At 65.8% G+C, this 56,237-nt stretch carries 51 protein-coding genes and 1 tRNA gene (1 of these 52 only partly in view); 39 read left to right on the forward strand and 13 right to left on the reverse strand.

Translation table 11 applies throughout. From position 1 onward, the window contains the following. Positions 1-357 precede the first annotated feature (357 nt). The 3 genes from J2Y55_RS21865 to J2Y55_RS21875 form a co-directional block, all read right to left on the reverse strand. On the reverse strand, positions 358-753 hold the full coding sequence (locus J2Y55_RS21865) for a carboxymuconolactone decarboxylase family protein (protein WP_310157962.1): 396 nt from the start codon (positions 751-753) through the stop codon (positions 358-360). Positions 754-885: 132 nt separating this feature from the next. Then, on the reverse strand, positions 886-1,602 hold the full coding sequence (locus J2Y55_RS21870) for an aspartate/glutamate racemase family protein (protein ID WP_310157963.1): 717 nt from the start codon (positions 1,600-1,602) through the stop codon (positions 886-888). A gap of 218 nt (positions 1,603-1,820) precedes the next feature. Beyond that, on the reverse strand, positions 1,821-2,897 hold the full coding sequence (locus J2Y55_RS21875) for an ABC transporter substrate-binding protein (RefSeq protein WP_310157964.1): 1,077 nt from the start codon (positions 2,895-2,897) through the stop codon (positions 1,821-1,823). 253 nt (positions 2,898-3,150) lie between these two features. Here J2Y55_RS21875 and J2Y55_RS21880 point away from each other — a divergent pair, with 253 nt between their 5' ends. From J2Y55_RS21880 to J2Y55_RS21910, 7 genes are all read left to right on the forward strand, one after another. After that, positions 3,151-3,882, forward strand: a complete 732-nt coding sequence (locus tag J2Y55_RS21880; protein ID WP_310157965.1) for a GntR family transcriptional regulator — start codon at positions 3,151-3,153, stop codon at positions 3,880-3,882. A gap of 194 nt (positions 3,883-4,076) precedes the next feature. Then, entirely contained in the window at positions 4,077-4,559 is a 483-nt protein-coding gene (locus tag J2Y55_RS21885) for a GNAT family N-acetyltransferase (protein WP_310157966.1), read from the forward strand. Between the two features lie 4 nt (positions 4,560-4,563). Then, positions 4,564-5,115: a dihydrofolate reductase gene (locus tag J2Y55_RS21890; protein WP_310157968.1), complete on the forward strand. Its 552-nt coding sequence runs from the start codon at positions 4,564-4,566 to the stop codon at positions 5,113-5,115. A gap of 151 nt (positions 5,116-5,266) precedes the next feature. Beyond that, positions 5,267-6,445: an FtsH protease activity modulator HflK gene (gene hflK / locus J2Y55_RS21895; RefSeq protein WP_310157969.1), complete on the forward strand. Its 1,179-nt coding sequence runs from the start codon at positions 5,267-5,269 to the stop codon at positions 6,443-6,445. Continuing rightward, positions 6,442-7,365 (forward strand): protease modulator HflC, encoded by a 924-nt coding sequence (hflC, locus tag J2Y55_RS21900; RefSeq protein WP_310157970.1) that lies wholly within the window; start codon positions 6,442-6,444, stop codon positions 7,363-7,365. Before hflK ends, hflC begins: the two co-directional genes overlap by 4 nt. A 20-nt stretch (positions 7,366-7,385) precedes the next feature. Beyond that, on the forward strand, positions 7,386-7,577 hold the full coding sequence (locus J2Y55_RS21905; RefSeq protein WP_310157972.1) for a DUF2065 domain-containing protein: 192 nt from the start codon (positions 7,386-7,388) through the stop codon (positions 7,575-7,577). A gap of 259 nt (positions 7,578-7,836) precedes the next feature. Then, positions 7,837-9,357 (forward strand): Do family serine endopeptidase, encoded by a 1,521-nt coding sequence (locus tag J2Y55_RS21910; RefSeq protein ID WP_310157973.1) that lies wholly within the window; start codon positions 7,837-7,839, stop codon positions 9,355-9,357. Positions 9,358-9,472: 115 nt separating this feature from the next. Here J2Y55_RS21910 and serB read toward each other — a convergent pair whose 3' ends face one another. After that, a complete protein-coding gene (gene serB, locus J2Y55_RS21915; RefSeq protein WP_310157974.1) occupies positions 9,473-10,357 on the reverse strand; it encodes a phosphoserine phosphatase SerB in 885 nt (294 codons plus the stop codon). Between serB and miaA the strand changes: the two genes are divergently transcribed. Further along, entirely contained in the window at positions 10,328-11,296 is a 969-nt protein-coding gene (gene miaA, locus J2Y55_RS21920; protein ID WP_404979003.1) for a tRNA (adenosine(37)-N6)-dimethylallyltransferase MiaA, read from the forward strand. The genes serB and miaA overlap by 30 nt on opposite strands. A 3-nt stretch (positions 11,297-11,299) precedes the next feature. On the opposite strand, the gene J2Y55_RS21925 is transcribed toward miaA, so the two are convergent. Next, a complete protein-coding gene (locus J2Y55_RS21925; protein WP_310157975.1) occupies positions 11,300-12,772 on the reverse strand; it encodes a GGDEF domain-containing protein in 1,473 nt (490 codons plus the stop codon). Positions 12,773-13,129: 357 nt separating this feature from the next. Here J2Y55_RS21925 and J2Y55_RS21930 point away from each other — a divergent pair, with 357 nt between their 5' ends. The 9 genes from J2Y55_RS21930 to J2Y55_RS21970 all read left to right on the forward strand — a co-directional run bounded on the left by J2Y55_RS21930 (position 13,130) and on the right by J2Y55_RS21970 (position 19,591). Continuing rightward, positions 13,130-14,893, forward strand: a complete 1,764-nt coding sequence (locus J2Y55_RS21930; protein WP_310157977.1) for an acetolactate synthase 3 large subunit — start codon at positions 13,130-13,132, stop codon at positions 14,891-14,893. Positions 14,894-15,001: 108 nt separating this feature from the next. Continuing rightward, the gene (locus tag J2Y55_RS21935; RefSeq protein ID WP_310157978.1) at positions 15,002-15,709 is read left to right on the forward strand and encodes an aspartate/glutamate racemase family protein; all 708 of its coding nucleotides are present in this window, start codon (positions 15,002-15,004) and stop codon (positions 15,707-15,709) included. Beyond that, a complete protein-coding gene (locus J2Y55_RS21940; RefSeq protein WP_310157980.1) occupies positions 15,706-16,395 on the forward strand; it encodes a glutathione S-transferase family protein in 690 nt (229 codons plus the stop codon). The genes J2Y55_RS21935 and J2Y55_RS21940 overlap by 4 nt, the downstream gene beginning before the upstream one ends. Positions 16,396-16,431: 36 nt before the next feature. Continuing rightward, the gene (ilvN, locus tag J2Y55_RS21945; protein ID WP_069692444.1) at positions 16,432-16,974 is read left to right on the forward strand and encodes an acetolactate synthase small subunit; all 543 of its coding nucleotides are present in this window, start codon (positions 16,432-16,434) and stop codon (positions 16,972-16,974) included. 51 nt (positions 16,975-17,025) lie between these two features. After that, positions 17,026-17,358, forward strand: coding sequence for an AbrB/MazE/SpoVT family DNA-binding domain-containing protein (locus tag J2Y55_RS21950; protein ID WP_310157981.1), 333 nt, complete (start codon positions 17,026-17,028; stop codon positions 17,356-17,358). Beyond that, the gene (locus J2Y55_RS21955; RefSeq protein WP_310157982.1) at positions 17,279-17,701 is read left to right on the forward strand and encodes a type II toxin-antitoxin system PemK/MazF family toxin; all 423 of its coding nucleotides are present in this window, start codon (positions 17,279-17,281) and stop codon (positions 17,699-17,701) included. The genes J2Y55_RS21950 and J2Y55_RS21955 overlap by 80 nt, the downstream gene beginning before the upstream one ends. Beyond that, complete coding sequence (locus tag J2Y55_RS21960; protein WP_310157983.1) at positions 17,698-17,913, forward strand: hypothetical protein; 216 nt, start codon at positions 17,698-17,700, stop codon at positions 17,911-17,913. The genes J2Y55_RS21955 and J2Y55_RS21960 overlap by 4 nt, the downstream gene beginning before the upstream one ends. Positions 17,914-18,011: 98 nt before the next feature. Then, positions 18,012-18,758, forward strand: coding sequence for a helix-turn-helix domain-containing protein (locus J2Y55_RS21965; RefSeq protein WP_310157985.1), 747 nt, complete (start codon positions 18,012-18,014; stop codon positions 18,756-18,758). Positions 18,759-18,865: 107 nt separating this feature from the next. Next, positions 18,866-19,591, forward strand: coding sequence for a haloacid dehalogenase type II (locus J2Y55_RS21970; protein WP_310157987.1), 726 nt, complete (start codon positions 18,866-18,868; stop codon positions 19,589-19,591). Between the two features lie 81 nt (positions 19,592-19,672). Here the strand turns inward: J2Y55_RS21970 and J2Y55_RS21975 are convergent, their stop codons facing one another. Further along, positions 19,673-20,224, reverse strand: coding sequence for a DUF924 family protein (locus tag J2Y55_RS21975; RefSeq protein ID WP_310157988.1), 552 nt, complete (start codon positions 20,222-20,224; stop codon positions 19,673-19,675). A 159-nt stretch (positions 20,225-20,383) separates the two neighbouring features. On the opposite strand from J2Y55_RS21975, the gene J2Y55_RS21980 reads away from it, so the two are divergent. From J2Y55_RS21980 to J2Y55_RS21995, 4 genes are all read left to right on the forward strand, one after another. Beyond that, entirely contained in the window at positions 20,384-21,046 is a 663-nt protein-coding gene (locus tag J2Y55_RS21980) for a TetR/AcrR family transcriptional regulator C-terminal domain-containing protein (protein WP_310157989.1), read from the forward strand. Between the two features lie 16 nt (positions 21,047-21,062). Beyond that, complete coding sequence (gene ilvC / locus J2Y55_RS21985) at positions 21,063-22,082, forward strand: ketol-acid reductoisomerase (protein WP_310157991.1); 1,020 nt, start codon at positions 21,063-21,065, stop codon at positions 22,080-22,082. 385 nt (positions 22,083-22,467) lie between these two features. After that, entirely contained in the window at positions 22,468-22,659 is a 192-nt protein-coding gene (locus J2Y55_RS21990) for a hypothetical protein (protein ID WP_310157992.1), read from the forward strand. 41 nt (positions 22,660-22,700) lie between these two features. Further along, positions 22,701-22,928, forward strand: coding sequence for a hypothetical protein (locus J2Y55_RS21995; RefSeq protein ID WP_310157994.1), 228 nt, complete (start codon positions 22,701-22,703; stop codon positions 22,926-22,928). A gap of 271 nt (positions 22,929-23,199) precedes the next feature. On the opposite strand, the gene J2Y55_RS22000 is transcribed toward J2Y55_RS21995, so the two are convergent. Together J2Y55_RS22000 and J2Y55_RS22005 are read right to left on the reverse strand one after the other, a co-directional pair. Beyond that, positions 23,200-23,565: a ComEA family DNA-binding protein gene (locus J2Y55_RS22000; RefSeq protein WP_310157995.1), complete on the reverse strand. Its 366-nt coding sequence runs from the start codon at positions 23,563-23,565 to the stop codon at positions 23,200-23,202. A 243-nt stretch (positions 23,566-23,808) separates the two neighbouring features. Continuing rightward, the gene (locus J2Y55_RS22005; protein WP_310157997.1) at positions 23,809-24,333 is read right to left on the reverse strand and encodes a DedA family protein; all 525 of its coding nucleotides are present in this window, start codon (positions 24,331-24,333) and stop codon (positions 23,809-23,811) included. A gap of 264 nt (positions 24,334-24,597) precedes the next feature. Between J2Y55_RS22005 and J2Y55_RS22010 the strand changes: the two genes are divergently transcribed. The 10 genes from J2Y55_RS22010 (at position 24,598) to J2Y55_RS22055 (ending at position 35,171) form a co-directional block, all read left to right on the forward strand. Then, positions 24,598-25,422: an ABC transporter ATP-binding protein gene (locus J2Y55_RS22010; RefSeq protein ID WP_310158060.1), complete on the forward strand. Its 825-nt coding sequence runs from the start codon at positions 24,598-24,600 to the stop codon at positions 25,420-25,422. Next, a complete protein-coding gene (locus J2Y55_RS22015; protein ID WP_310157998.1) occupies positions 25,419-26,210 on the forward strand; it encodes an ABC transporter permease in 792 nt (263 codons plus the stop codon). Before J2Y55_RS22010 ends, J2Y55_RS22015 begins: the two co-directional genes overlap by 4 nt. A gap of 67 nt (positions 26,211-26,277) precedes the next feature. Continuing rightward, complete coding sequence (locus J2Y55_RS22020; RefSeq protein WP_310157999.1) at positions 26,278-27,705, forward strand: DUF3592 domain-containing protein; 1,428 nt, start codon at positions 26,278-26,280, stop codon at positions 27,703-27,705. A gap of 127 nt (positions 27,706-27,832) precedes the next feature. Further along, complete coding sequence (locus tag J2Y55_RS22025; RefSeq protein WP_310158001.1) at positions 27,833-28,867, forward strand: ABC transporter substrate-binding protein; 1,035 nt, start codon at positions 27,833-27,835, stop codon at positions 28,865-28,867. Between the two features lie 58 nt (positions 28,868-28,925). Beyond that, entirely contained in the window at positions 28,926-29,333 is a 408-nt protein-coding gene (locus tag J2Y55_RS22030) for a nuclear transport factor 2 family protein (protein ID WP_310158002.1), read from the forward strand. A gap of 97 nt (positions 29,334-29,430) precedes the next feature. Continuing rightward, complete coding sequence (pdxY, locus tag J2Y55_RS22035) at positions 29,431-30,279, forward strand: pyridoxal kinase PdxY (RefSeq protein ID WP_310158004.1); 849 nt, start codon at positions 29,431-29,433, stop codon at positions 30,277-30,279. 6 nt (positions 30,280-30,285) lie between these two features. Beyond that, the gene (locus J2Y55_RS22040; protein WP_310158006.1) at positions 30,286-31,410 is read left to right on the forward strand and encodes an endonuclease/exonuclease/phosphatase family protein; all 1,125 of its coding nucleotides are present in this window, start codon (positions 30,286-30,288) and stop codon (positions 31,408-31,410) included. Then, the gene (locus J2Y55_RS22045) at positions 31,407-32,309 is read left to right on the forward strand and encodes a PhzF family phenazine biosynthesis protein (RefSeq protein ID WP_310158008.1); all 903 of its coding nucleotides are present in this window, start codon (positions 31,407-31,409) and stop codon (positions 32,307-32,309) included. The genes J2Y55_RS22040 and J2Y55_RS22045 overlap by 4 nt, the downstream gene beginning before the upstream one ends. Next, positions 32,306-33,040: an NUDIX hydrolase gene (locus J2Y55_RS22050; protein ID WP_310158011.1), complete on the forward strand. Its 735-nt coding sequence runs from the start codon at positions 32,306-32,308 to the stop codon at positions 33,038-33,040. Before J2Y55_RS22045 ends, J2Y55_RS22050 begins: the two co-directional genes overlap by 4 nt. A gap of 55 nt (positions 33,041-33,095) precedes the next feature. Further along, a complete protein-coding gene (locus tag J2Y55_RS22055) occupies positions 33,096-35,171 on the forward strand; it encodes a M3 family metallopeptidase (protein WP_310158013.1) in 2,076 nt (691 codons plus the stop codon). Between the two features lie 212 nt (positions 35,172-35,383). On the opposite strand, the gene J2Y55_RS22060 is transcribed toward J2Y55_RS22055, so the two are convergent. Then, entirely contained in the window at positions 35,384-35,755 is a 372-nt protein-coding gene (locus J2Y55_RS22060) for a hypothetical protein (RefSeq protein ID WP_310158014.1), read from the reverse strand. A 103-nt stretch (positions 35,756-35,858) separates the two neighbouring features. Here J2Y55_RS22060 and J2Y55_RS22065 point away from each other — a divergent pair, with 103 nt between their 5' ends. The 6 genes from J2Y55_RS22065 to J2Y55_RS22090 all read left to right on the forward strand — a co-directional run bounded on the left by J2Y55_RS22065 (position 35,859) and on the right by J2Y55_RS22090 (position 47,200). Then, the gene (locus J2Y55_RS22065; protein ID WP_310158015.1) at positions 35,859-36,341 is read left to right on the forward strand and encodes a hypothetical protein; all 483 of its coding nucleotides are present in this window, start codon (positions 35,859-35,861) and stop codon (positions 36,339-36,341) included. Positions 36,342-36,651: 310 nt separating this feature from the next. Then, positions 36,652-38,235 (forward strand): 2-isopropylmalate synthase, encoded by a 1,584-nt coding sequence (locus J2Y55_RS22070; protein ID WP_310158017.1) that lies wholly within the window; start codon positions 36,652-36,654, stop codon positions 38,233-38,235. A 550-nt stretch (positions 38,236-38,785) separates the two neighbouring features. Continuing rightward, on the forward strand, positions 38,786-40,057 hold the full coding sequence (locus J2Y55_RS22075; RefSeq protein ID WP_310158019.1) for a solute carrier family 23 protein: 1,272 nt from the start codon (positions 38,786-38,788) through the stop codon (positions 40,055-40,057). A gap of 270 nt (positions 40,058-40,327) precedes the next feature. After that, positions 40,328-40,403: transfer RNA gene (locus tag J2Y55_RS22080), tRNA-Lys, on the forward strand. Between the two features lie 1,451 nt (positions 40,404-41,854). Further along, positions 41,855-46,708 (forward strand): autotransporter-associated beta strand repeat-containing protein, encoded by a 4,854-nt coding sequence (locus J2Y55_RS22085; RefSeq protein ID WP_310158021.1) that lies wholly within the window; start codon positions 41,855-41,857, stop codon positions 46,706-46,708. A gap of 234 nt (positions 46,709-46,942) precedes the next feature. Next, complete coding sequence (locus J2Y55_RS22090; RefSeq protein ID WP_310158022.1) at positions 46,943-47,200, forward strand: hypothetical protein; 258 nt, start codon at positions 46,943-46,945, stop codon at positions 47,198-47,200. Positions 47,201-47,212: 12 nt separating this feature from the next. On the opposite strand, the gene J2Y55_RS22095 is transcribed toward J2Y55_RS22090, so the two are convergent. After that, positions 47,213-48,601: a M20 family metallopeptidase gene (locus J2Y55_RS22095; RefSeq protein WP_310158024.1), complete on the reverse strand. Its 1,389-nt coding sequence runs from the start codon at positions 48,599-48,601 to the stop codon at positions 47,213-47,215. Positions 48,602-48,750: 149 nt separating this feature from the next. On the opposite strand from J2Y55_RS22095, the gene J2Y55_RS22100 reads away from it, so the two are divergent. After that, positions 48,751-50,175, forward strand: coding sequence for an SNF2-related protein (locus J2Y55_RS22100; RefSeq protein ID WP_310158026.1), 1,425 nt, complete (start codon positions 48,751-48,753; stop codon positions 50,173-50,175). A 115-nt stretch (positions 50,176-50,290) separates the two neighbouring features. Here the strand turns inward: J2Y55_RS22100 and malQ are convergent, their stop codons facing one another. Next, on the reverse strand, positions 50,291-52,354 hold the full coding sequence (gene malQ / locus J2Y55_RS22105; RefSeq protein ID WP_310158027.1) for a 4-alpha-glucanotransferase: 2,064 nt from the start codon (positions 52,352-52,354) through the stop codon (positions 50,291-50,293). A gap of 130 nt (positions 52,355-52,484) precedes the next feature. After that, positions 52,485-54,698 carry a 1,4-alpha-glucan branching protein GlgB gene (gene glgB, locus J2Y55_RS22110; RefSeq protein ID WP_310158028.1) on the reverse strand — a complete coding sequence of 738 codons (2,214 nt, stop codon included), beginning with the start codon at positions 54,696-54,698 and terminating at the stop codon, positions 52,485-52,487. 185 nt (positions 54,699-54,883) lie between these two features. Between glgB and J2Y55_RS22115 the strand changes: the two genes are divergently transcribed. Next, a complete protein-coding gene (locus J2Y55_RS22115; RefSeq protein ID WP_310158029.1) occupies positions 54,884-55,156 on the forward strand; it encodes a DUF2934 domain-containing protein in 273 nt (90 codons plus the stop codon). Between the two features lie 51 nt (positions 55,157-55,207). Here J2Y55_RS22115 and glgA read toward each other — a convergent pair whose 3' ends face one another. Beyond that, on the reverse strand, positions 55,208-56,237 hold the 3' portion of the coding sequence (glgA, locus tag J2Y55_RS22120) for a glycogen synthase GlgA (RefSeq protein ID WP_310158030.1). 503 nt of this gene lie beyond the right edge of the window; only the last 1,030 of its 1,533 coding nucleotides appear in the window; its start codon lies beyond the right edge, outside the window — the gene reads right to left on this strand; the stop codon is at positions 55,208-55,210.

Below are 56,237 nucleotides of genomic sequence, written 5' to 3' on the forward strand. Positions count from 1 at the left end.
TGGCTCGGGGCGAGCCCCGCCAGGAAGTGCATTGCCAACGCTTTCAAAATGAGCCGCATCGCGCTCATCCAACCGAACTCATCTTGCAACCGAACTGGGTGTTGCGGACATCGGCTCGGCCGCCAGGGGCTAGCATTTTATTGGATGTTAATTGGACTTTAAATGGACATCAAGGTCCGCATCCCGATTGTCGCCGCTGCCTGCCTCAGTTGCTGACCTCGCTGCGAATGCGCCTCGCTGCGGCCGCGCCCGGGCAACAACCCGCACTGGACCGCGTTGCGAGCGCTGGTCCGCCGATCGGCGTCTGTTCGAACTGATCTGATCCCCTGAAACAGGGCCACTCGATGAGCCGGGCCGTCAGCGATCGAAGGTGGCGTCGATGGGGACGCGATAGCCGTTGACGAGGCGGTTGGTCTCGTTGGCCATGCCCACGACCGCCATGAGCTCGCCGAACATGGCCTCGCTCATGCCGGCCTTGGCCGCCGCCGCCGAGTGGCTGGCGATGCAATAGCCGCAGCTATTCGTCACGCTGACGGCGAGATAGACCATCTCTTTGACCAGCGGGTCGAGGGCGCCAGGCGCCATGACCTGCTTCACGCTCTCCCAGGTTCGGCGCAGCGAGACGGGGTCGCGCGCGAGATATTTCCAGAAGTTGTTGACGTCCTTGAGGTTTCGCGAGGTCATGATGTCGTCGAACACGGCGCGCACCTCCGGCGAGGCATCGGCGTATTCGATCGGTGTCGGCTTGCCCATGGTGGTTCCCTCCAGATGGCGACCTGTCTGTCGGAGCCGGCGGCGTCGCCAATCGCAACCGGCTTGAGCTGACGCAACTGATCGCCCCACAATCCGTGGCCGCTGCCTTGCGTCATGCGGTGGGGTTCCGGCTCAGTCCTGCACGAAGCGCTGCGGCTTCAGCGCGGCGTGGAAGCAGTTGACCATGGTCACAGCGTCGAACACCGGCACGCGGAAGCGCTGTGCGATATCGGCGCTGAACGGCGTCAGATTGGTGCATTCGGAGACGATCGCGCCGATGTCGGGATGCCGGGTCATCAGCGTGCCGGCCGTCGCCAGCACCTCCTCACGCAAGACCTCGAAGGGCACGCTGTCGTCGCCGTCGCGGATCGAGCGGACGAATTCCGAGGTCGGGGGCATGCCGACGACCGGCGTGTCGGCGGCGACGCCCGCGGCCTCGAGATAGCGGCCCGTCAAGGCATCGCCACTATAGGTCAGGATGCCGACCTTCTTGTTGCTGGGGATGATGCGCTCGACCATCGGTACCTGCAGCAAAGCGCTCGTCGCCACCGGCACCGAGCAGAAATCGGCGAGCTCGCGCTGATGGATCGACAGGAAGCCGCAGGTCGTGGTGATGCCGTCGACGCCGGCCTCGATCAGTTCCTGGGCGGCGGCCTTGAACGGCTCGAGCAGGCTGACATTGTGCATCTCCGTCATCCGCGACGGCACGGCGTCGGCGACGATGCGGTACTGCACCGGGAACGACCAGGTGCCGGCATGGCCGATATCGCCATGGAACCGACGGAAATGGCTCTTCACCATCAGGATGCCGAGGGTGACGCCGTAATAGGTCTTCTTCATGGGCTGCATGGGCGATGTCCTGGGCGATGTCCTGGGATAGGCGAGGGGGGCCGAAGGCATCCCGCTCATGGGCTGCGCCGGCGCAGATATTCGCCGGCGAAGAGAAGCAGCGTCATCACGACCAGCGGGATCATGGATCATGGCGACGGCTGCCAGCGTCGGATTGATCTGGAGCAGCGTGTCGCTCCACATCTGGCGCGGCAGCGTCGAGACCGCGCCGCCAGCTGTCAGCGCAGCAGCCAGGCGTTGAAGCGGTCGAACATCTTGTCCTTGTTGGCGCCCCACCAGTCGTCGTTGATCTGGGCCATGCCCTTGAAGTTCTCGGGCGCGGTCGGCAGGAATTTTGCCCGCTCCGGCGCGATCTTGTCGAAGGCCGCGGGGTTGGTCGGGCCATAGGCGAGGGCGCTGGTATAGGCGGCCTGCCGCGCGCCATTGGCGCAGTATTTGATGAAGCGCTTGGCGAGCGCGGCGCGCGGCGAGCCTTTCGGGATCGCCCAGCCTTCGAGCCCATAGAGCGCCTGGTTCCAGATCAGCTGGACCGGCGCGCCGCTGTCGATCGCGGCCTGAATGCGCGCATTGCTGCTGTAGAGCATGTCGACCTCGCCGCTCTGCAGCAACTGGGTCGTCTGGCCGAAGCTCGCCCACCAGACGCTGATATGCGGCTGGATCTCGTCGAGTTTCCTGAAGGCGCGATCGACATCGAGCGGGTAGAGCTTGTCGAGCGGAACGCCGTCGGCCAGCAGCGCGCCTTCCAGGACGATGATCGGGCTCTTGGGCAGCGAACGGCGGCCGGGGAATTTCTTCACGTCGAAGAAATCCGCCCAGCTGTTGGGCGCGGTCTTCATCGTGTCCTTGCGATAGGCGAGCAGGCTGGCAAAGACGTTGGTGCCCATCCAGTCGGGCTGGCGCGCCGCCGGGATGAGCGCATCCATCTCGGGCCCGCTCCAGTCCAGCGGCTCGAGCAGCCCCTGGTCGGAGAGCAGCTTGCGCGATGAAAGCGTCACCGACACCACGTCCCAGACATAGGATTTCGCCTCGACGATCGCCTTGATCTGGCTGGTCGGCTCGGCCTCACGGGCGACATTGACGATCTCGACGCCGGTTTCGGCCTGGAAGGGCTTGTAGAAGGCGGCGCCGAAGCCCGATTGATAGATGCCGCCCGGGTCAGCGACGGTGATCTTCTCGGCGGCGAGCGCCGATGACACCGAGCCCATCGTCGCTGCAGCCGTGGTCAGCGCGGCGGTGGCGAGAATGTCCCGGCGCGTCGCCTTCGGGGTCACGTCTCGATCATCGGTCGTCGTCATGGCGCATCTCTCCCCTTCGATCGTCACTCAGGCAATGTGTGAAACGAGGCTGTCGGCGATAGCGTCCGCAAGCTGGCGATCGGCCCGGCACGATCTCTGCCGACACCGCTTGGCAAGCGGCGTGGCGTCGTGGGGGCGACAATCATTCTCGCGGATATTCATTTTCCATATTGTCGACAATACGCAGGCACGCTAGTCTTGCAAGCGTAAATAAGTGGCTGCCAGGCAGGCGCTCGCCGGAAATGAGACCATCATGAGCTTGACCCGCGTTCCGGATGGCCAAAGCCTCGTCTCCGACGAAGCCGTGCCGAGGCTGTCCCTGACTGTGGCGGCCCAGCCTCTGACGCAGCAGATCGCGAACCATATCCGCGACCTGATCATTCATGATGGCCTGAAGCCCGGAGAGCGCATCCGCGAGCAGCCGATCTCCGAGCAGCTGCGGGTCTCGCGCACGCCGATCCGCGAGGCGCTCCAGATTCTCGCGACGGAACGGCTCGTCGACATCCTGCCCAATCGCGGCGCCCTCGTGGCCAATCCCGGCGTCGAGGATCTGCGCGGCATGCTGAAGGTCTACAGCATGCTCGACGGGCTCGGCGGCGAACTCGCCTGCCTTAGCGCCCAGCCGGCGCAGGTGGCGGAGGTCGAGCTGCAATACGGCCTGTTGCAGGTGGCGTTCGAGGCCAAGGACCGCTCCGCCTATTTCCAGGCGAACCAGGCCTTCCACCTCGGCATCGTCGCCGGCTCGGGAAATCCGACGCTGGTCGAGATCCACGGCCAGTTGAACCTCAGGCTCTATCGCACCCGCTATCTCGCCGTCATGCAGATCAAGGACTGGACTTCGGCAGCCTACCAGCACGCCGACATCCTGAAGGCCTTCCTCGATCGCGACGGACCGCTGCTCAACCGGCTGCTCCAGGCCCATCTGGGCTTCGCCTGGCGCCAGGCGGAAGGCGTCGTCGAGACGCCGGCCCTCGCGAGCGCCTGAACGGCTGCATCTCCTATGAGACAGCCTTCTGCATGTCGCGCCGGTTCTGCCGGCTGGTGTTTTTCTGGGTTATGCAAGAGACAAATCTGAGGGTGTCGGCTTGCCGATTCTCCTTCATGCTTCCAAGAACTGCATGCTTCCAAGAACTTCACGCTTTCATGAACGCGGCGGTCGTCGTCGCAGGGCCTCTCGCAATGAGCTTGACCATCCGCCCCGCCCGTCCAGACGAGGCTGGCCTCGTTCTCGGTTTCATCAAGGAGCTGGCCGAATACGAGAAGCTGCTGCATGAGGTCGCGGCGACGGAGGCCGACATCGCCTTGGCGCTGTTTGGCGCGAATCCGCGCACATTCTGCGACATCGCGGAGTGGGAGGGCGAGCCGGTCGGCTTTGCGGTCTGGTTCTATACCTATTCCACCTTCTCGGGCCGGCATGGCATCTGGCTGGAGGATCTCTATGTGCGGCCCGGTCAGCGCGGGCGCGGCATCGGCAAGGGGCTGATCGCGCATCTTGCCAGGCGCTGCGTCGAGGAGGGGCTGCCGCGCCTGGCTTGGTGGGTGCTGAACTGGAACGAGCCGTCGCGGGTGTTCTATCGCTCGATCGGAGCCGCCGCGCAGAACGAGTGGACGGTGAAGCGGCTCGAAGGCGAGGCTTTGGCGCGGTTGGGGCAGGGAGGCTGAGACGATGCCAGCGCTTCCCCTAGTCCCAGAGCTTCCCCTCGTCCCAGAGCTTCCCCTCGTCATTGTCGCAGCCGTCGCCGACAACAATGTCATCGGCGACGACAACAAGCTGATCTGGCGCTTGAAGACCGACATGCGGCGGTTCCGCCGCCTGACGACGGGTTGCCCCATCATCATGGGGCGCAAGACCTATCTCTCGATCGGCAAGCCGCTGCCGGGGCGCGAGACGATCGTGCTGACGCGCGATGCGCATTTCAGCACTGAGGGTGTGCATGTCGCGCATTCACTTGAAGGAGCGCTCGAACTCGCCCAGAGCCTGGGCCGCGCGATGGGGGCGCATTCGGTCATCATCGGCGGCGGCACGGAGATCTATGGTCAGGCCCTGCCTTTCGCAGACCGGCTCGAACTGACCTTCGTGCATGCGACACCGCAGGGCGATGCGGTTTTCCCGGACTGGAATCGCGCTGCCTTCGACGTCGTCGCGCGCGAAGAGCATCCCCACGGCCCCGATGACGAGCACGCCTTCACCTTCGCGACCTTTCGCCGCCGGCCATGAGCCGGCTTTCCGTTGACGATGAATGACTTGCGCCGTTGACGAATCCATGTCCCATGCCCAAGTCAGCGCCACGGCCCCGCAAGGGCGCTGACAAATGGCCGGCATTCGCCTATTGCACGGCCTGACACGAGCGTAAGGGAACGGCGCAAGTATGCCTTGGAGCAACCAGAGCGGCGGTAGTGGGAGCGGTGGCGGCGGGGGTGGACCCTGGGGCAATCGCGGAGGAAGCGGCGGCGGTGGCGGCCCTTGGGGCGGCGGCTCGAATGGCGGCGGCAGTGGTGGCGGTTCGCCGCCCGATCTGGAAGAGATCCTGCGGCGCAGCCAGGACCGGCTCAAGAATTTGCTTCCCGGCGGCAATGTCGGTGGGCGTGGTCTCGTGCTCGGCGTGCTCGTCCTGGTGCTGGTCTGGCTTGCGACCGGCGTCTATTTCGTGCGCCCCAACGAGGTCGGCCTCAACACTGTCTTCGGCAAGTACATCGGCAAGACCGGTGAAGGCGCCAACTGGAACTGGCCCTATCCGATCGGCGGCGTGATCAAGCCCCAGGTGACCAATGTCGTCACCACCGAGGTCGGCTTCCGCACGGTCGAATCGGTGCGCACCTCGCGCCAGACCGACGTGATCGAAGAGAGCCTGATGCTGACCGGCGACGAGAACATCGTCGATGTCGACGTCATCGTGCAGTGGCAGATCGACCCCGTCGCGCCCGAGAACTACGTCTTCAATATCCAGGATCCGCCGGGCACGGTGAAGGCCGTCGCCGAGAGCGCGATGCGCGAAGTCGTCGGCCGCCGCAACATCCAGCCGGTGCTGACCACCGATCGCGGCGCGATCGAGACCGAGGTGCGCCATTTGATGCAGGAGACGTTGGACACTTATAAGGCTGGTGTCCAAATCCGCCTGGTGCAGATGCAGAAGGTCGATCCGCCGCAGCAGGTCATCGATTCGTTCCGCGACGTCCAGGCGGCGCGCGCCGACCAGGAGCGCCTGCGCAACGAAGCGCAGACCTACGCCAACCGCGTCGTGCCGGAAGCGCGCGGCCGTTCGGCACAGCTCGTCCAGTCGGCTGAAGCCTATAAGGACCAGACGGTGGCCGAAGCGTTGGGTCAGGCGAGCCGTTTCAATGCGGTCTATGCGCAGTACAAGAATGCGCCGGCCGTGACTCGCGAGCGCCTCTTCATCGAGACGATGGAACGCGTGCTCGGCGGCACCGACAAGGTGATCATCGACCAGAAGAATGGCAGCCAGGGCGTCGTGCCCTATCTGCCTCTCAACGAACTCCAGCAGCGGCGCACGGCGCCGGGCGCTCAGCAGGGAGGAGCGGTCCGATGAACGGTTCGATCCTGCGCGTTGGTGCGCTCATCCTCGTCGGCCTCGTCGCGGTCCTGCTCTATGCCGGCACCTTCGTCGTGCAGCAGACGCAATCTGCCATCGTGCTGCAGTTCGGGCGGGTGCGCACCATCGCGACCGCGCCCGGGCTCTACTTCAAGCTGCCGGCGCCGTTTGAGACGGTGACCTTCCTCGACAACCGCATCCTCGATCTGGACTTGCCGTCGCAGGAAATCATCGCCTCGGACCAGAAGCGGCTCGTCGTCGATGCCTTCACGCGCTACCGGATCTCCGATCCGCTGAAGTTCTATCAGGCGGTCAACAGCATCCCGCGCGCCAACTCGCAGCTTGCCTCGATCGTCAACGGCAATGTCCGCAGCGTGCTGGCCGAGGCGAGCTTCACCGCCATGGTCCGTACCGACCGTTCGCGCTTGATGAGCCGTATTCGTGACGATGTGAACCGCGAGGCGGCGCGCTTCGGCATGACCGTCGTCGATGTGCGCCTGCGCCGCGTCGATCTGCCGGCTGCCAACTCGCAAGCCGTGTTCCAGCGCATGCAGACCGAACGTCAACGCGAGGCGGCCGAAGCCCGCGCGCTCGGCGCCCAGCAGGCGCAGGAGATCAGGGCGCGTGCCGACAGGGATTCGACCGTGATCGTCGCCGAGGCACAGCGCCGTTCGGACGAGGTTCGCGGCGAGGGCGAAGGCGAGCGCAACCGCGTCTTCGCCGAAGCCTTCGGCAAGGATCCGGAGTTCTTCGCGTTCTATCGTTCGATGCAGGCCTATGAGGCCAGCATCAAGCCGGGCGATACGCGCATGGTGCTCTCGCCCGATACCCCGTTCTTCCGCTTCTTCAATGGGCCGCAAGCCCAGCGGGATGCGGGCGCGACCACCACCGTGCCGGCCGCGCCGGCGCGGCCCTGATTCGAACCCGGGCGCCGCGTATGTGGGATTTCATCGCGGCGCTCGGCCTGGTTTTCGCCATCGAGGGCATCCTGTTCGCGGCGGTGCCGAACCTCGCCAAGGATGCCTTGCGCAGCGCAGCCGAGACGCCGGTCGACCGCATGCGGTTGATCGGAATCGGCTCCGCCGTGCTCGGCGTGCTTCTGGTCTGGCTGGTGCGTGGCGGCGTTTAGGCGGGGCCAGCTCGCAAAGGGCGGGCAGGCCGCCGTCGAAGTTCTGCATAACTGCCTTCGCGTCTGCCAGCCTTCTCGCAAGGCTCTGGCGCGGCGGCGCGCCTCCGCGAGCCTGATCGGACCGGTGCGCAGGATGCACAATGACGCGATCGTGCACCGCGATTCACGCTGCATCGCGCTTCCGCCGCATTTTCAGGTTCATTACTTGGGCCTATTCTGGCAGGCTGATTGCCTGCCCATTCTTCTCATGAGGACCCTGATGGCATTCAAACAGTCTCCTCTTCGGATCGCCCGGATTGCATTGGTCTGCAGCACGGCTCTGCTGCCGCTGGGCGCCGTCTCGGCTCCCGCGCAGGCGAATTCGCCCGTGCTGGCCGGCCAGGTTTCGCTGGCCGATCTCGTCGACAAGGTCATGCCTGCGGTGGTCAACATCTCCGCGGTGACGACCGGAGACGCCAAGGGCCGCACCCTGCCGCAATTGCCGCAGCTCGGCCCCGACACGCCCTTCGGCGACCTGTTCGAGGAATTCTTCAACCGGCGCGGCCAGGGCCGCGACGGCCAGAATCAGCAGGGTGAGCGCCAGGCGCCGCAGCCGCGCCGTTCGCAATCGGCGGGCTCCGGCTTCGTGATCGATGCGTCGGGCATCGTCGTGACGAACAATCACGTCATCGGTGACGCCAACGAGATCACGGTGATCTTTCCCAGCGGCCTGCGCCTCAAGGCCGAGGTCATCGGCAAGGACGCCAAGGTCGATCTCGCCGTGCTGCGGGTGAAGCACGACAAGCCGCTGCCGGCGGTCAAGTTCGGCGATTCCGATGCGATGCGCATCGGCGATCCGGTGATGGCGATCGGTAATCCGTTCGCGCTTGGCGGTTCGGTCTCCTCGGGCATCATCTCGGCCCGCAACCGCGACATCAGCCAGGGACCCTACGACACCTATATCCAGACCGACGCTGCCATCAACAAGGGCAATTCCGGCGGCCCGCTGTTCAACATGGCGGGCGAGGTCATCGGCATCAACACGGCGATCCTGTCGCCGACGGGCGGTTCGGTCGGCATCGGTTTCGCCGTGCCGTCCTCGCTCGCGGCCAATGTCGTCGAGCAGCTGCGTGAGTTCGGCGAGACGCGCCGCGGCTGGCTCGGCGTGCGTATCCAGAGCGTCGACGACGCCACCGCCGAGGCGCTTGGCCTCGGCACGGCGCGTGGCGCGCTCATCGCCGGCATCGACGACAAGGGGCCGGCCAAGCCCGCGGGCCTCGAGATCGGTGACGTGGTCGTCAAGTTCGATGGCAAGGAGGTCAAGGATTCGCGGGACCTGCCGCGTATCGTCGCCGCCACGCCTGTGGGCAAGGATGTGCCTGTCAGCATCGTGCGCAAGGGCAAGGAAGAGGTGAAGACCGTCAAGCTTGGTCGCCTCGAGGATGGTGAGAAGGTCCAGCCCGCCTCGGCACGCACGCCGGCCGAACCGGCCAAGCCTGCCGTGACCAGCGCTCTTGGCCTCGAATTCTCGCCGCAGACCGAGGAGCTGAAGAAGCGCTACGCGATCAAGGAAGGCACGAAGGGCGTCATCATCACCAAGGTCGACCCGAATTCGAACGCCGCCGACAAGCGCATCTCGGTCGGCGAATTGATCGTCGAGGTCGGCCAGGAGCCGGTGAACTCGCCTGAGGACGTGACCAAGCGTCTCGATGCCTTGAAGAAGGACGGCAAGAAGTCCGCCTTGCTTCTGGTCTCGAACGCGCAGGGCGAGGTCCGCTTCGTCGCGGTGTCGATGAACTGACGCTGGGCGTCATGGAGTTGCGAAAGGGCGGCCGTCGAGGCCGCCCTTTTTTGTGTTGTCGCTTTGGAGGCTTTGTTCCGGAGCGTCGAGATTCCGGAGCTTCCGAGGCCGGGCGCTACCTGACGATCTCTGCGCCGGTATAGCCCTGGGCATAGAGCAGCGCCGTCAGATCGGCGTGGTCAAGCCGCGCATGGGCGGCGGCGGCGACAGCCGGCTTGGCGCGGAAGGCTGCGCCCAGGCCCGCTTCGCCCAGCATTGCGAGGTCGTTGGCGCCGTCGCCGACGGCGAGCGTCTGCGCCGGGGAGAGGCCAAGACGCCCGCGTAATTCCAGCAGCGCATCGAGCTTGGCCTGCTTGCCGAGAATCGGGTCGGCGACCTCGCCGGTCAGCACGCCTTCATGCGCAAGCAGGACATTGGAACGGTGCTCGTCGAAGCCGATCGTCGCGCTGATCGGCCCGGTGAAGACGGTGAAGCCGCCCGAGACCAGCGCGGTATATCCGCCATGCGCGCGCATGGTGCGCACGAGGGCCGATCCGCCCGGCGTCAGGGTGATGCGGTCAGTGATGATCTCGCCGACGACCGAAAGCGGCACGCCCTTCAGCAAGGCGACGCGCTCGCGCAAGGCCGGCTCGAAGGCGATCTCGCCGCGCATGGCGCGCTCGGTGATGCCGGAGACCTTCTCCTTGAGGCCGACATAGGCGGCGAGCTCGTCGATGCATTCCTGGCCGATCATGGTCGAATCCATATCGGCGAGGAACAGCGCCTTGCGCCGCGTCGCTTCCGGCTGGACGACGATATCGATCGCGGCATCCGCGAGCGCGAGGCGGATCTCGGCTTCCAGCTTGCGCGCGTCGTTCGCTTCCGCGAAGACGTCGGCGGCGATCTCGCCGTCGAGGCGCGCGCTGCGCACGATGCCGGGGATGGTCGCTGAGAGATGGCTCAGCAAGCTGTCATCGACCAGCGCCTGGCCATGGGCGGAAACGAGCGTGGCGACGAGCATGTGGAAGGACCGGGCAGGGTGACGATCAGGGCGGTGCTCATCGCAGGTCCGACGGCCAGCGGCAAGTCCGCGCTGGCGATGGCGATCGCGCGACGCTTTGGCGGCACTGTGGTCAATGCCGACTCCATGCAGGTCTATGCCGATCTCCGGATCATCACGGCGCGCCCGACGCAAGCCGAGGAAGCGTCCGTGCCGCATCGGCTCTATGGCCATGTCGATGGTGCGGAGAACTATTCGGCGATGCGTTACGCCGCCGAGACCGGCGCGCTGCTGGCGGAGCTCCAGCAGGCCGGCTCGCTACCGGTGCTGGTTGGCGGAACCGGGCTCTATTTCAAGGCGCTGACCGAAGGGTTCTCGGCGATTCCGCCAGTGCCGGAGGCTGTGCGGACGGCGTTCCGCGCCCGTGTCGAGGGGCTGGAGACGGCAGCCTTGCATGATGAACTGCGGGCGCGCGATCCAGCCATGGCGGAGCGGTTGCGGCCGAGCGACCGCATGCGGACCATGCGGGCGTTGGAGGTGCTGGAGGCGACGGGGCGTTCGCTGGCGAGTTTCCAGGGTGACCGCCGGCCGGGCCCGCTCGACGGCCTGCCGCTGCTGCGCCTCTTCGTGGCGCCGGAGCGCGAGGAGATCCGCGCGCGGATCGACCGGCGCTTCGAGGCGATGATGGCGGAAGGCGCGCTGGACGAGGTCGCGCGCCTGCGCGAGCGTCGGCTCGACCCTCTGCTGCCGGTGATGCGCGCCCATGGCGTGCCGGGACTGATCGCCCATCTCGACGGAGATCTTCCGCTGGCGGAGGCGATCGCGCGTGGGCAGGCCGATACACGCGCCTATGCCAAGCGGCAGGTCACCTGGTTCCGGCATCAGATGGCGGGATGGACGGCGGTCGCACCTGGCGCTGCGCTGGATGCGGCCTTGCAGGCGATCGAGGCGGCGTCCTGAGGCTCAGGCCGCGGCGGCGGCCGTGGTGACGAGGGCGGTTTCGGCCAGCCTGATGCAGTCGCGGCCATCGTTCTTGGCGCGGTAAAGCGCGCGGTCGGCGCGTTCGATGAAGGCGGTGAAGTTCTCGCCCTTCTGCCGCGTGGCGATGCCGAAGCTCGCTGAAACCTGCAAGGCCAGCGTCTCCGACACCGGCAGGCGCTTGGTTTCGAGGGTGTGCTGCATGCGTTGCGCCATGCGCCGCGCCGTCGCTGCATTGGCGCGAGGCAGGAAGACGGCGAACTCCTCGCCGCCGAAGCGGCCGACGAGGTCGCTGTCCGAGCGAACCGTGCCGAGCAGCAGATCGGCGAAGGCGCGGATCACAGCATCGCCGGCGGCGTGGCCGTGGCTGTCGTTGACGCTCTTGAAATGGTCGAGATCGACGATGATCAGGGAGGTGTCGTCGCCGCTCGCATCGCAGGCCGCGATGGCGGCGTTGGCCTTCTCGATGAAGGAGCGCCGGTTCAAGAGTGCCGTCAGCGGGTCGGTCTCGGCCAGGCGGCGCAATTCCTGCTCGCGCTCCTCGCGCTGGCCGATCTCCTGCGAAAGGGCCCGGCGCGTTGCGCGTTCGCGGCCGATCTCGAGCGCCAGCGTTGCCGCCCGGCTCTGCAGGGTCTGGTTGGCGACCATCAATTCGGAGACGTCGGTCATCGTCATCACGAGCCCATCGCCGAGCGGCGCGATGGCGATCTGCAGCCAGGTGACCTTGCCGCCATGGCTGAAGGAGGTCTCGATCATGTCGCTGCGGCGCAGTTCGATGGCGTAGAGGCAGCGTCGCCAGATCGTGGCGTCGGCGAGGAAGGGCAGGCTCTCTCGCGCATCGGTATCGTGCAGGTTCTCGTCGCCCCGGCCCGCCATCACCGCCGCGCGTTGATTGGCGGTGATGATCAGCGTGCGCGTGATGTCGCCCTGGTCGTCGCGCATGGCCCGCAGCGCCACGATGCCCGAGGGCGAGGTCTCCAGGACAGTGGTGAGAAGCTCCTCATGGAACTGCAGCGGACGGCTGAAGACGATGAGAAAGCGCTCGCCATTGCGCGCCGTTGTCGGCATCACCAGCCGCTCCCACAGACAGACGCGAACGGTCTTGAGCGAGCGATGCACGGTATAGGCCGGTTTGCCGTCGCTGAGCGCCTGATCGTAGCAGGCGGCGGTGAAGCGGGCGACCTGGGGCGTCATGCTGGAGATGCGCTCGCCGAGCCGGCTGCCGCCGACATAGCGCGTGATCTCGCGCCCGTAATGGACATAGGTGTAGTCGCCGTCCCCTGTGCGAGCCAGCACCATCACATCTTCACCGAAATGCGACAGAACCTCGTCGCAGAACGCTTCATGCGGCGCGCCACCCTCACCTTGGGCATGCCGCGCGAAGCGGTTCAGGAGCTCGCCGATTTCCTTCGCATGGGCTCGCGCCACGATGTTTTCGGTGTGGACTTCCTGATACATGGCGTTCCTGAATCCAAGTCGGTCGACGCTATCAGCGCGTCCTTGAAAAAGTGTTCCCTTCGGTCAATCGATTTTCGGGTTTGGCGGCGGGGGCGGGCACGCCTGCTCGCGCGGCTGCGGGAAGGCGGTTCGCCTTGGCGCTTGACCAGGCGCGGCGCCTCGGCTAGCGTCCGGCAATATCTGCAAAGGGCGGAAGCGCGATGCGCAAGCTTATTATCGTACGGGTGCGCTGGTAGGGGCCGGTTTTAACAAACCGCGCGTCCCCGACGCCAGCGCACGTCCAGGCCCCTCCGAGGGCCTTTTTTATTGCCCGCTTTCCCCCGACCGACCTCAACATAGCTGCCGCAGGAGATCGTTATGAGCGAGATGATGACCGGAGCCGAAATGGTCGTCCGCGCGCTTCAGGACCAGGGCGTCGAACATCTGTTCGGTTACCCCGGCGGCGCGGTGCTGCCGATCTATGACGCGCTGTTCCAGCAGGACAAGGTCAAGCATGTCCTCGTCCGGCACGAGCAGGGCGCGGTCCATGCGGCTGAAGGCTATGCCCGCTCCTCTTCAGGCAAGGTCGGCTGCGTGCTCGTCACCTCCGGTCCCGGCGCGACCAATGCCGTCACCGGGCTGACCGACGCGTTGCTGGATTCGATCCCGATCGTCGTGATCACCGGCCAGGTCCCGACCCATCTGATCGGCTCGGACGCCTTCCAGGAGTGCGACACGGTCGGCATCACGCGCTCCTGCACCAAGCACAACTACCTGGTGAAGAGCATCGCGGACCTGCCGCGCGTCCTGCACGAGGCTTTCTATGTCGCCGCCAATGGCCGTCCGGGGCCCGTCGTCGTCGACATCCCCAAGGACATCCAGTTCGCGACCGGGGCCTATAGCCGTCCGCGCGACAACCAGCACAAGACCTATAGGCCGACGGTCAAGGGTGATCTGAACCAGATCAAGGCCGCGATCGAACTGATCGCCAAGGCGAAGCGCCCGGTGTTCTACACCGGCGGTGGCGTGATCAATTCGGGGCCGCACGCTTCGGCGCTGCTGCGCGAACTCGCGCGGCTGACCGGCTATCCCGTCACCTCGACATTGATGGGACTTGGCGCTTATCCCGCCGCCGACCGGCAATGGCTCGGCATGCTGGGCATGCACGGCACCTACGAGGCCAACCTCGCGATGCATGACTGCGACGTCATGATCAATATCGGCGCGCGCTTCGACGACCGCATCACCGGCCGGCTCGATGCCTTCTCGCCGCGCTCGAAGAAGATCCATGTCGATATCGACCGGTCCTCGATCAACAAGAACGTCAAGGTCGATATCGGCATCGTCGGCGATTGCGCCCATGTGCTGGAGGACATGGTCCGTATCTGGCGCGAGACCTCGCCCCAGATCGACAAGACCGCGCTGACCGCCTGGTGGACGCAGATCGATGGCTGGCGGGCGCGCAAAAGCCTCGCCTACAAGAACTCGTCCTCGATCATCAAGCCGCAATACGCACTCGAACGGCTGCATGCGCTGACCAAGGACCGCGATACCTACATCACGACCGAGGTCGGGCAGCACCAGATGTGGGCGGCGCAATATCTCCACTTCCAGGAGCCGAACCGCTGGATGACCTCGGGCGGGCTCGGGACGATGGGCTACGGCCTGCCGGCGGCGATCGGCGTGCAGATGAAGCATCCGAAGGCCCTCGTCATCGACGTCGCCGGCGAGGCCTCGATCCTGATGAATATCCAGGAGATGTCGACGGCGGTGCAGTACCGGCTGCCGGTCAAGATCTTCATCCTCAACAACGAGTATATGGGCATGGTGCGTCAGTGGCAGGAATTGCTGCATGGCGGGCGCTATTCGGAGAGCTATTCGCAATCGCTGCCCGATTTCGTGAAGCTCGCCGAAGCCTATGGCGGGCACGGCATCCGCTGCTCCGATCCGGCCGCGCTGGATGACGCGATCATGGAGATGATCGACACGCCCAAGCCCGTGATCTTCGACTGTCTCGTCGCCAAGGAAGAGAACTGCTTCCCGATGATCCCGTCCGGCAAGGCGCATAACGAGATGATCCTGCCCGATTTCGAAGGCGACACCGGCGATATCATCGACGCCAAGGGCAAGCAGCTCGTTTGAGCGGCAGTTGGCAGTTGGCAGTCGGCAGTAGGCAGTAGGCAGTTGTCGGCCACGGTGGTCCGACTGCCTATTGCCGACTGCCAACTGCCGACAATCGGGGAGCATCACATGACGACAATCGGCTTGATCGGTGGCATGAGCTGGGAATCGACGGCGGTGTATTACCGCCTGCTCAACGAGGGCGTGCGCGCGCGCCTGGGCGGGCTGCATTCCGCCGATATCATGCTGCATTCGCTGGATTTCGGGCCGATCGCCGAGATGCAGGCGAGGGGAGACTGGGAGGCGGCGGGCGATGTGCTGGCCGACAGCGCCAGGCGGCTCGAACAGGCCGGCGCCGGCTGCATCGTCTTGTGCACCAATACAATGCACAAGCTGGCCGACAGGATCACCGGGGCGACGCGCGTGCCGTTCCTGCATCTGGCCGACGTCACCGCCAAGGCGATCAAGCGCAGCCCGTCGCGGCGGCCGCTGCTGCTGGCGACACGCTTCACCATGGAGCAGGATTTCTACCGTGACCGCCTGCGCGCCTTCGGCATCGAGGCGATGCTGCCCGATGCCGCGCAGCGCGACGATGTCCACCGCATCATCTATGAGGAGCTGTGTCGCGGCGTGAACGAGCCCGCTTCCAAGGCGCGCTATCTCGACATCGTCGCGGAGGCGGCAGGGCAGGGCGCCGACGGCGTCATTCTCGGCTGCACCGAGATCACGCTGCTGGTCTCCCAGGCCGATTTCGCCATTCCGGTGTTCGACACCACGGCGCTGCATGTCGAGGCGGCGCTCGACGCGCTGGCCGAGTCCACGAGTGCGGCGGCATGAAGCTCCTCATCGGCAACAAATGCTATTCGTCCTGGTCGCTGCGCGCCTGGTTGTTGATGCGCGCCAAGGGCATCGCCTTTGAGGAGGTGCTCATCCCGCTCGACCAGCCCGGCTTCAAGGAAGCGATCTTGGCTCATGCCCCCGGCAGTGGCGGGACAATGCCGATGCTGATCGATGGCGAGGTTGCCGTCTGGGAGACGCTGGCGATCATCGAATATCTGCACGAGAGCTATCCCACCCACGGCATCTGGCCGCGCGATGCCGCGGCGCGCGCGCATGCCCGGGCCGCCGTCAGCGAAATGCATGCCGGATTCATGGCGCTTCGCAGCACCTGCCCGATGAATCTCGGCAAGCGCTTCGCCAGCCGCGACCGGGGCGCGGCAGTCGCCAGGGATGTCGCCCGCATCAGCGCGCTCTGGCGCGCGGCGCGCGAGCGCTTCGGCGCTCCGACCGGGGGGACCTATCTCTATGGCGAGTTCTGCGCCGCCGACGCGATGTTCGCGCCGGTGGCCAGCCGCCTCGATACCTACGGGATCGCGGTGGATTCCCTATGCCAGGACTACTGCGACGTCGTGCTGGCGCATCCGGCCTATCGTGACTGGCTCGAGGCTGCGCTCGTAGAGCCCTGGATCCTCGATCAGGACGAAGTCGACGAGCCGGCCCTGGTCGATCTCCGCCACGTCTAATCCCTGTTTCCTTCCGCGACGCTCACAGGTTGTCCGATGCCCAATTCCGCTACGCATTATCCCAACGCCCCCAAAGCTGAGCCCGTCGCCCGGCATACGCTGGCTGTGATCGTCGACAACGAGCCCGGCGTGCTCGCCCGCATCGCGGGCCTGTTCTCGGGCCGCGGCTACAACATCGAGAGTCTCACGGTCTCGGAGACCGAACACGACAAGCATATCTCGCGGATCACGGTGGTGACGTCGGGCACGGCGCATATCATCGACCAGATCAAGGCGCATCTCGACCGGCTGGTGCCGGTTCACCGCGTCGTCGACCTGACCTTGCAGGGCGAGGCGCTGGAGCGCGAGCTTGCTCTGGTCAAGGTGGTCGGCAAGGGCGAGCATCGGGTCGAGGCGATGCGCCTGGCAGCGGCCTTCGGCGCGCGCACGCTTGACGCCTCGCTGACCTCCTTCGTCTTCGAACTGACGGGATCGACCGACGAGATCGAGCGCTTCATCAAGCTGATGACGGTGGTCGGCCTGACCGAGGTCTCGCGCACCGGCATCGCGGCGATGAGCCGTGGCCCGGATGCGATGTGAATTGCTGGATATCCGGATCGGGTATATTGGATATCCGGAACGGAGGCGGCGATGAAGGTCCAGGTCGCAAAATGGGGCAACAGCACCGCGGTGCGGCTGCCCAAGGCAGTGGTCAAGCAGCTCGGCTTGACCAGCGGCATGATGCTCGACGTCTCGGTCGATGACGGGGTGGTGAAGCTTGCGCGGGACCTCGATGAGGCCAAGACCGAGGGCGCTTCGGCCGGGAAACCTGAGCCCTTTCCTGTCACGATGGAGTGGATGATCGCGGAAGCCGAGCGGCTTGGCGGGCTGAAAAATGCGCCAGATGACGATTTCGATTGGGGTCCTGACGTCGGTTCAGAAATTATCTATGACGACTACAACCGCCGCCGAAAGGCGCTTTGAACCCGGCGAAGTCTATTGGGTCGATCTCGACCCCGTCATCGGCTCGGAACAGGGCGGTCGCCGGCCGGTCCTGATTCTGTCGGATGAGTCCTTGCATCGCATTTCTGGTCGAATCCTGGTGTGCCCCATTACCTCCAACCGCCAGTCCTGGCCGACGAAAGTCATCATTCCGCCGGGCTGCGTGGTCTCGGGGGCGCTCCTGACGGATCAGGCTCGCATGCTCGATCGGACCCGGGCGCTCCGTTATATCGGTCGTCTGCCCGATGATCTGACCGTGCGGGTCAAGCACCGCATCGCGGCATATATGGGCATCGCGCCAACGCTCGAACCGGAGGCGCCATGACCCTCACCCTCGAACAGATCGCCCTTGGCCTCGGCGTTGTCGGCTTTGCCTGTTTCGCCTGGCCGATCATCCAGCGCATGAACGGCAAGGCGGAGCCTGAGGCTCCCGGCAGCGGCAAGAGTCTGCGCTCGCCGCTGTGGTGGGTCGGCTTCATCCTGACGATCGCGGCGATCTTCCTGCAGCGGATCGCGAGCCAGCAGATGGGCGGCTAGAGGCTATTCGAGGCGCCGGCAATGAGCGGCCTGCTCTTGATCGCTCGCGCGCGTTGGCGGCAAATGAACCGGCATGATCCTGGGAGCATGGGGACGCGATGTCGGTCCATCTCGAAATCCGAAGCTATCGCGGCGGCGACTGCCATCGCCACGACTTCAGCCAGATCCTGCTGCCGATGCAGGGCGCGATGAGGCTGGATATCGAGGGACGGTCCGGCGTCGTCTCGAGCAATTGCGTCGCGATCGTCCCGCAGGACTGTGAGCACGACTTCGTGCCGAGCCCGGATTGCAGCATGCTCATCCTCGACGTCGAAATGGCGGCGTTCGCCGGCGAGGCGGTGCCGGCCCTGCTGCGCAATGCGAGCCCGTCGCTCACGCGGATCGAGCCCTGGCTGTGGCGGATGTTCCGCCAGCTCGGCGCCGAGGTCGAAGCCGGTGCATGCCAGGCTCATGATGCCGCCCGCCTGGCGTTGGCGGGGCTGCATCTCGTCGAGCCGAGTCGGCGGCTTCGGCCCTGGTCGCTGTCCGAGCACCGTGTCCTCGGCGTCGCGGGGGATGCGCAGACGGCGAGCGTGGCGGAAATGGCCCGAATGGCCGGCCTCGGCCAAAGTCAGTTCCATGCCCTATTTCGGACGACGACGGGCCAGTCGCCGAAGCAATTGCAACTCAGCCAGCTGTTCGAGAGAGCTGTCGACGCATTGGTCGGCACGTCCACGCCGATATCGGAGATCGCCTACGGATTGGGCTATCAGAACGCCTCGTCCTTCAACCGGCAGTTCAAGCGGCGCTTCGGCCTCACGCCGTCAGAATTCCGTGCCGCCAGCCGCAACCAGGCGGGGAACTGAGCGCAGGATCGCAGCTTCGGTCAACTCGTTCGGAGTTTTGCCTCATCACGGCCTTGCAGGGCCCGGCTAAGGTCAAGCCTCACGATGCCGTATGAGGAGGCCATTCGATGAAGCTGACTGATTTCAAGGTTCTGACGTTCGATTGCTATGGGACGCTGATCGACTGGGAAACCGGGATCTGGAACGCGCTTCAGCCGCTGTTGAGCGCCGGGCAACTCGATCTGGGGCGCGAGGAGGCGCTCGCTCGTTTCGGGCGCTATGAGAGCGAGCAGGAACAGGCGACGCCGTCGCTGCGCTATTCCACGCTGCTCTCCGTGATTCATGCGCGCTTCGCCAGGGATCTCGGCGTGTGCATCCATGCCGATCTGAATGAGCGCTTCGGTGCGTCCGTGCCGGACTGGCCGGCCTTTCCGGACTCCGCCGAAGCGCTCGCCTATCTCAAGCGGCACTACCGACTCGTCATCCTGTCGAATGTCGACCGCCAGAGCTTCGCGGCCAGCAACAGGAAACTCGGCGTGAGCTTCGACGGCATCTACACCGCCGAGGATGTCGGCTCGTACAAACCCGATCCGCGCAATTTCGCCTATCTGCTCGAACATCTCGCGGCCGATCTGGGCCTTGGTCCGAGCGCGGTGCTGCATACCGCGCAAAGCCTCTACCATGACCATGTACCGGCCAAGGAGGCGGGGCTGGCTTGCGCCTGGATCGACCGGCGCTTCGGCAAGTCCGGCAGCGGCGCGACCCCGCTGCCTGCGCATCAGCCGAAGGTGGACTTCCAGTTCAAGAGCCTCGCCGAATTGGCGCAGGCCCATCGGGAGGCCGCCGCAGCCTGATCGCTTCTAACAGTTGAGAGCATTGCTCGCGCGAAAAGCTGGAACCCAGTTTTTCGCGCAGCGGCTGGTGTGAGGCCAGGGTCAGCCGCTGAAGCCGCCTTCGCTGAGGAAGGCCTGTTCGTCCGCCGTCGTCTGCCGTCCCAGCACGGGGTTGCGGTGCGGAAAGCGGCCGAAATCGCGGATGATGTCGCGATGGATCTCGGCGAATTTCACGCCGTCGGGGTCGTCCGAAGCCGCGCAGAGCGCAATGCAGCGCTCCTGATGCCCGAGATCCTCGGCATGCATGAACGGCATGTAGATGAAGCGGCTTTCGGGCGGTGCGAAGGCGCGGTCGAATCCCTTGGCGACCGCACGCTCAGCGATGCCGAGCGCCATGGCGTCGGTGGCGAAGGCGCGCGGGCTGCCGCGAAACAAGTTGCGCGGAAGCTGGTCGAGCAGGATCAGCAATGCATAGACGCCTTCGGGCGTCGCCTCCCAATCGGTCAGCTTGCCGGCCGCCGCAGCCTCATGCGTGGCCAGGAAGCGGCTTCGGATTTCGGCGTCGAAGGCGTCGTCTTTGGCGAACCATTTGTCCGGGCCGGCTTCGCGCCAGAAGGCGACGATCTCCGTTGAGGAGGATAGGGGCACGGGCATCTCCTAAAATCAGGTGAAAGCGTTTCGCGGGACGGGTAGCTTGGGTCCCGCGCGCGGCCAAGGAAAATCCGCGGCAGTGAACCAAGCCGCTTGCATCGCCGCATCCGCTCCTGTAGACGGCAGAACCGTAACGTACGGTACGCAAGCGCGGCTCCTTTCATGGCCAATCCCATCGACGCACAGCAGGAAGGCCCGACCGCGCGTCAGCAGGCCGTGCTCGACGCTGTGTTGGGGCTGATGGTGGAGAAGGGCGATCACCTGACCATGACGGCGGTCGCCCGCCGTGCGAGCTGCTCGAAGGAAACGCTCTACAAATGGTTCGGCGACCGCGACGGCTTGCTGACGGCGACCGTGCAGTGGCAGGCCTCGAAAGTCCGGGCGGGCAATTACGACCGGCAGACGCTCAACGCGCTTGGCCTGCGTGACAGCCTGACGCGCTTTGCGGCGAACTGGCTCGGCGTGATCTCGAGCTCGACCTCGGTTGCCTTGAATCGCATCGCGATCAGCCAGGCGGGCTCTCGGGCCGGTAATCTGGGCGCCATCGTGCTTGCCAATGGGCGCTTCGCCATCGGCGAGCGCCTGAAGCCGGTCCTCGATGCCGGGCGGGAGGCCGGTCTCCTGGCCTATGACGACACCGAGACGGCGTTTCGCAGTTTCCTGGGCCTTGTCGGCCGCGACGTGCAGATCCGGCTGCTGCTGGGCGATGCGCTGATGCTCGGACAGGCCGAGATCGACCGCGATGCGGAGCGCGCGACGCAACAGTTTCTCACCCTCTACGGCACGGCGAAGAACGATCCGGGCCTGGATAAGACCAACGCGTGACAAAAGGAGACACCCAATGCGCGTTTATTACGATCGTGATGCGGACATCAATCTGATCAAGGGCAAGAAGGTCTGCATCGTGGGCTACGGCTCGCAGGGCCATGCCCACGCGCTGAACCTGCGCGATTCCGGCGTCAAGGACGTCATCATCGCGCTGAAGGCCGGTTCGGCGACGCGCAAGAAGGCTGAAGAGGCCGGCTTCAAGGTGATGACCCCGTCCGAAGCCGCCAAGGTTTCCGACGTCATGATGATGCTGACCCCCGACGAATTGCAGGGCGACATCTATCGCGACGAATTGCACGGCAACATGAAGGAGGGCGCTGCCCTTCTGTTCGCGCACGGCCTCAACGTCCATTTCAACCTGATCGAGCCGCGCAAGGACCTCGACGTGCTGATGGTCGCCCCCAAGGGCCCTGGCCACACGGTGCGTTCGGAATATCAGCGTGGCGGCGGCGTGCCGACCCTGATCGCGATCCACCAGGACGCGACCGGCAACGCCCATGACCTCGGCCTCAGCTACGCCAGCGCCAATGGCGGCGGTCGTGCCGGCATCATCGAGACCTCGTTCAAGGAAGAGTGCGAGACCGATCTCTTCGGCGAGCAGGTCGTGCTCTGCGGCGGCATCGTCGAACTGATCAAGGCCGGCTACGAGACGCTGACCGAGGCCGGCTACGCTCCCGAGATGGCCTATTTCGAGTGCCTGCACGAGGTGAAGCTGATCGTCGACCTGATCTATGAGGGCGGCATCGCGAACATGAACTACTCGATCTCGAACACGGCCGAGTATGGCGAGTACGTCACCGGCCCGCGCATCATCACGCCTGAGACCAAGGCCGAGATGAAGCGCGTGCTGACCGACATCCAGTCGGGCAAGTTCACCCGCGACTGGATGCTGGAGAACAAGGTCAACCAGACCTCGTTCAAGGCGACCCGCGCCCGCATGGCCGCCCACCCGATCGAGGAAGTCGGCGCCAAGCTGCGCGACATGATGCCCTGGATCAAGGCCAAGGCCCTGGTCGACAAGACCAAGAACTGACCCCTTCTTCTTCCGCGACGGCCCGGCTCGCGCCGGGCCTTTGGGATCAAGGCCAAGGCCCTGGTCGACAAGACCAAGACCTGATCCAGGTTTCCCTGCGACGGCCCGGCTCGCGCCGGGCCTTTGGGATCAAGGCGAAGGCTCTGGTCGACAAGACCAAGACCTGCCTGCCAGCCCGCTGACATACTGATTCAACATCTTGTCGGCTTGATTCCGCTTTTCAGCGGAAGATCTTGGTAAGGTTAAGATAATCCTGATTTCCAAAGGAGGCGGGCGCAGCGATGCGTCCGCCTTTCTCGTTATGAACCGCGGTTGGCCACATCAGGCGGAACCGAGGCGCTTTTGGTGCGTTTCCGTGGCTAGCAGGATCAACCGGGGCACGGGCATGGCACGGAATCGGGATTCCAGGGAATGGGCTCTCCACGAGCGCGACCGGCAGGCGCGCGAGACCGAGGTCGACCCTGGCGATGTCCTTCAGCAGGAGGGCGGTCCGAATTGGCCGTTGCTGATCGCGCTTCTCGGCGGCCTCGTGGTCGCGCTGCTCGCCAACACTTTCGTCGGCCTGCTGCCTGATTGATCCGCCAGCGGCAATCGCGGCTGGGGAGAAGGAGACGAGAGATGACGACCGAGACAGAGGAACGCGCCAAGGCGCAATCCGAAGGGCTGCAGGGCGGCGACAGAATTCTGCCGATGCGGGCCGACGACCATTCCGATGCCGATCCCGCGGTCGAGACGCCCGTCGAGGCGCGTCAGGGTTTCCTCGGCAAGCCCGTCCTGTTGGTGCTCGCCGTTGCCCTGATCCTGAGCGCGATAGCGGGCATTCTCGTCGGAGCGTTTCCGAGCTGAGCTGCAAGGCTCACGGCCTGCAAGAGGCCAAGACTTTCGACGTGCAAGGTTTTCGACGTGCAAAACTTCGACATGACAGAGGAGGGCGACATGACGGTTCTGAAGCTGCTCGACTCGCAGACCCTCACGCGCATCGTGCTGGGGCTGTGCTTTGGCCTGACGGCGGCGGTCATCGCCGGCCTGATCCGCATCTGATACCAAGAACGAAAGGCCCGGCGGTGTTCCGCCGGGCCTCGTTTCGTCTGGTTGCCGAACCGGCGCGGTGGCCGGTTCAGAAGGTGATCTTGTCCTTGATGTCGGCTTCGACATTGGCGGGCAGCACGTTGCGCTTCACCAGATCGGCGAAGTCCTTGAACTTCGTCTTGGCGCGCTCCTCGATGATCTTCTTGGAGCGGGCCTCGCCGATGCCCTTGAGCGTGTCGAGTTCGGCGGCGGTTGCCGTGTTGATGTTGATCTTCTTGGTCTGGGCGGGCTGCGCCGCTATCGGCTTGGCGGGCTGAGCCGCGGGAGCAGCCGGGGCGGTGACCGGAGCGGTCGGCTTTGCAGGCGTCGCGGGCTGCGTCGCCGTCTGCGCGAAGCCCTGGCCGGCGGTCAGAGCGAGCGCGGCGAGGGGGATCAGGAAACGGGAGATCGTCATGTCATGGACCTCAGTGTTCGGCCCGGATTGTCGCATCTGACGGAGGCCGGGCCCTTCGCCAGACGACGCTGCCGGCTTGGGGCCGGTCCAGCGTGTCACGGCAGCGTCGAACCGCTTGCTGACGGGCGCCGACGTGACGCCGCCATATCGCGCCTGGCGGCGTGAACCCGCGCTGAATGGCGCATTCAGCCAATTGCAGTGTTTCGGCGTCGGGTTTCCGATCGAGGGAAACTGGCGCCCGCGTTACCGCGTCATGAATTCGGCGAGGCGGCCAGCGCCGTAAAGCAGCGCGAAACCCCAGACGGTCGAGGCGATCCAGTTGGCGATCTGGAAAGGCCAGAACGGCATCTGCACGATGCCGGCGACGATCGCGATCACGGCGCGCAGCGGCCCGAAGAAGTGGCCGATCAGGATGCTGGCGACGCCCCATTTTTCGAAGAAGGCATGGCCGCGCTCGAGCAATTGCGGGTTCTTGTTGAGCGGCCAGTAGTCGCCGACGCGTGGGCCTAGCACGAGACCCGCCCAATACGAGACCCAGAAGCCGCAGCCCGCTCCGACCGAGGCGGCGGCTGCGAGCGGGATCAGATTCAGGCCCGAGGCGCCGGCCGCGGCTCCAAAGGCGGTGAAGAACACGGTTGCCGGCACGAGCCAGGACAAAACCGCGACGCATTCGCAGAAGGCGACCAGGAAGACGATCGGGATCGCCCATTCCTGATTGGCCCGCATGAAGTCGACGAGCGCTTGCATCCAGAGTTCGAGTTGGGCCATGGCGAGCGCGATCTTTCCGACGGGAGGCGCCGGCTTATCGCGTCTACCGCAGGGTTATGCAACCGCCGGCCTCGCGCGAAGGGCGATCCCTTTCGCCGAAGGACGACTTTGCCTTCGCCGGGGGATCGCTTAGTCTTAGCAGCAAAGGTCAAGGTCTAAGATCAAGGCATGAGCGGTGAGCGCGGATCGATGCGCCAGGCCGACGGGGAAACGGATTCCATGGAGTTGCACCACCCCCCGCAGCGCGATGCGGGAGCAGGCGAGATGTCGCCTGCGGTTGCCCTCAGCGGGCTCGACATCACTTTCCACATCGATGGCGGCAAGCGCTACAAGGCGGTCACGGGGATCAACCTCTCGGTTGCGGCGGGCGAGTTCGTCTCTGTCGTCGGACCGACCGGCTGCGGCAAGTCGACCCTGCTCAACGCGGCGGCGGGCCTGCTCGTGCCCTCGGCCGGCACGGTCGGCATCTTCGGCAAGCCGCTCTCGGGCCTGAACCGCCGGGCGGGCTATCTCTTTCAGGCTGACGCGCTGATGCCGTGGAAGACGGCGCTCGACAACGTCAAGGTCGCGCTGGAGCCGATGGGCGTGTCCGATGCGCAGGCCGACGCCCAGGCGCGCGAATGGCTCGGTCGTGTGGGCTTGCGCGCCTTCGTCGATCGCTATCCGCATATGCTTTCAGGCGGCCAGCGCAAGCGCGTCAGCCTCGCGCAGATGCTGATCCGCGACCCGGAAATCCTGCTGATGGACGAGCCTTTCGGCCCGCTCGACGCGCAGACCCGACAGATCATGGGCAATCTCCTGCTCGATCTCTGGTCCAGGGATCGCAAGGCGCTGATCTTCGTGACGCATGATCTGGAGGAGGCGATCTCGCTCTCCGACCGCGTCGTGGTGATGTCGGCGGGCCCTGCCGCCGGCATCGTCGCCGATTATCGCGTGCCGCTGCCGCGCCCGCGCGACATCGCAGAGATCCGGCTGGAAAAAGCCTTCCACGAGATCCATCGCGACATCTGGGCTTCGCTCAGGGTCGAGGTCCAGAAGGCCTATGCGATGGGCGACGGGCGCGAGCTGGTCGAAGGAGCCTCGCAATGAACCGCGCCAAGCTGCTTGGCCTGCAGGCGCTGGTCATGGTCGTCTTCCTGCTGATCTGGCACGTCGTCACCGCCTATCCGATCTTCGGCGAGGTCAAGACGATCCAGTTCTTCTTCTCGACGCCGGCCGCCGTGCTGGGGCGGACCTTCAACCAGTTGATCGGACCCAACATCTACTGGCATCTCGGCATCACGCTGACCGAGACCGTGCTCGCCTTCGTCATCGGCTCCGTCGCTGGCATCTTCTTCGGTTTCACCTTCGCGCGGCAGGACTTGCTGGCCGCGGTCTTCGACCCCTATATCAAGGCCGCGAACGCCTTGCCGCGCGTCGTGCTGGCGCCGATCTTCGCGCTCTGGTTCGGGCTCGGCATCTGGTCGAAGGTGGCGCTCGGCTTCACGCTGGTCTTCTTCATCGTCTTCTTTAACGTCTACCAGGGCGTGCGCGAGGTTTCGCCGACCGTGCTGGCGAATGCCCGCATGCTCGGCATGAACGAGCGCCAGCTCTTCCGCCATGTCTATTGGCCTTCTGCGCTGACCTGGATGTTCTCCTCGCTGCACACGTCGGTGGGCTTTGCGCTGGTCGGAGCCGTGGTCGGCGAATATCTCGGCTCCTCGGCGGGGCTCGGCTACAAGATCCATGAGGCGGAGAGCGTCTTCGACGTCACCGGTGTGTTCTCCGGCATGCTGATCCTGGCGATCTTCGTGATCGCGATCGACGCACTGGTGACCATGGTGGAGAAGCGGCTGCTGGTCTGGCGGCCGGGGCAAAGCTCGACCACGACGACGTAACGTCATCTTCGCTTGATCGCCGGCGATTGCAGGCTCATGCTCGTCTCCACGAAGGCGGAGATCGGGCATGGAACTCGACGTCAACGGCTGCATCACCGAGGCGCCGACACCGGCCGACGTCGTCGCAGCGATCGAGGCCGCCGGCAGCGACCCCGAAAGCTGCATTACCCTTCTGGACGATGACGGCTATGTCGAAGCCCTCCGGCAGGATGATGGGGCGTTTCGGCTGACCCGCCATGACGGGACCACCAAATTCGAGGCGGCCGCCCTGGTCGATGCCCAGGCCCTGAAGACGCTCCTGCTCGGCTTCCTGAGCGGTGACAAGCATTGGCACAAAAACCATGACTGGGTGCGTGCGCCGTCGCCCTCGAAGACCGCCGAGGCTTCCGGACAGCCGCCGGCCTGGGCGATTGCCGCTGTCGTGGCGTCTGTCGTTCTCGCCGTGGCGGTGTCCAACCTGCCGCGCGACTGGCTGCCCTTTCTCGACACCACGGCTGGGGTCGTCGCGCTGTTCTCGTTGCCCGTGGTGGTCATGATCGGCGCCATGGTCGCCAATGTCTCGATCAAGATGCATCGGGCTAAAGCCTGGCTGCAGGCCCAGGGCCGGATCACGCGGTCGAGCTTGAGCGTGCGGCGACCGCCCGAGGGCAACGAGATCGGGACGGCGGTCAACGTACCGGACGTGGCCTATACGTTCGCTGTCGCGGGGCAGAGCTATCGGGGCAACCGGGTCAGCCTTGGCGACATCAGCGGCCGGTTCGCTGAGGAGGCGGTGAGGCGCTACCCGGTCGGGTCCACGGTCACGGTGCATTACGACCCCAACGACCCGACGGACTGCGTGCTGGAGCGTGGTCTCGTGTTCGGTGCGCCGGCGGCGCCCGGCTCCGATCCGGCGGCCCCGGTCGCGTCGGCGCAGACGCCCGCGGCGCAGAAGGCTGCGCTCGCTGGCTGTGCCCCCGGGCTTGCCGTGCTGGCCGTGCTCGGCGCGGGCGGCTACTGGCTGGCGATGGGAGGCGTGCAGGAGCTGCAGACCAGCATGCCCCGCGCCGAGGTTCCGGTGATGCTGTGCGCGATCGGCTTCGGCCTCGTGACGCTGCTGTTCTTCGTCGGCTATCGCCGCTACCTGATGCGCGCCAATGCTTGGCCGGTCGTGCCGGGGCGGGTCACGGTGAGCCGCGTCGAGCAGCGCGCGGCCAGCGGCGACGGCTCGAATCGCAGGAGCTATGCCGCGGTCGTCGAGTTCCGCTACGAGGTCGGCGGTCTCCACTTTAGCTCCCGTCAGATCGCGCTAGGCCTGACCACCTCCGGCTCGCGCAGCGCCGCCGACAAGGTCGCCGCGCGCTATCCTGTCGGGGCGACGGTCGAGGTGCATTACGACCCCGCCAACCCGTCGCAGGCTGCGCTGGAAAACCCGACCGGGACGAGCTGGCTGCTGTTTGGCGCGGCGATGGCCTGCTTTGGCGTCGCGCTCTATGCCAGCCATGTCTTCCGCTGAGGTCTATTAAGGGCGCGCTGGCTCGCCCTTATGACTCAAGGCGGGGTTGGCGCGACGCCTGCGACTAATCTAGAACTGCTTCCCAACAAGGCTTTCGAAGCAAAGCATCCTCAGGGAAGGAAACCCGATGAACCGCAGACATCTGATCATGGCGGCCGGCGTCGTGCTGGCGGCCTGGAGCGCTCCGGGCTTTACCCCGGTTGCCTTTGCCCAGAACGCCGAAAAACCCAAGCTGACGCTCGGCGTCGGCGGCAAGCAATTGCTCTATTACCTCCCGCTGACGGTCGCCGAGAAGAAGGGCTTCTTCAAGGAGCAGGGGCTCGAGGTCGAGATCAATGATTTCGGCGGCGGCGCCAAATCGCTGCAGGCCTTGGTCGGCGGTTCCGTCGATGTCGTCACCGGCGCCTATGAGCACACCATCCGCATGCAGGCCAAGGGCCAGGATGTGCGCGCCGTGGTCGAGCTCGGGCGCTTCCCGGCGATTACCATCGCCGTGCGCAAGGAGCTTGCCGACAAGGTCAAATCGGCCGCCGACTTCAAGGGGCTGAAGATCGGCGTCACCGCGCCGGGCTCCTCGACGGCGCTGACCGCGCAATACGCCATGGTCAAGGCCGGGCTGAAGGCGACGGATGCGCCGATCATCGGGATCGGCGCCGGCGCGAGCGCGGTAGCGGCTATCAAGCAGGGCCAGGTCGACATCATCTCGCATCTCGACCCCGTGACCTCGAAGCTCGAGGCCGATGGCGACATCGTTACGCTGATCGACACCCGCACCGAGGCCGGCACGCGCGCCCTCTTCGGCGGCTCGAACCCGGCGGCCGTGCTCTATCTCAAGGGCGAATTCGCCGAGAAGAACCCGGTGACGACGCAAAAGCTCGTCAACGCCTTCGTCAAGGCGCTGAAATGGCTGGAGACGGCCAAGCCCGAGGATGTCGCCGACATCGTGCCGCCGGAATATCTGCTCGGCGACAAGCCGCTCTATCTGCGCGCGGTCAAGAACTCGCAGGAGAGCTATTCGCGTACCGGCATCTCGACGCCAGAGGGCCAGCAGAGCGTCTACGACGCGCTGAAGCTGCTCGATCCGGAACTGGCGACGTCGAATGTCGATCTGAAGAAGACCTTCATCGATACCTTCGCGAAGAAGGCGGCCTCCGGCTCCTGACCTCTCGACATTGGCCGGCGCGCTGGTCACACTCGCCTCTGACGCAAGGAGAGGCGAGATGACCGGGCGCGCTGCGATCGAGACCCTGATCAAGGATGCCTATGAGGCGCGCCATCGCGGCGACCTCGACGCCGTGATGGGCTATTTCCATCGCGATTGCAGCTATCGGCTCTCAGGAGCGTCTGCGCCCGCGCCGATGTTCGTGCAGCCGACCGGCCATGCCGCCGTGCGCGCGCAGATGGCAGAGCTGATCGGCGCCTTCGTCTTCAGCAATGTCGAGACGCTTGCGCTGACAATCGAGGATGACAGGGCGGCATTGCATTGGCGTGCGGATGTGCTGTGCGTCCCGAACGGGCGCAGCGCGGCCTTCGAGATCATGGACCTCTTCACGATCGCGGACGGCAAGATCCTGAGCCTGGTCCAGTTCACCGATACGGCTGGCGTCACCCAGCTGACTGGCTCGTGACCCTGAAGGCTTGATCGCGGCCATCACCGCTTTCGATTTGCGGCGAGGCGGGGCGAGCGGGTAGAGCTTTGGTTTCCGTCACCAAGCGCGTTGCCTCATGAACATCCTCTCGATCCAGTCGCATGTCGCCTATGGCCATGTCGGCAATGCCTCCGCCGTGTTCCCGATGCAGCGCCTGGGTGTCGAGGTCTGGCCGATCCACACCGTCCAGTTCTCCAATCACACCGGTTATGGCGCCTGGAAGGGCCGCGTCTTTGACGGCGGCATGATCGACGAGGTGATGGAAGGCATTGCCGAGCGCGGCGTGCTGCCGTCCTGCGACGGCGTGCTCTCCGGCTATATGGGATCGGCCGATGTCGGGCATGCCATCCTCTCGGCGGTGGAACGCGTGCGCGCGGCCAACCCCAAGGCGCTCTATTGCTGCGACCCCGTCATTGGCGATGTCGGGCGCGGGGTCTTCGTGCGGCCGGGCATCCCGGAATTCATGCGCGAGCAGGCGGTGCCGGCGGCCGATATCGTGACGCCCAACCAGTTCGAGCTGGAATTGCTGACCGATATCGAGGTCAAGACCATCGCCGACGCGCATCGCGCGGTCGAGGCGCTGCGCGACACCGGGCCGAAGGTCGTACTGGTGACTTCGCTATCGACCAATGAGACCCCCGACGACGCCATCGACATGATGGCCTCCGACGCCAAGGGGGCCTGGCGCGTGCGCACGCCGAAGCTCGATGTCAGCCTCAATGGCGCAGGCGACGCCATCGCGGCGCTGTTCTTCACCCATTATCTGCGCGAGGGATCAACAGCGGCGGCGCTCGCCAAGGCCGCGGCCTCGATCTACGGCCTGCTGAAGCGGACCAAGGAGGCGGGTTCGCGCGAGATCCTGATGGTCGCGGCGCAGGACGAGTTCGTGACGCCATCGCACCAGTTCGTGCCGGCGGCGATCTGAACCGGCATGAAGCTGCGCATCGGCACCTTCAATGTCGAGAACCTGCTGACGCGGCATCGCTTCGGGCCGAGCGGGCGGTTCGAGACAGATGCGGCGATGTCGCTGTTCCATTTTCCGCGTGCTGACGAACGCGACGTGGTCGAGCGCTCGCTGGCGGTCGCGCTGGAGGACGACAAGCGCCAGATGACAGCGCTCGCCATCGCCGAGGCGCAGGCCGATCTCTGGATGCTGCAGGAGGTCGATTCACTCGCCAGCCTCCAGGCCTTCTTCGCCAATTACGTCCACCGCAGCTCCGACCATCGCTACGGCCATTTCGCGTTGCTCGATGGCAATGACCGGCGCGATATCGACATCGGTTTCGCAGCGCGGCGCGACCTGCTGGCGCCGCAGGCGGTCACGGTGCGCTCCCACAAGGACCTGACCTTCGCGCAGGCCGGCGTGCATGACCGCGATCTTGCAGCCCTTGGCATCAGTCCCGACGGCAAGCTCTTCGCCCGCGATTGCCTGGAGGTCGCGCTCGATTTCGGTGGTCGCAAGCTCAGCCTGTTCGGCTGCCATCTGAAGTCGATGAACAATGGCCGCGAAGATGGGCGGCAGGCGACATTGCCGGTGCGCCGGGCCGAGGCGCAGGCCGTGAAGCAGATCGTCAAGGCGCGCTTCGGCGAAGGCTGGCGCGAGGCGAACTGGATCGTGCTCGGCGATCTCAACGCCTATCGCTATGGGCTCGGCCCTCTGGCCGAAATCGTCGACGAGGGCGAGAGCGGCATCGAGCCACTGCTGGAGGATTTCGCCGTCGATCCGATGGAGGCGCTGCCTGCGCATGAACGCTGGACGCATTTTCGACGCTTCTGGTCGGAAAGCCGGGAGAGGCTGATCGACAGCCACATGCCGCTCGACCACATCCTGCTTTCGCCGGCTTTGGCGGCGGCGAACCCCACACCGGCGATGCTGATGATCCGGCGCGGGCTGCCCTATCGCGTGCCGCTCGATCCGCGCGCGCCCGACCGCTCGATGGCGCGGCTCGCGACCTGCGCCGACCGCTATCCGCGCGTCGGCTGGGACCGGCCGAAAGCCTCCGACCACTGCCCACTGACCATCGATCTCGTCATTCCCGAAGGACCGTCTCCATGAAGCGCCGCTTCGTCACGCTCGACGTCTTCACCACCCGGGCGCATGCCGGCAACCCGCTGGCCGTGGTGCTCGATGCCGAGGGGCTCGACACCGAGGCGATGCAGGCGATTACGCGCGAGTTCAACCTGTCCGAGACGGTGTTCGTGGCGCCCCCAGTCGAAGCCCGCCATCGCGCCGCGATCCGCATCTTCACGCCCGGTCGGGAGCTGCCCTTCGCGGGACATCCGACGGTCGGCACGGCCGTGCTGCTGGCCTTGCGCGATGCGGCTGAGGGCAAGGGCTCCGATCTCCTGGTGCTGGAGGAGAAGGTCGGGCTCGTGCCTTGTGCGGTCTCGGTCGACGGGCCTCGGTCCGGCCGTGCGGTCTTCACCATGCCGCGCCTGCCGCAGGAGATCGATGCGGCGTCCGCAAACACCGCGCTCGCTGCCGTGCTCGGGCTCAAGGAGAGCGAAATCGGGTTCGAGGGGCATCGCGCGAGCGTGTTCTCGGCCGGAGTCCCCTTTACCTTCGTGCCGATGGCCGGCCTCGATGCGATCGGCAAGATCAAGCTCGACCTGTCCCGCTGGGACGCGGTGATGAAGCCCGCTGAGCATCCCAACGCCTTCGTCTACTGCCGGCAGACCGCTGAGACGGGGCATCACTACCACGCGCGCATGTTCTGGCCCGGCGCCGGGATCGCGGAGGATCCTGCGACCGGTGGAGCTGCTGCTGCCTTCGCCGGCGTGGTCATGGCCTTCGACCGGCCCGGCGACGGCGAGCATCGCTTCGTCATCGAGCAGGGCTATGAGATGGGCCGGCCCTCGCAGATTATGCTCGAACTGACGGTCGAGAACGGGGCGCTGGTTTCGGCGCGCATCGGCGGCTCTGCGGTGACGGTCAGCGAGGGCGTGCTGCTGTGACGTCCCTCGGACGAAACGGCATCGTCGATGGCGCGATTGTCGAGCTTGCGGGTCTGGAGGCGCTGATCGAGCCTTATGACTGGGTTTTCGCGCGGGAGCGGGCGGACGAGGTTGCGGCGCATTGGGCGAAGCTCAGCGCCGGCAAGCCGGCGATGTTCAACGGCAGGGTGATGCTGCAGCACCGCGCGGCGATCGTCGACGGCGTCTTCCGCGCCGGCTATTTCGAGACCGATTATGCCGCTTTCATCAGCTGGCGCGATTTCGGCCATCCGGGTCCCGTGGTGCGCAACGGCTTTGCGATGGCCGCCCTGCGCGCCGCGGATGGCGCGTTCCTGTGCGGCGTGATGGGGCAGCACACCGCCAATCCCGGCAAGGTCTATTTCGCCGCTGGCACGCCCGACCGCGAGGATGCGCGGCCCGACGGCACGCTCGACCTCGCCGGCAGCGTGACGCGCGAGCTTTGCGAGGAGACCGGGCTGAGGCTTGACGAGATCACGGTGGAGGAAAGCTGGACGGCGGTGATCCTGCCCGGGCGCATCGCCTTCATGCGGCCGGTCTCCATTGCCATGCCGGCCGAGGCGGCGCGCGCGCTGATGCTGGCGCGCATGGCGACGCAGGACGAGCCGGAGCTTGCCGACATCGTGATCGTCCGCGGTCCGGAGGATGCCGAGCGCCTCGACATGCCACTCTTCATGCGGCCTTATCTTGCCCATATCTGGCGGCAAGACTGATCCTACGAGTCTCGCGCGCCCGCATTCTGCGCCCTCAATTCAACCGGAAGCCCCGATGACGCTTGCCCCCGAAGCCCTGTCGCTGCCCGCCAGCAATCCGTTTTCGCGTGTCTGGGACACGCCCTTCGGCCTGCCGCCTTTCGCCGCGATCACGCCCGAGCATATCCGCCCGGCCTTCGAGGCGGCCTTGGTCAAGCACAGATCCGAGATCGACGCGCTGACCACTGCGGCCGCAGCACCGGACTTCGCCAACACCATCGAGGCGCTGGAGCGCGCGGGCAGGGCGCTCAGCCGCGTCGGCGGCGTGTTCTATAATCTCACCGGCGCCGATACCAACGAGGCGCTGCAGGCGATCGAGCGCGAGATGTCGCCGATCACCTCGCGGCACTGGTCGGCGATCATGATGGATCCGGCCTTGTTTGCCCGCGTCGCTGCGGTCTTCGCCAAGCGCGAGACGCTCAGTCTCGACGCCGAGCAGGCACGGCTCCTGGAACGAACGCATCGCGGCTTCATCCGTTCGGGCGCGCAGCTCGGCCCGGAGGACAAGACGCGGCTCGCCGCGATCAACGAACGCCTTGCGGGGCTCGGCACGCAGTTCAGCCAGAACGTGCTGAAGGATGAATCGAGCTATGCGCTGATCATCGAGGACGAGGCGGGGCTCGCCGGCCTGCCGGCCTTCCTGATCGCGGCGATGGCGCGCGCCGCCACCGACCGCGGTCATGACGGCAAACATGCGGTGACGCTGTCGCGCTCGATCATCGAGCCCTTCCTGACCTTCTCGACGCGGCGCGATCTGCGCGAGGAGGCCTTCATCGCCTGGAGCAAGCGCGGTGAGAATGGTGGCGAAACCGACAACCGCGCCATCGTCGCAGAGATGGTGAAGCTTCGGGCCGAGAAGGCGAAGCTGCTCGGCTTTCCGACCTTCGCGCATTTCAAGCTCGACGATTCCATGGCGAAGACGCCCACCCATGTCCGCGACCTGCTCGAACTGGTCTGGAAACCGGCCAAGGCGCGCGCCGCGCAGGAGGCCGCCGATCTCGCCGCGCTGGCGCAGGGCGAGGGCGAGAACGGGCCGATCCGCCCTTGGGACTGGCGCCATTATGCCGAGAAGGTGCGCCAGCAGACCTATGCGCTCGATGAGGCGGTGCTGAAGCCCTATCTCCAGCTCGACCGCATCATCCAGGCTGCCTTCGATGTCGCCGGCAAGCTGTTCGGGCTTGCCTTCGAGGCGAAGCCCGAACTCAAGGGCTATCACCCGGATGTGCGGATTTGGGAGGTCAAGGAGGCGGCGAGCGGCCGCCATATCGGCCTGTTCCTCGGCGATTATTTCGCCCGCGCCTCAAAGCGCTCCGGCGCCTGGATGAGCGCCTATCGCGGCCAGCGCAATTTCGAGGGCGAAGTGCGGCCGATCATCGTCAATGTCTGCAATTTCGCCAAACCCGCGGAGGGCAAGCCGGCGCTGCTCTCGATCGACGATGCGCGCACGCTGTTCCACGAATTCGGCCATGCCTTGCATGGTCTGCTGTCTGATGTGCGCTACGGCTCGCTCGCCGGCACCTCTGTCTCGCGCGATTTCGTCGAACTGCCCTCGCAGCTCTATGAGCACTGGTTCCTGACACGTGAGGTGATGCAGGCCTATTGCCTGCATGCCGAGACAGGCGAAGCGATCCCCGATGCGTTGATCGATAAGATCAAAAAGGCACAGACCTTCAATCAGGGGTTCTCCTCCGTGGAGTACACCTCCTCGGCGCTGGTCGATCTCGCCTTCCATTCGCTGGAGAACCCCGGCGAGATCGATCCGCTGGCTTTCGAGGCGGCGGAGCTTAAGCGGATCGGCATGCCGGCGGAGATCATCATGCGCCACCGCACGCCGCATTTCACCCATGTCTTCTCCGGAGACGGTTATTCGGCCGGCTATTACAGCTATCTCTGGTCGGAGGTGATGGACGCCGACGCCTTCAATGCCTTCATCGAGGCGGGAGACGTCTTCGCGCCCGAGGTCGCGGCCAAGCTGAAGCGCTACATCTACTCAGCCGGCGATACGCGCGATCCGGCCGAAGCCTATACGCTGTTCAGGGGCAGGTTGCCGACGCCGGACGCGCTGCTGGAGAAGCGCGGGCTGGCGGCGTGAGCCTTCCCTTCTCCCCATCGAAGTCGGCTGTTGCCGACTTCGACACTTAGGTCGCCCATCTCGGGCAAGCCCGAGATGGGTGGGAGAAGGTGCCTGCGCAGCAGGCGGATGAGGGCAGTGTGACTGGGTAAGACGAAGGCAGGTTTCGGCTGTCCTTCCCTCATCCGTCTCGGCTTCGCCGAACTACCTTCTCGCCCCAAGGGGAGAAGGAATCACCCCGGATAGCCGAACTTCGCCTTGGTCGCGTGGAGCTGCCCCATCGCACCGCCTTCATTGCCCGCGGTGCAGCTCGAGCGGGCGGTTGCGATCTCGGCGCTGACGCGGGCGTGGACGCCCTTGGTGGTGTGGCCGGTGGCGAGGTCGTTATCCATCACGGCCTGGAAGCGCTCGACCTCGCCAGAGCATCCCGAACCGCCCGGCATATGGAAGGTACTGGGCGTCACGCCGGGATAGGCCTGCTCCGGCGGCGGCGCCGGCGGTGCGACCGACCTAGTCTGACAGCCGGCGAGGGCGATGCCGAGGGTGGCGAGGAGAGCAAAAGCGCGCATGGCGGCATGTCCGATCGACGAAAGACGCGTGACCATGACCGATTCCGGGGCGGCCAACAACATGCCAGGCCGGGTGGCGCGACACACTCTCGACATGGTCGCGCCCGAGGTTGCTGGCGCTGTTGCAAGAGGAGCGCCCATGACGCCGGAGGCCACGATCGAACTCGCGATCTTCGCCGATTATTTCCAGTTCTACATCCAGGACGAGACGGCCAATGACGATTTCGGCTCGCTCTGGACGGACGAGGCCGTCGAGAGATTGTTTGCGGCATCGGTGCAGTCCGTCGGTGTCGGCACAGTGCGCAACATGACCGTGCCGGTCGTCGTCTCGCTCCATGCGCAGGAGCCGCCCGCCGATTTCGGCGAGTGGGACATGGTCAATGAGGGCTCCTTCACCGTCCGCTCCGGCAGCGTCGCGATTGCCGGCTGCACGGATTATCTGCCCGATGCGCCGCGCCTCAGCGTGCCGCCGGGAAGCTACCGGGTTCGCGCCTCCTATGCCGGCCTCGACACGGTGAGCGAGGACGGGCTTGAGGGCGACGACTTCTATCGTGTCCAGCTCTGGCCCGCGCCCACGGCCCCGCTCGCCGTGGTCAAGGCCCGCAGCGGCGCGGCGGTGTGAGTGAGGGCCGGGCGAGATGGAAAACCCTGCCTTGCCTTGCCCCCCCGCTATCGGTTATGCAGGTTTGGTCGATACGAGGAACGCCTGTGGCCGCATCCGCCACCCATGCCCTGAGCCAGAACCGCGCCGTTGCGCGGGCTGCCGGCATGCGCGCTCCGCTCGGTCTTGGACTGCTTCTTCTCCTTAGCCGCCCCTGAGGGCCGGCCGGGCATGCATGCCTGGGCGCTCAGGGGAGTGACGAGAACCGCCTTCCAGACATTCTGCGCCTGGCTTCAACCATAGCGGCGCGACCCTCTACAGGATCACGACCATGACCGATGCGACCCGGAACGCCTCCTCTCCCCAAGGCCGTTCGCCCAAGGACCGCGTGCTGATCTTCGACACCACCTTGCGCGACGGCGAGCAATGCCCCGGCGCCACCATGACCTTCGAGGAGAAGCTCGAGGTTGCCGACGTACTCGACGCGATGGGCGTCGACATCATCGAGGCCGGCTTCCCGATTGCCTCCGACGGCGATTTCGAAGCGGTCTCCGCCATCGCCCAGCGGATCAAGCGCGCGACCGTCGCGGGCCTCGCCCGCGCGATCAGCGCCGACATCGCACGCGCCGGCGAGGCGGTGCGCCATGCCGCCAAGCCGCGCATCCACACCTTCGTCTCGACCTCGCCGATCCATCTGGAGCACCAGATGCGCAAGAGCGAAGACGAGGTTCTGGAGATCATCACGAAGACGGTGGCCCAGGCCCGCAACCTGGTCGAGGATGTCGAATGGTCGGCGATGGACGCGACGCGCACCCCGATCGACTATCTCTGCCGCACGGTCGAGGCCGCCATCAGGGCCGGCGCGACCACGATCAACCTGCCCGATACGGTCGGCTATGCTGTGCCCGACGAGTATCGCGCCATGTTCCGCCAGATCCGCGAGCGCGTGCCCAATGCCGACAAGGCGATCTTCTCGGTGCATTGCCACAATGATTTGGGGCTGGCGGTAGCCAATTCGCTGGCCGGCATCGAGGGCGGGGCGCGCCAGATCGAATGCACCATCAACGGCATCGGCGAGCGGGCCGGCAATGCTGCTCTGGAAGAGGTGGTGATGGCGCTGCGCGTGCGCGGCGATGTCCTGCCCTACGACACCGGCATCGACGCCTCGCTGCTGACGCGCGCCTCGAAGGCCGTCTCGACCGCCTGCTCCTTCCCGGTGCAGTACAACAAGGCGATCGTCGGCCGGAACGCCTTCGCCCATGAGAGCGGCATCCACCAGGACGGCATGCTGAAGAACCAGACGACCTACGAGATCATGACGCCGGAATCGGTCGGCGTCTCCAAGACCTCCCTGGTGATGGGCAAGCATTCCGGCCGCGCCGCCTTCCGCTCCAAGCTGAAGGAGATGGGTTACGATCTGGGCGACAACCAGCTCGAGGACGCCTTCACGCGCTTCAAGGCCCTGGCCGACCGCAAGAAGCATGTCTATGACGAGGATATCGAGGCGCTGGTCGACGAGAACCTGGCCTCGGCGCATGACCGGGTCAGGCTGGTTTCGCTGACCGTGATCGCCGGCACGCGCGGGCCGCAGCGTGCGACCATGAAGCTCGATGTCGACGGCCGCTTCGTCACCGAGGAAGCCGAGGGCAACGGGCCGATCGACGCCGTGTTCAACGCCATCAAGGCGATCGTGCCGCATGAGGCGGTGCTGGAGCTCTACGACGTGCACGCCGTGACCGAGGGCACCGATGCGCAGGCTGAGGTGACGGTCAGGCTCTCGCATGAGGGCTCGTCGGTGACCGGGCGCGGCGCTGACCCCGATACGCTGGTCTCCTCAGCCAAGGCTTATCTGGTTGCGCTCAACAAGCTCGTCGCCAAGGGCGTACGCCTGCACGCGCAGGCCGCGGCGGAGTAGAGGGCGCCTTTGCGGAAAAGGGCGCGGGGAAGCCTCTCCACCTAGGGAGAGGGCAGGGTGAGGGGGCGGCCGTTCGACGTTTTGGCTGTGACCTCACCGCTGCATCGCTGCAAAGTTTCCGCGCCACTGGTCCACGGGCCGACACCTCACCCCTGCCCCTCTCACTGAACTCGGGCTTGCCCGAGTTCAGCACTCAAAGTGTCGAAGTCGGGTAGACCCGACTTCGATGCAGGAGAGGGGTTCCCCGCGCTTCGCTATCGATGTCCGGGCCCTTCACATCGGCTAGCCCTTATCCGGCTCGATCGTCGCCAGGACGAAGGAGGAGCGCATCTCGGCGATGCCGGGCAGCGTGCTGCCGTGCGACCGCTTGCTGCAGCGCGGCGACGGCAGCCATCACCTTGCGAAGATCGCTTCCTGAGGGCGCTGCAGGCTTGGTTTTCCCCTGAAATCGCGCGCGCCACGCCAGGGCGGGCTTGGCGTGGACAGGATCTTTGCCTGTAGTTCGGTCTCGGCGCGGCCGAAAGAGCGCGCGCCCGCTGGGGAGCGCGCCATGTCTTATTTTCCGAACTGGACCTTGAAGACCTCCGGCGCGGTGATGCCGGACGAGCGCCTGTCGACCGTCCAGACCTTCATCGCGGGTTTGCAGCATGTCGTCGCCATGTTCGGCGCGACCGCGCTGGCGCCGATCCTGATGGGGTTCGACCCCAATGTGGCGATCTTCTTCTCCGGCATCGCGACGCTGCTGTTCTTCGTGATCACGCGCGGGCAATTGCCGAGCTATCTCGGTTCGTCCTTCGCCTTCATCGGGGTGGTGATCGCGGCGAGCGGCTATGCCGGTTCGGGACCCAACGCGAATATCGGCTTGGCGCTCGGCGGCATCATCGCTTGCGGCGCGGTCTATGCCGCCATCGGGCTCCTGGTCCAGGGCGTCGGCATGGCCTGGATCGAGAAGCTGCTGCCGCCGGTCGTCACCGGCGCAGTCATCGGCGCGATCGGGCTCAATCTGACGGCGGTGGCGATGGGCATGATCTCGGCCAGTCCCTACACCAAATGGATCGCGCTGTTCACGGTCGTCGCGGTCGCGCTTGTGGCGGTTTATGGCAGAGGTCTCGCACAGCGCCTGCCGGTGCTGATCGGCGGCGCCGGTGCCTATATCCTCTACGCGGCGACAGCGCCGAGCTTCGGCGCCCCAGCGGTCGATTTCGGGCGGATCGGCGCCGCCGCCTGGCTCGGGATGCCGAACTTCGTCGCGCCGGTGTTCGATTTCAAGGCGATGGCGCTGATCGCTCCGGTCGCGCTCATCCTGGTTGCGGAGAATCTCGGACACATCAAGGGCATCGCCGTGATGACCGGGCGCAATCTCGACCCGCTGATCGGGCGCGGTTTCATGGCCGATGGGCTCGCCACCATGATCGCGGGCTCCGGCGGCGGCACGGGCGTGACGACCTATGCCGAGAACATGGGTGTGATGGCGGTGACGCGGGTCTATTCGACGCTGGTCTTCGTCGCGGCGGGAATCATCGCGCTGGTGCTCGGCTTCTCCCCCAAATTCGGTGCGGTCATCGGCACGATTCCGGTCGCGGTGCTCGGCGGGCTGGCGATCGTCGTCTTCGGCCTGATCGCCGCCACGGCGGGGCGAATCTGGGTCGAGAACCAGGTCGACTTCTCGAGCCCGAAGAATCTTCTGACGGTCGCTACCGCGCTGATCCTGGGCGCGGGCGATCTGAAGCTGCCGCTCTTCGGCTTCGAACTCGGCGGCATCGGCACCGCGACCTTCGGGGCTATCGCGCTCTATCACCTGCTGAATCGCCGGCCGGCATGACGCCGTCGTGCCTGGAGCCGGATGATTTCAGATCGGGTCACCAAGTGATCCGGTCTGAAATCTGAATCCGTCTCTCATCAAAGAGTTAGAGCAGGATCGACGTGAAAAACCGGTTCCCACTTTTTTGCATCCTGCTCTAGCGCCGAATTCATTTCGGCGGCTTGGCATATTTCTGTCGCAGATGGGTGGACAGGGCGGGGGGCGTTTGCTACATCGCCGGCCTGCCTGACGCGGCCTTGGCCGCAGCGATGGCGACGCTTCGTGGCGTATGGGTGATTAGCTCAGTTGGTAGAGCAGCTGACTCTTAATCAGCGGGTCGTAGGTTCGAGCCCTACATCACCCACCACGGACACTTCCTTAAAAACCAAAGCGTGGACAGACCGGCCGGCGACACAAAGCCGGGACGGTTCGTGTGTTTTGCATTTCATTTTGCGACTCCCACGCCGAACGCCGAAGCTCGTCCTGAGCGGCCTAACCGAAGCACCCTGAGTGTTTCCGGGGGGCGGAGAAGTATAGACGTGGCGCTGGAACGCTCTTGGCGGCCGGGCCGCGGCTCGGCGAGGCTTGAACGCGTCGCAGCCTGCCCGGTACGGTGAGTGGAACGATTCGACGCTCTTCGCGTTGTTGTTTGCCCGCCCGATGTGGCACGAGAGGATTCGCTATGAATAGGAAGTCTATCTTTGCCGGCTTCGTCGGTGCCATTGCTCTCGCGAGTGCTGCGATTGCTGCCTCGACTGCAGTCAACGCAGCCGAGACATTGCCCGCTACCGTGGCTCATCGACTCGACGGGCAGGCTGTCGCCTTCACCATGACTGCGGCCAAGGAGCGCCGCCTCATGATTATCGAAGAAACCCAGCGCCAGCAGCGTTACGGGCGCAGGGGTTACGGGCGCGAGCGTGGCTACGGATATGGGCCGCGACGCGGCTACGATGGGCCACCCCCCGGCTACCGCCGTTACGACAGGTACTGATCGAGCGAGGGGCCCTGACAACGGGGGCATCCTTTCGCTGCACTGTTTGCGGATTGGGGGGGCGCGCTGAGCGCCCCCTTTTTTGTTTGAGACTGGAGCCGAACCGCATCCAACGAAGAGACAGGCGGCGCGCGGCACCGAGTCAGCGTACGTGGCACTCAGCGTTGCCGATCTTGCGTCGCGCCGGCTCGAATCACGCTTCGCGGCAATCAGGCACCGAATGTGGCGAGAGACGCGCTCCGCGTAGCGCTCTGGGGTTCGCTGCCCTGCGTAACCTTGACCCTGCGGGCTGTCTGCGCGGCAACGATGTCGGAGGCACGAATACTACCGGGCGCGCGCTTCGGACAGGTGTTTGTGCGTCGGCAACATTGAGAAACTCGCGTAAGTTAAGAGATTCACGCCGATTTTCTCTACGCCCACCGGCGCGGGGCAGGCGATGCGCGTGATGGCGAGCGAAGCAAGACGTTGCGATGGATCGGTAAATCGCCGTCGAGCCGGCATCCGCGTGGTATTTCTGTAACGTGCCCACAAAAACGGCGGTCGTGATCTCGCTGGAGCCGGAGCGCACGCTGTCCGTTCTTGAGGAAACGGTAGCAAGAATTTGATTTTAATAGAATAAGCTGAAAACGGCACTTGCGTCAGGCATGCGAAAATCTGGCACTTCCAGGTTCTACCTTTTAGGCATGGTATTGACTTAAGGGGAGCAATCAGGGGATGGATTCAGGTGAAATTTTGTCGATTTGGCGGCCGAGTTGTTTCCACTTCGCTTCTCTCGGGCGCCAAGCCGACAGCACAGACACGCTGCAAATACGATCTCGAGGTCCTAGATGCTGAAGACGGCCGACGTTCTGGACGCCCGCAGACTGAGCGCGCCCATGCCGACCGGGACCGCTAGCGAAGGTTTGCGGCGGATCGTAGCGACAACCGCCCTGGCGACGGGCGTGATCGTCGGGATGATGCTGTTCCAGTCGAACGTGGCGCAGGCGCAGTCGGTCTGGGTCGGCACGACGGCCGACTACGGCACCGTGACAAACTGGAACCCCAACACTGTCGCAACGGGCGGCGTCGCCGGCATCTTCGACAACACAGTCGGGGCGGGATCGACGATTGTCGATCTGGGCGCGGCAGTATTCACGCCGAGCACCTGGACGATCAACGGAAGCACTGCATTCACGTTCCAGAACGGCACCGCGAATTTCACGGCGGGCGGTCTGACCAACAATTCGAGTGCGACCCAGACGATCTCGGTGATCCTCGGCGGCGCTGGTGCGGGCGTCACGCAGGCAGGCACCGGCACGCTGATCCTGTCAGGCGCCAACACTTATGGCGGCGCGACGACGATCACTGCCGGCACCCTCCAGCTTGGCGCGGCCGGGGTCATCCCGGATGGCAGCGCCGTGATCATCAATGGCGGGACGCTCAATCTCAACAATTTCACCGAGACGATCGGATCGCTGTCGGGCGCGGGCGGCACGATCGCTACGGGCGGCGCGACCGGCCGGCTGAATGTCAATCAGGCCGGCCCCGGCACCTATGCCGGCGGCTTCAGCGGCGCGACCGGCTCTGCTGTGGTCTATCTGGAGAAGCAGGGCGCGGGCACGCTGACGCTGAGCGGCACCAATACGACAACCGGCGCCGGCGCCGTGATCGTGAGCGCCGGCACGCTTGCGCTTCAGGGCGGCAATGCGATCGGCGACAACAATTTTCTTCAGGTTAATGCCGGAGCGATAGCCGACCTCCAGGCCAATGAGACGATCGGTACTGTCCTGGGCCCCGTTGGCGGTACGATCGCGCTGAACGGCAACACGCTGACGCTTGTTGGCCCTGGTGCTCCGGGAGGTGGGAACGCGTTCCTCACCATCACGGGAACCGGCGGCCTCACCATCAATGGCGCTGGTTTCAGTCAGGGCTTTACGCAGCCGCTCTCCTATACCGGGGCGACGACGATCCTGAACGGAAGGCTCGAGCTCGGCGGGAACAACATCATTGCCAATGGCTCGACCGTCGTCATCAACGGCGCCTCTGCCATCCTGGACATCCAGAGCTTCACCGACACGGTCGCCGGCGTTTCGCTCCAGGCAGGCTCGATCGCCGGCACGACCGGCGTGCTGACCAGCCTGACGGATATCGACGCTCAATCGGGTTCGGTCTCGGCGATCCTCGGCGGCGCGGCCGGCCTGACGAAGACGACTGCGGGCACCGTCATGCTGTCGGGCGCCAACACCTATACCGGCGCGACCACGATCAATGCCGGCACCCTGGCGGGCGGCGCAGCGAATGTGTTCAGCGCGGCGAGCGCGACCACGATCAATACCGGCGGTACGCTCGATCTGGGTGGCTTCGCGCAGACCATCAACGCGGTTTCGCTGGCGGGCGGCACGCTGACCAACGGCACGCTGACCGGGGCCGTCACCTCGACGGGCGGCACGATCAACGCCATCGCCGGGACCGCTACGGTGACGACGACGGCCGGGCTGACCACCGCGACCGGCGCCAACACCTATACCGGGGCGACCACGATCAATGGCGGCGAATTGCGGGTCAACGGCTCGCTCGGCAATACTGCTGTCGCGGTCAACAACACCGGTACCTTGTCCGGCATCGGCACGATCGGCGGCGCCGTTACCGTCAATAATGGCGGCACGCTCTCGGCCGGGCAGAGCCCGGGCACGTTGACAGTCGGCTCGCTGACCTTGAACGCCGGCTCCAATTCGGTGTTCGAGCTCAACACGCCTGGCACGGTCGGCGGCGTCACCAACGACCTCGTGATCTCCAACGGGCCGGTTCAGCTCGGCGGCACGCTGACCGCGACCGCCGCATCCGCAGGCTTCTACAGGCTGATCAACGTCGTCGGCGGTGGGGCGATCACCGGCAATTTCACCACGGTCACTGTCGCGGGCTTCACGGGGCAGGTTTACACCAACGCTCCGGGCGCGGCCGAGCAGGTGAACCTCTCGGTACTCGGCGTCGGGCAGGTCATGCAGTTCTGGGACGGGGCCGACACGCTCGGCAACGGCACGGTCGATGGCGGCGCGGGCACCTGGAACGCCGCCAATACGAACTGGACGGGCGTGCCGGGCCAGGCCGGGGTCAACGCTGCCTGGCTGAGTTCCGTCGGCGTGTTTCAGGGTACGGCCGGCGTCATCACGGTCGCGGGAACGCAGGCTTTCGACACGCTGCAGTTCAATGTCGACGGCTATGTTCTGAATGGCGGCCAGCTCGGCATCGGCGTCGCCGGCGGGGGCACGATCAACGTCAACGGCGCCGGGCTGACGACAACCATCAATTCGGCGATCGTCGATGGCGCGGGGACGAGCCTGACCAAGGTTGGCGCCGGCACGCTCAACCTCGGCGGCGTCAACACCTATACCGGCGGCACCACGGTCTCCGCCGGCACGCTCGGCCTGCTTGCCGGCGGCGTCCTGGCCTCGAATGTGACGGTCGATGCGGCCGGCACGTTCAACAATGCCGGTACGGTCAACGCCTCGGTGATCAATAATGGCACGACGAGCAACAGCAATCTGATTGTCGGGAGCGTGACCAATACGGGCACGCTGACGACGACCGGCACGATCCAGGGCGGTGTCACCAATAGCGGTACGGTCAATGCGGCCGGCGTAGTCAACGGCGCCATCGCCAACAATGCCGGAACCTTCACGGTGATCGGCGCGCTTGCCGGCAATGCTGCCTTCACCAATGCCAGCGGTGCGACATTGAACGTGACCGGCGGCAGCTTCACCGGCTTGACCAGCGTCAGCAACGCTGGAACGGTCAATCTCGGGGGAGGTTTCACGCTCTCGGCCCCGACGATCCTCAACAGCGGGAGCTTTGCCAGCGCGGGCACGATCAACGCCGCAACGCTGTTCAGCAACACCGGGGCGGTCAACGCGTCGGGCGCGATCAACACGGCCGAATTGCGCAACACGGGAACCTTCACGCTGACGGGCGCGCTCGGTGGCACGGTGACAGCGCTCAACAACAATGGTGGCACGCTCACCATCGGCAGCGCGAGCTTCTCCGGCATCGGGACGCTGACCAATAGCGGGCTCGTCCAGATCGGGGCGGGGTCACTGAGCGCCGCGACCATCGCCAATCTCGGCACCTTCAACAGCGCCGGCGCAGTGACTGCGACGACGGCCTTCAACAACTCCGGCACCGCCAATCTGAGCGGCACGGTGACCACGCCGGTCTTGAACAACAGCGGCACGCTGAACGTCGTCGGCGGCGACCTGACCAGCAATGCGCCGCTGATCAACAGCGGGACCGTCGCGCTGACGGCGGGGCGTAGCCTCTCGGTCGGCTCGTTCAACAATGCCGGAACGCTGAACCTCCAGAACAATGTGGCCAATAACGCCGTGAACATCGGCGGGGCCTATACCGGCAATGGCAATGTCCTGCTCGATGTCGATATCGGCGGTTCGCGGGCGGACCGCATCACCATCAATGGCGGCGGATCGAGCGGAACCGGCGTGGTCGCGATCAATCAGGTTCTGCAGGGCGGTGGCGGCATCGGCGTCTCGCAGAACGACATCCTGGTCGTCTCGGGCGCTTCGGGCGTGAAATTCACGGCGGCGAATGCCGTGGCGTCGTCGACGCCGAGCCCCTTTGCCGGCGGCGGTGGCCAACTCCTCTCCACCTCGAACTCGATCGTGCAGTACTGGTTCGGCGAGACCGCTCCGAATTCGGGCACTTACGTGGTGCGGCCGGACCTCAACGTGACCGCGGCTTCGTCCTTCGTGGCCTCGGTTTCGAGCGCGCTATCTTCGATCAACGCCTATAGCGAGCCGGCCTCGGCCTTCATCAGCGGGCCGAGCGACCCTGCGCCGAATACCTTGTCGTTCGGCTCCTGGGGCCGCGCCCGTGGCGGCCGGCTGGATACGGACTCGACTTCGCGAGTCAACAGCCCCGGTGGCGTCAGCCGCTCCTTCGATATGACGAACCGGACCGATTTCAACGGCTTCCAGCTCGGCCTCGACATGGGCCTGTACAACATCAACGGCACCGGCTGGACGACGAATATCGGCTTGCATGGCGGTAAGGTCGAGGCTCAGGTGCGCGCCACGGGTGTCGCGCTCGATCTCGAACAGCCCTTCTACGGCGCTTATGCAGCGGTGCGGAACAGCTCGGGCTTCGCCTTCGACGTGCTGTTCCGACGCGATCAGTTTGACATGAAGCTGACCTCGCAGGCCGCCAACCTGTCGAAGGAAAAGCTCAAGGCCGATGGCTATAGCGGCCTCGCCTCGCTGTCGCAGCGCTTCAACATAACCGATACGATCTATATCGATCCCTCCGTCGCCATCCTGTATTCGCGGGCCGAGGTCGATCGCCTGCGCGTTGGCGCCGACAGCTCGGTGGCCTGGCAGCCGATCGAGAGCATCACCGGCCGCGTCGGCGTCCAGATCGGCACCTTCTTCCAGCCGACCAGCGAGATCATCGTCTCGCCCTATGTCGCGCTCAGCGCCTGGCGCGAGTTCTCGGGCAAGACCGAGGCGGTCGGCTCCTTCGCCACCGTGTCCTTCCCGACGACGACGAACCGCATCGGCACCTATGGCCAGGCCAGCCTCGGCGCGGCGATCTCGTCGGTGACGCCGGGCCTCTCCGGCTTCGTGCGCGGCGATATCCGTTTCGGCGACCGGGTCGAAGGCTTCGCCTTCAACGGTGGTTTGCGCTACCAGTTCTGAGCGGCCTTTCGATCTGACTGAAGCTGACGGCCACGCCCAGGCGCGGCCGTTTGCTTGTCACCGCCGCTTGTTCGCTACCCTGGAGGAATTTCCGACCCGGCTGGAGCGTTCAATTGCTCTAGCTCTTCGTTTTAACGCGTTTTCCTCATGCGAGCCGGTGGTCACTTCGCTCGAAAGCGCTCTCGTTGCGAACTTTCGGTCGGATCAGGCGTTTCCTCCGGTGGAGGACAGTGCATGATCGATTTGCTCCGACACAGTGCCGCGGACCCGGGCGGTACGCCCGCGGTACCCAATCCGCCGCCCGAGGCGCCGCCCCTGACGCCGACCGAGATTCCGCCGGCGCCGCCGGTTGAATCGCCACCGGACGAGGCGCCAGCCGGCATCCCAAACGAGCCGCCCCCGGAACTGCCGCCGAACGCGCCGCCCGAAGGACCACCGGCGACGCCGATCGACCTGCCGCCTGGCCGCGATCCGCGCCAGCCGCAGGAGTAGCCGCCCGGGCCCTCAGACCGGAGGGGCCGAGCCGTCGCCGATGTCCCAGTAGAGCCCGGCCATCAGCGTCAGGCCCTCGCGGGCGATCGCGACGGGAAGGTGCTCGTCCGGCGCATGCTGCGAGCAGCCGGGATAGGAATGCGGCACCCAGATCGTGCGCAGGCCAAGCACATCCGCGAAGATGTCGTTGGGCAGAGAGCCGCCGAGATTGGGCAGGAGCGCCGGCTTCTTGTTGGTGCTCTTGGCGATCGAAGCGAGGGCGAAATCCACCCAGGGGTCTTCCGGGTCGAGCCGAGTCGCGCCGAAGATCGCCTCGCGCGACAGCGAAACCTCAACCATCGGGAAGCCGTTGCGCTGCAGGTGGCGGCGCAGGGCCGGCACGATGTCGTTCTGATCGATGCCGACGACGAAGCGCAGTTGGCAGCGCGCCCAGGCGCTCGGCGGCACGGCGTTGACCGGCGTTTCCGGCACGCCGGATTTCATCGCCAGCACATCGAAGGAGCACCAGCCGAAGACTTGCTCGGCCGGGGTCAAGCCAGGCTCGCCCCAGTCGGGGTCTATCGTCGGGCCGTCCGGGCCACCATCGATCTCGCAGCCGACCAGCGCCTTGCGCACGGCGGCGGGCAGCTCCTTGGGCACCCATTCATGGATGCGGATCTGGCCGCCGGGGGAGGTGATCGAAGCGATGGCGTGGGCGAGCTGGATCGCCGGGTCGGAGAGGATGCCGCCCCAATTGCCGGAATGATGGCCGCCCTCGCGGGCGACGATCGAGAGATCGAAGGTGACGCCGCCGCGCGCGCCGAGAAAAACCGTCGGCCGCTCCGCATTGAGGCGCGGCCCGTCGGAGGCGATCAGCACATCGGCCTTGAACAGCTCCTTTTGCTCGGTGCAGAGCTCGCGCAGGCCGGGAGAGCCCGATTCCTCGCCCATCTCGATCAGATATTTGACGTTGAAGCCGAGCTTGCCGCGGGTTTCGAGGACGGCGCGCAAGGCATTGATGTTGATGACATGCTGGCCCTTGTTGTCGACGACACCGCGGCCATACCAGCGCCCGTCTTTCTCGACGAGGCGCCAGGGCGAGAGGCCTTCGCTCCATTGCGCGTCGAGCCCGCGAATGACGTCGCCATGGCCGTAGCCGAGGATCGTCGGCAGGGCCGGGTCCTCGATACGGGTGGCGAGCAGGAAAGGTCCGCGCGACAGCGGGTGGGTCAGCGTCTGGCAGGTGAAGCCAAGCCCCTCCATGAGCGGGCGCATCTCGGTCTCGAGATACTCCGCCAGAACCGGGGCGCGGTCGGGATTCTGGCTTTCCGTCGGCATGGCAACGAGCCGGGCAAGATCGGCCTTGAAGCGGCCGGTATCGAAATAGTCTTGCGCATGCGCGATCGCCTGGGCGCGGGTCATCTGTGGTCTCTCCATCGGGATCGGCCGCGCCTGCACGCGGTCGGCGACGACTTTGCCGGTGGACGCGCGTCTCGGCCAGTGCAAAAGAAGGGCGGCACAGTCTCATCCACGCATCGCAGCCGGCGGCGCCTCATTTCGCAGCACAGAGCATGGCCGACGACGGCGTTTCCCCTCGCTTGATCCCCCACGCCCATCAGCTCGTCGCGCGCGACGCGATTCTGGCTGCGCGCGCCAAGGCTGCGCCGGGTTTCCTGCTCGGCGACCTGACCGGGCTCGGCAAGACGCTCTCGGCCTGGCTCGCGCTCTCGGCCATGCCGGAGGACGAGATATTGGTGATCTGCCCGAAGGGGGCGATCCCGCAATGGCGGCGGACGATGGCGCTCTCGGGCCTGCCGGCGAAACGCGTCACGCTGATGAATTTCGAGCGGACGAAGTCGCTGCTGGCGGCTCCGGCCGACAGCAAGAAGCGCTCGATCCGGGCGAAGAACAACGAGCTTGCCAAGCATGGCGCACCCAAGCGCGTCTGGCCGCTCGTCGTGATCGACGAGGCGCATCGCATCCGCAACCCGAATTCGCAGCAGGGCCTGGTCTGCCGCCAGATGGCCGCGGCCGCGCGCTTCACCATCTATATGAGCGCTACCGCCGGCCAGTCGCCGCACGAGCTTTCCTATCTCGGGCCGCTGCTGGCGCGCGCGGCGGGCATGCCGAGCGCCGATCTCGACGGGTTTCGCGTGCTGATGAAGCAGCTCAGGATCGGCCGGGCGAAAGGGCGCTGGAAGAACTGGAGCTGGGAGCCCAACGAGGCCGATCGCAAGGTGATGGCCGGGCTGCTCTATCGCGGCGAGCGCGCCATCGGCCTGCGCCGCCGGCCCGAAGAGATCGCGGGCTGGCCGGAGGTGCAGCGCGAGCTTGCGCCGGTGGCGTTGGATAGCGCGGCGCGAAAACTCTATGATGCGACCTGGCGCGAATTCCGGCGCGAATTGGGGCTGGCTGGAGGCTCGACACGCAAGCCGCAGGGCTGGGCGGCCGATCTGCGCTTCCGCCAGAAGGCGAGCCTGCTGCGGATTCCGGGAACGGTCGATTTCTGCGACGATCTGCTCGGCAATGACGAGCAGGTCGCGGTCTCGGTCGCCTTCCTGGAAACCAGCGCCATGCTGGCCGAGGCCTTGCGCGGGCGTGGCTGGACGGTCGGCGAGATCAATGGCGAGCGCTCCGGTGCGGTCAATGAGGAGACGCGCGTCGCCTTCCAGACCGGCCGCCTCGACGCCGTGATCTTCACTGTGACGGAATCGATCTCGCTGCATTGCGGCGAGATGCCGGGCGGCGAGCGCGAGCGCTCGCTGGTGATCCACGACATGCGCCACTCCGCGATCCAGCTCCAGCAGATCGAGGGTCGCTGCCACCGCGACGGCCAGCACGCGACGATCTTCTATGCCTATGCCGAGGACACGGTCGAGGAGGCGGTCGCCGGCACCGTGATCGCGCGCATGGCGGCGATGGAAGGGCTGGCGGGCGACGATACGCGCATGCTGGAGACGATAGCGGGCATCGTCGAGGCGCGTGCGGCGGCGTAGCTGCAGCTACCGAGCGCCTCACCGTCATTGCGAGGAGCGCCGCGACGAAGCAATCCAAAGGGACTGCGCGAGACCTCTGGATTGCTTCGCTTCGCTCGCAATGACGGATAGTGCGTCATGGTTCCTCGCGCGGCGGGCCGAGATGGCGCAACTTTGCCTGCACCCTCGGATCATCGAGCAGCTGCCCCGCCTCGCCGTCGAGCCGATGCCGCCAGTTCGGCTTCTCCGTCGTCGTGCCGGGCACGTTGGGCTGCGTCCTGATGCCAAGCGCGTCCTCGACCGGCAGCATTTTCAGCGTGCAGGGCGTCCTGGCGATATAGCGGATGGCGGCGTCGACCACCGGGTCCGTATCGTCGGGAGCCGGACGCTCGCCCTCGACCAGCCCGGCATTCTGGAAGGCAGCCCAGAGCACGCCGCGATCCCAGGCGCGCACGCTTTCCTGGTCGCCGCCGTCGTCGCGCGGGTCGAGATCGCTCCCGGCCCACCAGCCGGCGGTGGGCGGCAGGTCATGGGTCGTGGTCAGGGCGACCGCACCGGCATCCCATTGTTCGGGCGGCACATAGCTGTGCTGCGTCTTCTCGAAGCGCAGCACGCGCAGGCCGGCGACGCCCTGCGCGCGCAGGTCGTCGCGAAAGCCGTTCGGCAGCGTGCCGAGATCCTCACCGATGACGATCGCTTTGTGCCGCCAGGATTCGAGCGCGATCAGGCGAAACAGCGTCTCAGTGGGGAAGCTGACATAGGCGCCGTCAAGCGCGCCTGCGCCTTCGGGGATCAGCCAGAGCCTGCTCATGCCCATGACATGGTCGATGCGGATGCCGCCGACATAGCGCAGGCTCGCGCGCAGCGTCTCGATGAAGGGCGCAAAGCCCGATGCAGCGAGGCCGCGTGGCGAGAAGGTGGTCAGGGCCCAGTTCTGCCCCTCCGCCGCATAATAGTCGGGCGGTGCGCCGATGCTGAGGCCACCCAGCACCTCATGCTGGCGGCTCCAGGCATGGCTGCCGGAGCCGTCCATGCCGATGGCGAGATCGGCGACGAGCCCGACCTTCATGCCGCTCTCGCGGCAGACCCGCTGAGCCTCGCCATAGGAGCGGCCGGTCAGCCATTGCAGGAAGATCTGATAGGCGACCTCGTCCTGATGCTCGGCGGCGAAGGCGGCGACTTCGGGGCTGTCGGGATCGCGATAGGCCGACCGCCAGTCGCGCCAGTTCCTGACGGCCGGGTCGCGGCGCAGCTCAGCCGCGTGCAAGATCTCAAAGACGGCATGGGCCTTCAGAAGTGGCGAGGCCTCAGCCAGATGGCGTTCGAAATCGGCTCGCGGAGCCTCGGCCGTGCAGGCGGGATCGCGCAGGGCGTCGAACAGCGCGCGCAGCAGCGTCCAATGCTGGGGTGTCGCGGCAAGCCAGTCGACCTGCGGCAGGGATCCGAGCTTCGCCATTTCGTCGGCGAGGCCGAGCTTCGCGATCACAGCCTGAATCAGCTCGCCTGGAAGAACGGCTGCGGGGGCGGCGTGAAGCGGATTGTAGAACAGGCGCGTGGAGGGCGAGTAGGGGCTGAAGAGGGCGGGCTCGGCTCCATAGAGTGCATGGACAGGGCTGATCGCCAAGGCATCGGCTCCCTGCCTGGCGGCGCTTCGGCCCAAGGCCGCGACGCCGGCGAAGTTGCCGATGCCGCCATCGCCGGCTGTTCGCAGCGAATAGATCTGGGCCGCCAGCCCCCAGCCGGGGGCGCCCGCATTCAGGTCGGCGAAGGTGATGCAACGCTCGGGTGCGGTCGCAACGGAGAAATCGCCCTCCGAGGTCCGGACGGTATGATAGCCGGGCTCGGCGAAGGCCGGCAGCGTCAAAGCGCCGTCATAGCCCTCCTCGGAGGTCACGACACGATGCGCGCCGCCCTCAAGCATGATCTCGACCGTCGTCCCGCCCGGTGCGCTCAGTGGCAGGCTGACCGGCTGGCCGACGCGCGCCGTGGTGAAGCGCGAGGTCGCTGCCGCATTCACACCGCTCTCCAGCATCGAGAGCGAGTTGCGCAGGGCCGAATCGCCGTCGGCCGGCAGGCCGAGCGCCGACAGGATGGCGCGCAGGCTCTCGGGTGTAACCGCGCGCTCCGCCCCGGTCTGGTCTGTCCACTGCGGCGCAACGCCGGCCTTGGCCGCAAGCTGGCGCAGGGTTTCGTCGCTCATCGAAGTCTCCGCAAGAGAGTTGTCACGGCGTCAGGCTTTTGACCCTGCCGTTTATCCTCATAATCGCACTGCCATCCCGGACCCGAGGGCTGCGTCCGGGATGGCGGCGCGGTGTTTGGAAGGATGAGCATCATCCCTGGCGGCCGGCGCTGTCATGCTCGAGCACGAGCAGGCCGAGCGGCGGCAACGTCAGCGACAGGCTCTGGCGCTGGCCATGCCGAGCGGCTGGGCTCGTCCGGCATTGCCCGCCATTACCGATATCGGCGCCGCCATAGACACCCGCGTCGCTGTTGAGCCGCTCGCGCCAGAGGCCGCTCCTGGGCACGCCGATGCGATAATCGTGGCGTGGCACCGGCGTCATGTTGGCGACGACGAGGATGTCGGGCGTGTCCGCGCCGCCCGAGCGGCGGAAGGCGAAGACCGAGTTGGCGCGGTCGTCGGCAATGACCCAGGCGAAGCCTTCAGGCGCATGGTCGAGGCGGTGGAGGGCGGGCGTAGAACGGTAGAGCGCATTGAGATCGCGTACGAGTTGCATCGCGCCACGGCGTCGCGCGTCGTCGGGGTGAGGCCAGGGGAAGGGAGCGTCGACGTTCCACTCTTCATCGGCTCCGAACTCGCAGCCCATGAAGAGCAGCTTCTTGCCGGGATGGCTCCACATCAGCGCCAGGCAGAGGCGTAAATTTGCGAAACGCTGCCCGTCGTCGCCCGGCATGCGCGAGAGCAGCGAGCCTTTGCCGTGCACGACCTCGTCATGCGAGATCGGCAGCACGAAATTCTCGGAGAAGGCGTAGAGCAGCCCGAAGGTGACGTCGTCGCCATGATGGCCGCGATGGATCGGATCACGCGCGAAGAAGCGCAGCGTGTCGTGCATCCACCCCATGTTCCATTTGAAATGGAAGCCGAGCCCGCCATGGTGGACCGGCGAGGTTACGCCGGCCCAGGCCGTCGATTCCTCGGCGATGGTGACTGCGCCGCGCCCGCGCGCGCCGATCAGCGTGTTGAGTTCCTGGAAGAAGCTGACGGCCTCCAGATTCTCGCGGCCGCCATATTGGTTGGGCACCCATTCGCCCGGCAGGCGGCTGTAGTCGCGGTAGAGCATCGATGCGACTGCATCGACGCGCAGGCCGTCGAGATGGAAGGTCTCGACCCACCACAGCGCCGAGGCGATCAGGAAGCCGCGCACCTCGCGCCGGCCGACATTGTAGATCAGCGTGTTCCAGTCGCGGTGGAAGCCCTCGCGCGGATCCTCGTGCTCGTAGAGCGCGCTGCCGTCGAAGCGAGCGAGCCCGTGCTCGTCGGAGGGGAAATGCGCCGGCACCCAGTCGAGGATCACGCCGATGCCGGCGGCATGGCAGCGATCGACGAAGCGGGCGAAGGCCTCGGGCGGGCCGAGCCGTGCGGTCGGGGCGTACATCCCCAGCGGCTGATAGCCCCAGGAGCCACCGAAAGGATGCTCGGTGATCGGCATCAATTCGACATGGCTGAAGCCCATATGCTGGAGATAGGGGATCAGCCGGTCGACCGCCTCGTCCCAGGAGCCCATCTGGCCCCATTCCGTGCGCAGCCAGGAGCCGACATGGACCTCGTAGCAGGCCATCGGCTCTGCCATCGGGTGGGCGCGCTCGCGATGTGCGAGCCAGGCTTCGTCGCTCCAGTTGAACTCGGCGGGAGCGGCGACGACAGAGCCGGTACGCGGCGGCGTCTCGGTGCGGCGGGCCAGCGGGTCGGCCTTCCAGGGCAGGTGTTCGCCCGAGGCCGCGGTGATCGCGTATTTATAGACCGCGCCCGCCTCGACGCTGGGGATGAACAGCTCCCAGACGCCTGGGCCGAGCCTGCGGCGCATCGGATGGCGGCGGCCGTCCCAGCCGTTGAAATCGCCGACGACCGCGACATGGGAGGCGTTGGGAGCCCAGACGGCAAAGAGCACGCCCTCGACGCCGTCGATCATGCGCAGATTGGCGCCGAGCCGCGTCGCGAGGTCAAAATGGCGGCCCTCGGCGAAGAGATAGATGTCGTCTTCGGAGAGCAGCAGGCCGAAGCTGTAGGGGTCGGCGCTCTCGGTGATGCCGCCAGGCCATGCGACACGCAGCCGGTATGGCCCCTCGGCAGGGGCGGGCGCCTCGAACAGGCCGTTGCCCTGGCCGATCATGGCGACCGCGCCGTGCTCCTCGCCGGCGAGGAGTTCGGCATAGTTCGCACCGGGCAGGAAGGCGCGCACGACAGTGACGTCGCCCACGGTATGGCGGCCCAGCACGGCGAAGGCATCGGGGTGGCGGCCCTCGTCCAGAAGGGCGAGATCGCGCGCCGGCAGGCTGGGGAGGCGGAGCTGAATCTGGCGCGTCATCTATCCTGGTCCCATCGTGAACCGGACCCCACAGAGGGTTCGGAATTCTCGATGATGCAACGCAACAGAGTCACGTTGCGTTCCGCGTTGGAGTGATTGTGTTCGGTGCCGCGCTGGACATGGAACCAAGCTTTGCAATTGCGGTTGACACATGGCGCGGGCGGCGCGCGACAGGGAGACATGCGATGAGCCGAGAACAGATCGTTCGTGACACCGCTTATGCGATCTGGGAAGCGGAGGGAAAGCCCGAGGGGCGCGATCTGGCGCATTGGCGGCAGGCTGAAGCGCGCGTCGCAGCGAGCGCGGCTGCGAAGGCCAAGCCCGCGGCCAAGGGCAATGCGACCAAGGGCAAGGCGCCCGTCTCCATCGCGCAAGCCTCGGCCAAAGCCGCGCCACCCGCCAAGACAGCTGCAACCAAGACAGCAGCAACCAAGGCCGCGCCCGCCAGGAAGGGCTGAGCGGGAAAGCGCGCCAGGGCTTGTGTCCGGCGAGCCAAAGAGCGGGTGAATTCAAGCCGCGAGGGCCCTGGCATAGACATCGGCATAGCGATGGGTCGGGCGTGCCCAGTCGAAGCGCTTGGCCATGGCGTGCTCGCGCATCTGCTTGAAGGCCCGCTTCGTCTTGAATGCCTGCAAGGCGCGCGTCACGGCCGCGGTCAACCCGGCGCCGGTCGGCGAGGAGAACAGGAAGCCGGAGAGGCCGTCCTCGATGGTGTCGACCAATCCTCCGGTGCGGTAGGCGATCGGCAGCGTGCCGAAGCGCTGAGCGTACATCTGGCTGAGCCCGCAAGGCTCGAAGCGCGACGGCATCAGCAGGAAATCGCTGGCGGCGAAGATGCGCCGCGCCTCGGCATCGTCGAAGCCGATGCGGGCGGCGATGGCATGAGGATTTTGCCGGGCGAGCCGCTCGATCGCGTCCTCCAATCGCGGCTCTCCGCGCCCGGTGACGATGAGCTGGCCACCATTGGCGACGATGGTCTCGGCCGCCTCGATCGACAGATCGATGCCTTTCTGGTGGACGAGGCGGGAGATGATCGAAAACAGCGGGCCGCGCGATTGCGGCAGATCGAAGGTCTGGCGGATATCGGTCGCGTTCTTCTGCTTCCACTGACGGATCAAACGCGTAGGCGTCTTTTCTCCGGCGATCGGCGAGGTCCAGCTATCGTCGATGCCGTTGACGATGCCGGTCAGGCGGCCTTCGTCCATCCGCGTCTTGAGCAGTCCTTCGAGGCCGCAGCCATGCTCTGCGGTGGTGATCTCGCGGGCATAGGTCTCGCTCACCGTGGTCACATGTGAACCGTAGAAGATGCCGGTCTTCAGGAAGGAGATCTTGCCGTGGAATTCGGCGCCGTTGACCGAGAAGGCGAGGTCGGGAATGCCGAGCGCGCTCATGCGCGCCGGCTGGTAGAGCCCCTGATAAGCCAGGTTGTGGATGGTCAGGATCGAGGGGGTGCTGAGCCCCTTCCAGCGCAGATAGCCCGGCGCCAAGGCCGAGGGCCAGTCATTGACGTGGATGATGTCGGGCTTCCAGTTGGGATCG

The sequence above is a fragment of the Allobosea sp. BE125 genome (assembly GCF_031456075.1).
GTDB lineage: Bacteria > Pseudomonadota > Alphaproteobacteria > Rhizobiales > Beijerinckiaceae > Allobosea.

Bases quoted from the DNA above. Each gene is read 5' to 3' on its own strand.
- J2Y55_RS21980 (WP_310157989.1), top strand. From the start codon at position 20,384: ATGGCCAATCCCATCGACGCACAGCAGGAAGGCCCGACCGCGCGTCAG.
- J2Y55_RS21965 (WP_310157985.1), top strand. From the start codon at position 18,012: ATGTCGGTCCATCTCGAAATCCGAAGCTATCGCGGCGGCGACTGCCAT.
- J2Y55_RS22090 (WP_310158022.1), top strand. From the start codon at position 46,943: ATGATCGATTTGCTCCGACACAGTGCCGCGGACCCGGGCGGTACGCCC.
- serB (WP_310157974.1), bottom strand. From the start codon at position 10,357: ATGCTCGTCGCCACGCTCGTTTCCGCCCATGGCCAGGCGCTGGTCGAT.
- J2Y55_RS21955 (WP_310157982.1), top strand. From the start codon at position 17,279: ATGACGATTTCGATTGGGGTCCTGACGTCGGTTCAGAAATTATCTATG.
- J2Y55_RS22060 (WP_310158014.1), bottom strand. From the start codon at position 35,755: ATGGTCACGCGTCTTTCGTCGATCGGACATGCCGCCATGCGCGCTTTT.
- J2Y55_RS22010 (WP_310158060.1), top strand. From the start codon at position 24,598: ATGTCGCCTGCGGTTGCCCTCAGCGGGCTCGACATCACTTTCCACATC.
- J2Y55_RS22070 (WP_310158017.1), top strand. From the start codon at position 36,652: ATGACCGATGCGACCCGGAACGCCTCCTCTCCCCAAGGCCGTTCGCCC.
- J2Y55_RS21910 (WP_310157973.1), top strand. From the start codon at position 7,837: ATGGCATTCAAACAGTCTCCTCTTCGGATCGCCCGGATTGCATTGGTC.
- J2Y55_RS21865 (WP_310157962.1), bottom strand. From the start codon at position 753: ATGGGCAAGCCGACACCGATCGAATACGCCGATGCCTCGCCGGAGGTG.
- J2Y55_RS21930 (WP_310157977.1), top strand. From the start codon at position 13,130: ATGAGCGAGATGATGACCGGAGCCGAAATGGTCGTCCGCGCGCTTCAG.
- J2Y55_RS21935 (WP_310157978.1), top strand. From the start codon at position 15,002: ATGACGACAATCGGCTTGATCGGTGGCATGAGCTGGGAATCGACGGCG.
- J2Y55_RS21990 (WP_310157992.1), top strand. From the start codon at position 22,468: ATGGCACGGAATCGGGATTCCAGGGAATGGGCTCTCCACGAGCGCGAC.
- J2Y55_RS21950 (WP_310157981.1), top strand. From the start codon at position 17,026: ATGAAGGTCCAGGTCGCAAAATGGGGCAACAGCACCGCGGTGCGGCTG.
- malQ (WP_310158027.1), bottom strand. From the start codon at position 52,354: ATGAGCGACGAAACCCTGCGCCAGCTTGCGGCCAAGGCCGGCGTTGCG.
- J2Y55_RS22115 (WP_310158029.1), top strand. From the start codon at position 54,884: ATGAGCCGAGAACAGATCGTTCGTGACACCGCTTATGCGATCTGGGAA.
- J2Y55_RS22055 (WP_310158013.1), top strand. From the start codon at position 33,096: ATGACGCTTGCCCCCGAAGCCCTGTCGCTGCCCGCCAGCAATCCGTTT.
- J2Y55_RS22000 (WP_310157995.1), bottom strand. From the start codon at position 23,565: ATGACGATCTCCCGTTTCCTGATCCCCCTCGCCGCGCTCGCTCTGACC.
- J2Y55_RS22005 (WP_310157997.1), bottom strand. From the start codon at position 24,333: ATGGCCCAACTCGAACTCTGGATGCAAGCGCTCGTCGACTTCATGCGG.
- J2Y55_RS21885 (WP_310157966.1), top strand. From the start codon at position 4,077: ATGAGCTTGACCATCCGCCCCGCCCGTCCAGACGAGGCTGGCCTCGTT.
- hflK (WP_310157969.1), top strand. From the start codon at position 5,267: ATGCCTTGGAGCAACCAGAGCGGCGGTAGTGGGAGCGGTGGCGGCGGG.
- J2Y55_RS22075 (WP_310158019.1), top strand. From the start codon at position 38,786: ATGTCTTATTTTCCGAACTGGACCTTGAAGACCTCCGGCGCGGTGATG.
- J2Y55_RS22020 (WP_310157999.1), top strand. From the start codon at position 26,278: ATGGAACTCGACGTCAACGGCTGCATCACCGAGGCGCCGACACCGGCC.
- J2Y55_RS22100 (WP_310158026.1), top strand. From the start codon at position 48,751: ATGGCCGACGACGGCGTTTCCCCTCGCTTGATCCCCCACGCCCATCAG.
- J2Y55_RS22095 (WP_310158024.1), bottom strand. From the start codon at position 48,601: ATGACCCGCGCCCAGGCGATCGCGCATGCGCAAGACTATTTCGATACC.
- J2Y55_RS21905 (WP_310157972.1), top strand. From the start codon at position 7,386: ATGTGGGATTTCATCGCGGCGCTCGGCCTGGTTTTCGCCATCGAGGGC.
- J2Y55_RS21995 (WP_310157994.1), top strand. From the start codon at position 22,701: ATGACGACCGAGACAGAGGAACGCGCCAAGGCGCAATCCGAAGGGCTG.
- pdxY (WP_310158004.1), top strand. From the start codon at position 29,431: ATGAACATCCTCTCGATCCAGTCGCATGTCGCCTATGGCCATGTCGGC.
- J2Y55_RS21925 (WP_310157975.1), bottom strand. From the start codon at position 12,772: ATGTATCAGGAAGTCCACACCGAAAACATCGTGGCGCGAGCCCATGCG.
- J2Y55_RS22065 (WP_310158015.1), top strand. From the start codon at position 35,859: ATGACGCCGGAGGCCACGATCGAACTCGCGATCTTCGCCGATTATTTC.
- J2Y55_RS21880 (WP_310157965.1), top strand. From the start codon at position 3,151: ATGAGCTTGACCCGCGTTCCGGATGGCCAAAGCCTCGTCTCCGACGAA.
- J2Y55_RS21940 (WP_310157980.1), top strand. From the start codon at position 15,706: ATGAAGCTCCTCATCGGCAACAAATGCTATTCGTCCTGGTCGCTGCGC.
- J2Y55_RS21875 (WP_310157964.1), bottom strand. From the start codon at position 2,897: ATGACGACGACCGATGATCGAGACGTGACCCCGAAGGCGACGCGCCGG.
- J2Y55_RS22015 (WP_310157998.1), top strand. From the start codon at position 25,419: ATGAACCGCGCCAAGCTGCTTGGCCTGCAGGCGCTGGTCATGGTCGTC.
- J2Y55_RS21870 (WP_310157963.1), bottom strand. From the start codon at position 1,602: ATGCAGCCCATGAAGAAGACCTATTACGGCGTCACCCTCGGCATCCTG.
- J2Y55_RS22030 (WP_310158002.1), top strand. From the start codon at position 28,926: ATGACCGGGCGCGCTGCGATCGAGACCCTGATCAAGGATGCCTATGAG.
- ilvC (WP_310157991.1), top strand. From the start codon at position 21,063: ATGCGCGTTTATTACGATCGTGATGCGGACATCAATCTGATCAAGGGC.
- J2Y55_RS22085 (WP_310158021.1), top strand. From the start codon at position 41,855: ATGCTGAAGACGGCCGACGTTCTGGACGCCCGCAGACTGAGCGCGCCC.
- J2Y55_RS21890 (WP_310157968.1), top strand. From the start codon at position 4,564: ATGCCAGCGCTTCCCCTAGTCCCAGAGCTTCCCCTCGTCCCAGAGCTT.
- ilvN (WP_069692444.1), top strand. From the start codon at position 16,432: ATGCCCAATTCCGCTACGCATTATCCCAACGCCCCCAAAGCTGAGCCC.
- J2Y55_RS22025 (WP_310158001.1), top strand. From the start codon at position 27,833: ATGAACCGCAGACATCTGATCATGGCGGCCGGCGTCGTGCTGGCGGCC.
- J2Y55_RS21970 (WP_310157987.1), top strand. From the start codon at position 18,866: ATGAAGCTGACTGATTTCAAGGTTCTGACGTTCGATTGCTATGGGACG.
- miaA (WP_404979003.1), top strand. From the start codon at position 10,328: ATGGGCGGAAACGAGCGTGGCGACGAGCATGTGGAAGGACCGGGCAGG.
- hflC (WP_310157970.1), top strand. From the start codon at position 6,442: ATGAACGGTTCGATCCTGCGCGTTGGTGCGCTCATCCTCGTCGGCCTC.
- J2Y55_RS21960 (WP_310157983.1), top strand. From the start codon at position 17,698: ATGACCCTCACCCTCGAACAGATCGCCCTTGGCCTCGGCGTTGTCGGC.
- J2Y55_RS21975 (WP_310157988.1), bottom strand. From the start codon at position 20,224: ATGCCCGTGCCCCTATCCTCCTCAACGGAGATCGTCGCCTTCTGGCGC.
- J2Y55_RS22045 (WP_310158008.1), top strand. From the start codon at position 31,407: ATGAAGCGCCGCTTCGTCACGCTCGACGTCTTCACCACCCGGGCGCAT.
- J2Y55_RS22040 (WP_310158006.1), top strand. From the start codon at position 30,286: ATGAAGCTGCGCATCGGCACCTTCAATGTCGAGAACCTGCTGACGCGG.
- glgB (WP_310158028.1), bottom strand. From the start codon at position 54,698: ATGACGCGCCAGATTCAGCTCCGCCTCCCCAGCCTGCCGGCGCGCGAT.